Source organism: Nonomuraea sp. MTCD27 (genome assembly GCF_041950495.1).
Classification (GTDB): Bacteria; Actinomycetota; Actinomycetes; order Streptosporangiales; family Streptosporangiaceae; genus Nonomuraea.
In genome coordinates this window covers 1-52740 of record NZ_JBGNUW010000004.1, presented here as the reverse complement: position 1 = coordinate 52740, position 52740 = coordinate 1, and the positions used below count along the sequence as shown (strand labels likewise).

Below are 52740 nucleotides of genomic sequence, written 5' to 3'. Positions count from 1 at the left end.
CACCATCCCCGCCGAGTCCAATGGAGAAGATCGTGAGTAATGCCGACGAGCGCACCCTGGACCGGGTGCGCAAGCTCCTCGCCAAGGCGGAGGGCACCGACAACGAGCATGAGCGCGACACGTTCATGGCCGCTGCCAACCAGTTGATGGCCAAGTACGGCATCGAGCAGGCCATGTTGGCGGCCACCGACCGCAGCAGCGAGAAGCCGACCAACCGGCGGATCACCGTCGAAAACCCGTGGGCCGACGTCAAGGCCAACCTCATCTACAACGTGGCCGAGGCGGTCGGCTGCAAGAGCATCATGATCACCGGTGTGCGCGGCTGCAAGGTCGTGCAGATCTTCGGCTTCGAGTCCGACCTGGAGCGTGCCGAACTGCTGTACACGTCGCTGCTGCTGCAGATGGCGTCCGCCCTGACGCGGGTGGAGATCCCGTACTACGACAGCCCGCGCGCCTACCGCCGGTCGTGGATGCTCGGCTTCAAGAACGAGGTCGTGTCTCGCATCCGTGCCGCCGAGCGGGCGGCCGTCCGCGAGTACGAGGCCGACCGACCGCCCGCCAGCAGCGCGACGGGCCCCAGCACCGAACTGGTACTGGCCAGCCGCAAGGAAGCTGTCGACAAGGCCGTTGCCGAGGTGTTCCCGAGCCTCAAGAGGGGCAATGGACTCAGCTCCCGAGGGAGCGGGTACGGCGCCGGTCGGGCCGCCGGGCGGCAGGCCGACATCGGTGGCAAGCGCGTCGGTGGCGGTGCTCAGCGTTCGCTCAGGAGCGCCCGCTGATGTTCACGCAGCCCACCCCGTACATCGAGACCCCGGCGGCCACGCCGGGGTTCACGGTGCCGCAGCCGCCCATGCACGCCGCCCCGGCCGCCGCGCCGGTCCGGTTCGAGCACTCGCCCACCGGCGAGCAGGCCGCCATCTTGGACGCCGCCGCCACCGGGCAGCCCCTCGTCATCGAGGCCGGCGCCGGAACCGGGAAGACGTCCACGTTGAAGATGGTGGCCGCCGCCCAGCCGCGGCGGCGCGCCCTGTATCTCGCCTACAACAAGGCGATCGCCACCGACGCCGCCGCGACGTTCCCCGCCAACGTCCAGTGCTCCACCGCCCACAGCCTCGCCTTCCGGCAGGTGGGCCACCAGTTCAAGGACCGGTTGAACGGGCCGAGACTCCCGGCCCGCGAGGTGGCCCGCTTCCTGCAGATCCCGGCCGTGCTCGACCTGGGGGCGCATGCGCTCACGTCGGTGAAGGTGGCCAGGATCGTCATGGACGCCGTGCGCAGGTTCTGCTACTCCGACCGCGACGAGCCGTCCGCCTGGCACATCCCGGACGTGCCCGGCCTGGAAGGTGACGGGATGGTCCAGCTGCGCGAGCAGGCATACCCGTTCATCTTGTGGGCGTGGGGGGACCTGCAGCAGCCGGGCGGCCGGCTCAAGTTCGAGCACGACCACTACCTGAAGATGTGGGCCCTCACGAACCCGACGCTCCCCGCGGACGTCGTCTTCCTGGACGAGGCGCAGGACGCCAACCCGGTCATCTCCCGCATCGTCGAAGCGCAGGGTGCGCAAAAAATTCTTGTCGGTGACCAGTCGCAGGCCATCTACGGCTGGCGCGGCGCCGTCGACGCCATGCAGGACTTCACCGGCACCCGCCTCTCCCTCACCCAGTCGTTCCGGTTCGGGCAGCGCATCGCCGACGAAGCCAACCAGTGGCTGCAGTTGCTCGACGCCCCGCTGCGCCTCACTGGGAATCCGGCCAAGGATTCCCGCCTGGACATGGTTCCGCACCCGGGCGCCGTGCTGTGCCGGACCAACGCGGGCGCGATCGGGCAGGCCATGGCCGCCATCGGCGCCGGGCTCCGGCCCGCGCTGGTGGGCGGCGGCAACGACATCCGCAACCTCGCCAGAGCCTGCCAGGACCTGCGCAACGGGAAAGGCACCGAGCACCCCGAGCTGATGGCCTTCAGGAGCTGGGATGAGGTGCGCGAGTACGCCGAACACGACGCCGGCGGCGCCGACCTCAAAACTCTCGTCAAGCTGGTGGACGGGCACGGGCCCGAAGCCATCCTGCGTGTGGTCGACCAGCTGGTGGACGAGTCGAACGCCGACGTCGTCATCTCCACCGCACATCGGGCGAAAGGCCGGGAGTGGGACACGGTCAGGCTGGCCGCGGACTGGGGGGAGCCGTACGGCCCGGACGGCAAGCTGGACCGCGGCGAGGCGATGCTCACGTACGTCGCCGTCACCCGCGCCAAGGACGTGCTCGACTGCCGGGCGCTGCCCTCGAAAGATGCCAGCGTTTCGCAAAGCATGAGCCCTGCGTTGACACCGCTCGCCGATGTCGCACTCATGCCGACGCTCGATCTTGAAACGGGCGCTGACCAGCAGGGCGAAGTTATCCACAGCCCGGTTGATGCCGGTTCGCCCATCCCCAGAACGGCGTTCGGTGACATGCCGGCCAGGCCCGCCGGGCCAGAATCGACGGCCATGAACACGCCAACCGTCGGGCCGGTTCCGAGCCTCGACGACACGCTCACCCCGGACCCGCCCCGGGCGGAAACGGACCTGCCGGCCGAGCTGGTCGGCTGGCTCGACTACGCCAAGCAGGCCGCCCAGAACGAAGCCGACTGGAAGCGGGTGAAGGACGCCGCCCAGCAGAAGATCAAAGACTGGTGTGTCGAGCACGGCGTCGACGAGCCCACCGTCGCCGGGCAGCCCGCCTGCTCGTACAAGGAGTCCGCGCCGGGCGGCCAGCTCGACGGCAAGAGCCTCAAGAAGGACCACCCCGACATCTACGCCAAGTACTACACGCCCAAGAAGGCATCCCGGCCCTTCAACTTTCTCGGGAGATGGAAGTGACCGACTACCGCAAGATCGCCGAGAAGATGGCAGGCCCCGGCCACGAGCAGCTCGTCAGGGCCATCGCCGAATACCAGCACGCCAACGAGTCCATGCACATGCACGAGAGCGTCGAGCGCCGGGAGCCGTGCCCGTACTGCTGGATGCGCGCCGGACGCGCCATGCAGATCGTCGGCGACCACCTCGCCGCCGAGCGGGAGCGGTTCGACGGCGTCCTCGTTCGGGCGCTCACCCTGCCCGCGTGGGGCGACGTCGAGGACGACCTGGTGAAGACGTACAGGGACGTGAACGCGTCCGACTACGAGAGCCTCCAGGCCGTCTACGGCGAGGTCCTGGAGATGCTGGCCCTCAACCTGGTGACGGCCCGGGCCGCGCTGGCGGGCGACGAATGACACCGGACGCCGCCCGGGTGCTCAAGTTGTTGGCGGCGGGGAAGACGACCCGGGAGGTGGCCGACGGCACGTCGTGGCCGCGCGACCGGGTCGTCACCCTCGCCAGGGCGCAGAAGGGCTGGCTGCTCAACACGGCCACCGACCGCGTGTACGACCCCGACGGCGGCCCCGTCACCCTGTCGGTCGACATAGCGGAGCTCGCCGACACGCATCTCCCGTTCGAGCTCGTAGCGCGCGCGGAGGCGTCCGCCGACCCGGCGCTGCGCAAGCTGGCCGCCACCGTCCGCGCCGCCCTGAAAGACATCAGCGACCGCCTCGTCAACGCGCGGGAGGCGGCCCTGGTGGCCGAGCAGGTGGCGCGGCTGCAGCGGGAGTTGCAGGCGTTGCAGGCCCGGCACCGGCAGCTGACCGGCGGCCGGAAGGCGCCCGACGTGTCCGGGGTGCGGCCGGCCGAGGCGAAGAAGAGGCGGACCGGGATCAGGGCGTGGGCCGCCTCGCAGGGCCTCGACTGCCCGAAGAGCGGCCGCATCCCCAAGCATGTTGAAGCCGCCTACGACCAAGCCCACGAAGGAGACCAGTGAACGAGGAGATTCAGCGGATGACGCCGCACGAGGCCTGCGAGGAAGCGGCCTTCGCACTCCGCGCGCGCCAAGACGACAGCGGCTTGGCCGACCTGCTCCAGAACATTGGCCGCACCATGCACGACGCCGGCGCCCCCTTCATCGGGCAGGCCGCCGTCGTTGCTCGCAACACCCTGCATGCCCTTGCGGATGCCGACGAATACGCCGCCAAGTGCGTGTGTACCGACTCGGTCAGGTCGAAGGTCGGCACATGCCCCCCTCCCGGCGATCGCGAATACGCGTTCTGCCCTCGCCGCCGTGCAGCGAAGGATGGATCATGACCATCGCCTTCAGCCAGCCGGATGCGGGTTGGGCCACTCCGACGCTGTCCGGGCTGGCGGCGTCGATCGCCACCAACGTGGTGCAGACGGTCAAGCAGGCCGGCCAGAACGCGCCCCGCTCCCTGCAGCGGACGATCGGCCCGTCCGAGATCGGCACCCCCTGCGTGCGCCGCCTCGCCTACAAGCTGTGCGACTGGCCGGAGGTGAACAAGGACGGGGATCCGTGGGCGTCCATCATCGGCACCGCCGTCCACGCCTGGATGGAAGACACCTACAAGGCCGAGAACGAGCGGCTCGGCGTGGAACGCTACGTGATCGAGCGCCGCCTCCACATCCGCGGCAACATCTACGGCAACGCCGACCTGTTCGACCGATCCACCGGCTGCAACATCGACTGGAAGTGCGTCGGTGAGGACCGGTTGAAGAAGTATCGGAAGGACGGGCCGGGCGAGCAGTACCGCATCCAAGCCCACCTGTACGGGTTGGGCCAGGAGAACGCCGGCGAGCACGTCAACGACGTGTCTGTGGTGTTTCTGCCGCGCGGCGGCAGGATCGACGGCTTGCACGTGTGGTGCGAGCCGTACGACCGGAATGTGGCCTTGGCCGCGCTGGAGCGCCTCGACAACGTGCTCACCCTGCTGCACGTGCCCGACTTCGACCCGGGCGTCAACCCGAACGCGTTCGGCGCGTTCCCGACCTCCGACGCGTTCTGCACGTTTTGTCCGTGGTTCGCGCCCGGCAGCAAGGACGCGTCGAAGGGCTGCCCTGGCGCCTTCTGACCCTCTCAAAAACCCGTCGATGCGTCGTCTTGCGCCATCATGCGTCGTCTTGTATCGTCTTCAACACGGATCACAACGAACCGGATCACCTCGGATTCCTCGAAAGGATCACCATGTTTCAGCAGCCCACCGCCGGATCCAACTTCAAGGCCAAGGACCACGTCGGCCACCTCCTCCTCATCTACGTCCGCGAACTCCGCACCGGCATCGTCACCCAGTACGGCCCGTCCGACGCGATCAGCGCCGACGTGGTCGTCCTCACCGACCAGAACGGGCCCCGCGTGGAGCCGGGCGTCCTGTTCTTCCAGAAGCCGCTCATCGGCTCGCTGCGCAACGAGGTCGGCAAGGACCCGGTGCTCGCCCGCCTCGGGCAGGGCGTCGCCAAGCCGGGCCAGGACCCGCCGTACATCCTCAACCCGTTCGACCAGAACGACGCCGACTGGGCCACCCAGTGGCTGACCTCGGTCGGCGGCAACCCGTTCCAGACCGCGCCCGCGCTGCAGCAGCCCGCCGCGCCCGTCCCGCAGGTGCCGCAGGCTCCGGTGGCCCCCCTCCCGCAGGCCGCGCCCGCCGCCTTTCCGGTTCCCGCCGGGGTCGGTGCGGGTGTGCCTGCGCCGGTAGCCGCCCCCATCCCGCAGGCGCCCGGCGTCCCCCAGGCGCCCCCCCAGTGGGCCACCCCTCAGGCCGCGCCCGCCCCCATCCCGACGGCCCCGATGGCGAACTCGCCCGAGGCGGCCGCCGCCGCTGCCGCGCTCGGCATGCAGGTGCCGCCGCCCGCGCCCGCCGTCCACTAACCGGACGGCCCTAGACCGGCCCCGACAGGCTCTCGCGGACCTGTCGGGGCCGCACCCCTTTAACCAGTTGGTCACATGAACGAGAGCGGGGCCCACTTGAACAACCAGCTCCTCCAGGCGGCCCTCCAGCTCCACGACGCCGGATTGTGCGTCATCCCGGCCGCCGCCACCGGCACCAAGCAGCCCTGGCCGGACAGCCCCTCCTGGAAGGTCTTCCAGGCCACCCGGCCGCCCTGGCAGCAGGTTGAGGACTGGTTCAGCGGCGGCCGATATGACGGGCTCGGCGTCGTCTGCGGGCAGGTGTCCGGCCAGCTGGAGATGCTCGAATTCGAGGGCCGCGCCATCGTCGAGGGTGTCGCACGCGATGTGGCCGAGCTGGCCGCCGCGTCCGGGCTCGCCGACCTGTGGCAGCGCGTCACCACCGGATATATGGAGAAGACCCCGTCCGGCGGCATCCATCTCCTGTACCGGGTCGACGGCGAGGTGGCCGGGAATACGAAGCTTGCCCGCCGCCCCGCCACCGTCGAGGAGCTGGCCGAGAGTCCCGACGACAAGGTGAAGGTTCTCATCGAAACCCGCGGGGAGGGCGGGTTCGTTGTCGTCGCGCCGTCCGGCGGCCGCACCCACCCGGATGGTGGCGCGTGGGAAATGGTTGCCGGCGGACCCGGCACGATCCCCACCATCACGCCGGGGGAGCGGGATCTCCTCCACCACCTGGCCGCCGTCTTCGACCGGATGCTGGACGCGGGGCCCCGGGGGGAGAGCCCCACACGTCCCGCGTCGACCCTGTTCAGCCAGCCCGCACCCGCCTACGACAACGAGGACGGCGTGTCGCCGGGGGACGACTACAACGCGCGCACCACGTGGGACGAGATTCTGGTGCCGCGCGGCTGGACACGCGTGTGGGCGAGCGGCAGCACCGTCTACTGGCGGCGGCCCGGCAAGTCGACCGGCTTCTCGGCCACCACCGGCCGCAACGACGCCGACAACCTGTACGTGTTCTCCACCTCCACCGAGTTCGAGGCTGAGAGGCCGTACGACAAGTTCGGGGCGCTCGCCCACACCGACTACCGCGGCGACCACTCCGCCGCCGCCACCGCACTGTCTGCCGCCGGGTACGGGGTGCGCGCCGAACGGACCGTCGCCGCACCCGCGCCCGCGCCGCCGCCGCTGCACGGGAATCTCGCCCCGGTCGTGCAGCTGCACCCTGACGGGCCGCCACCGCTCGCCGTGGTGGAGGAGCGGACGTACGCGCAGTCGGATGACGGTAACGCGCTCGCCCTCGTGGACCGGTTCGGCGATGTGATCAGGTTCTGCCCCGAACGCGGCAGGTGGCTGGCGTGGACGGGGGTGCGCTGGGAGTGGCAGCCGATGGGTGGCGGCCTCGTGCGCGAGTACGGGAAGCGGGTCGCCCGCGGCCTGGCAGAGGCGGACAAGCCGGCAGTCGCCCACAAACGGAAAGCACTCTCGAGCCCGGGGACGACGGCGATGCTCGCCCAAGCGCAGACGGACACGCGGATCGTGGTCGCCGTCGACGACCTCGACAACCAGCCGTGGCAGTTGAACACACCGGCCGGAATCGTCGACCTGCGCACCGGCACGCTGGGGCCCTCCGACGCCGGCATGCTGCACACCAAAGTCACCGCATGCTCGCCCGACCCGGACGCGGACATGGCGCGCTGGGACGAGTTCCTGGCCGACACGTTCGGCGCCGACACCCAGCTGGTGAGCTACCTGCAACGCCTGATCGGATACTCAGCCACCGGCAGCGTCGCCAAGCATGTGCTGCCGTTCTGTGTCGGCTCCGGCGGCAACGGGAAAGGCGTCTTCCTGGAAAGCCTGGTCGCGGTGCTTGGCGATTACGCCACCACCGCGCCGTCCGGCTTCCTCATGGCCAAAGCGAGTATTCAACACGAAACCGAGATTGCGCGCCTCGCTGGTATGAGAATGGTTGTCTGCTCCGAAGTGGCCGACGATGACCGTTTTGATGAAGTGAAAGTGAAACAGCTGACGGGCGGCGACACGCTAACGGCCCGTTTTATGCGGCAGGACCATTTCACTTTCACGCCGTCCCACAAACTTTGGTTGATGGGCAACCACCAGCCGAGCGTGCGCGCCGGCGGGCGGGCGTTCTGGCGGCGGCTGCGCCTGATCCCGTTCGAGCATGAGGTGCCGGTCGAAAAGATGGTGGACGACCTGCAAGGGATCCTGGCCAACGAGCACGGCCCGGCCCTGCTCGCCTGGATAGTCGCCGGGGCCGCCGCCTACGCGCAGGGCGGGCTGCAGGAGCCTGACAGCGTCACCGTGGCCACCGACCATTACGCCGCCGACCAGGACACCGTTGCCCGGTTCGTGGACGCGTGCTGCCATAAGGCCGCCTCGGATCAGGTGCAGATCAACGTGTCCAAGTTCCGGGAGGCGTACGAGAGGTGGTGCTTCGAGGAGGGGGAGACGCCCGTCTCCCCGAAGAAGTTGACCATGGAGCTCACCCGGCGGCACGGGGTTGGCGACTCCCGCTCTTCGACGGCCCGCTTCTACACGCGCATCACCCTCCTCACCCCCGAACAAGATCATGACGGATCTGTCACCGCCAACGCGGATCCGTCACAGCCGCGCTTCTCCCGACCCGACGACGACGGCAAGATCGGCGGGCAAGGATGGTGAACACACTTCACACGATTCGCGATGACAGATTCATGACGGATCCGTCATCGGCCCGCCCGCACACCCTGGCCTGCGAGGATGCACTATCTCCGATCAAGATCGTGACGGATGACAGATTTTCCCGCATTCCCGCCCTTACGTGCGTACGTATACGCGCGCATGTGACGCGCCCGCGCAATGGCGGGGAACGAGCGAAAATCTGTCATCTGTCACAGGCGGCGAAATGATCTTGTCTACGCCGGTGTCGATGACCAACTGCCGCCGCTGCGGAGCGTTGATCTTGAGCGGCTACTCCGAAGGCTGCTGGGTTCGGGTCGACCCCGCCCCGCTCGACCTGCGCCAGGAGCTCGACGCCATCCTCGCCGGGCGGATGACGTACGACGTGCAACCCCTCGGACTGCCGAGAAAGCCGTTCGTGTGGCATCGAACCGTGTTCCGTATCCGAGGCGAACGCAAATGGAAAGTCGTCCAAGAGCACCGGTGCCCGCCCGGCCCGCACTTTCCGCCACCCCCGGCACAGCCGGTCGAACTCGTAATTCCGTTCAACGTGTCCACGCCCGATACGCCGCCATTCTGAGGAGGGCCCTGTGAGCAATGGCACGCTGGAAACACTGGATTGGCTTATCGAATACTGGCCCGATTTGGTCGAGGCGCGTCTGCCGATGGCGACCCGGCCGCCCCGGCAGACGCGCGAGCTCGACGCCGCAGGGCGGGAGCTGCGGGACGCCCAGGCCGCCATGGACGTCTACTTCCGTACCGAGCTGGGCCTAAGCGTGTCGCCGGCCCCGCTCGACATCAACATTCTCCAGACCGCGTTGGATGTGCTCGTGCAGGCCGACGACCTCGCGTACGAGCTCAGCGAGCCGTCCCTCTGCCCTGCCCCGTGCCCGCCTGGCCTGGGCGACCTCGACGCCAGGCCGTACCTGCGCACCATCCGGGCCTGCCTGGTCGACGAGCACGACGACCTGGGCGAGCCCGGCCCGTGGTTCGAGCACGCCGGCGAGCGCGTCTACCGCATGTACGAGCAGGTCGGTCGCGCCCTCGCCATGTTCTACACCGGGCAGGTTGTGAAGGCCGTGTGCCCGTGGTGCTCGGGACGGACCGGTGACATGCCGGTGGGCGGGGCGTACACGTGGCGGGTGGAGGTGCTGCCCAACGACCAGGTCGCCATCATGTGCTACGGGGTGAACTGCAACCCGCCCGCCGACCAGGTCGGCACCTGGCTGTGGGGGCAACCCTGCTGGCCCATCACCATGTGGCCCAAGCTCGCCAAGCACGTCATGCCCGAACACGAGCGGGCGGCGCGCGCCCGGGAGGCGATCGCATCATGACCATTGCCATCACGCTCATTGCCGCACTGGTCACGGGGTATGCGCTCGGGCGCGTCCGTCCACTGCACCGAGCGCGATCATGGGCATGGTGGCGCATCCAGACATACGGCCGCCGCCACGCATCCACGCTGCAGACCCTGCTCGCGCTGGCACTTTGGCCCAGCATCGCCTTGAAAGCGTTCAGGGCGTGGCGCCAGGACAAACCGCCAACATCGCGTCTCGCATCCGCACCGAAGCTCAACGAGAAGTGGCAGGCGAAGCTCGATGATCGGCCGCGTTGACGCACGTCAACAGCCTGTGGATAATGAGTCCTGCAACTGCATGCCCAGAATCAGCCCCGCCAGCGTGCGGGGCTTTCTTGTTGTTCGGGGGTGAGCGTGTGTGCCCCAAGGTAAGGCTCTCGACGAACACACGATCGCTGCCATCCTCGCCAGCATCGACGCAGGCAAAAGCCGCAACGAGGCGGCCCGCGAACACGGCGTCAGCGCCAGCACGGTAAGCCGGATCGCCGCCGCGAACGCACGCACCTTCGACCGGTCCAAGACGAAGAACGCGACAGAAGCGGCACGAGCGGACAACGCCGCCCTGCGCGCCGCCACGTCGCGCCGGCTGCTGGTGAAGGCCAACGAGTTTCTCGACCAGATGGACCGGGAGCACCTCGCCTGGAATTTCGGCGGCAAGGACAACACGTACAACGAGAAGACGCTGCCTCGGCCGCCCGTGTCCGATCTGCGCAACCTGATGACGGCGGCCGCGGTCGCGATCGATAAGCACATCGTGATCGAGAAGCACGACAACAGCGGCGAGTCGCACGCCGCGGTGGACGCGTGGCTGACGGAGATGACGGGCCTGTGAACGTCACCCCCTTGGTCGGCAAGCAGCGCGACAGCGTGCAGTTGGCGACCGCGCGCCTCAACGTGTGGGACGGCTCCGTACGATCCTCCAAGACCATTTCGAGCCTGATGAAGTGGCTCAAGTTCGTGCGCACCGCCCCGGCCGGCCCCCTCCTCATGGTCGGCAAGACGGAACGAACGCTCAAGCGGAACATCATCGACCCCCTGGTCGAGATGTTGGGGGAGAAGCGGTGCAAGTTCGTGGCTGGCGCCGGAGAGCTGCATCTGCTCGGCCGCCTCGTCTACGTGGCGGGCGCCTACAACGAGGGCAGCGAGGACAAGATCCGCGGCCTGTCCCTGGTCGGCGCGTACGTCGATGAGGCCAGCACCATCCCGGAGAGCTTCTGGGTCATGCTGTTGACCCGGCTGTCCATTCCCGGCGCCCAGCTGCTGGCCACCACCAACCCGGACGGGCCACAGCACTGGCTCAAAACCGGGTACCTCGACCGCGCGAGGCTGCATCTCGACATCGACGGCCAACTCCACCGGAGCGACGCCGGCGACGCACTCAACCTGCACCGGTTCTCGTTCAAGCTGGCCGACAACCCCAACCTGACGCCCGAGTACATCGCCGACGTCTCCGCCGAGTTCACCGGCCTCTGGTATCGGCGGCTCATCCTCGGCGAATGGTGCCTCGCCGAAGGCGTCGTGTACGAGTCGTGGGATCCGGCCCGGCACGTCGTCAGCGTGCTGCCCGCCATCGACCGGTGGCTGTGCCTGGCCGCCGACTACGGGACGACGAACCCGTTCCATGCTCTGCTGATCGGCCTGGGCCATGATGGCCGCCTGTACGTCGGGCATGAGTGGCGGTGGGACAGCAAGAAGCAGCGCGCCGCGTTGACGGATGTCGAATACTCCGAGCGGGTGCGCGCCTGGGCCGCCGGCCTCGGCGTCACACCGCAGTACTGGATCGTCGACCCCAGCGCGAAGTCGTACCGGGTGCAGCTGCACCGTGACGGCATCAGCTCGACCCTGGCCGACAACGAAGTCGTTGACGGCATCCGCGACGTCGGCTCCCTGTTCGCCACCGGCCGGCTCCTCGTACACGCCGGGTGCAGGGAGCTGATCAAGGAGATTCCCGGCTACGCCTGGGACCCCGACGCCAGCGAGAAGGGCGAGGACAAGCCGCTCAAGATCGCCGACCACGGGTGTGACGCGCTCAGGTACGGGATCCGGACCACGCGCAACATCTGGCACGGCCAGCTCGCGGCGCCGTCGAAGGCTGCATAAACGGGCTGCATGACGCTGCATAAACGGACCAATCGGGCACGATTTCTCGCCGTTGTGAGACGCGTTCGCGACACAACGCTGTGACCTGCGAGAACGCCAGACGCAGACCGGACAGAATCAGCATTCTGTTCCGTTACCCACGAGTAACCCACAACCGAGCCTGTGGAGATCTACATGAAAGCCCTCCGACTCAACCCCGACGCGGTCAAGGACGTCGACCCCAAGCAGATCGCCGAACATGTGGCGTTGGCCATGGGCTACGTGCCCAAGCAGCCGGAGATCGGCATCTACCGCGAGCGTGCGCACCTGGTGGCCTACCTCGCCACCAAGTTCCCGGCCGCCATCGCCTACAGCGACCCGGACGAGCCGGACTGGCCCGTCATCTACATCACCACTCCGCATGGCCAGATGTCCTGGCACGTCGCGCCCGACGACCTCGACCTGTTCCCGCACGTCCCCATGTTGGAGGTCGACGCAGGCCCGGTCTGGGACGGTCACACCACCGACGAGAAGTACGAGCGCCTGCGCGCGCTGACCATCGAGCACGAGCCCGGCGAACATTACGAGTTCGGGATCGACAAGATCATGAGGGCGAATGAACAGCGGAAGCAGGCCAGCGGAAGTGTGAGTGGCTCGCTCGCGTTCAGCGACGCCACCCCGATCATGACCTGCCGGTGCGGCGTGAGGTGCTTCGGCGACTCGATCAACGACGCCCTGACCGCGTGGGGGATCCACCTCACGACACTGCACCGCAACGAGCTCTGAGAGGAGCGTCCTTATGCCGCTGCCGAGCGGCGGCACCTGGCCGCCCCGCCACCACGCCCCCATCCAACAGCACTACAACACCCTCGACACCTGGTATCGGGGCGACGCCGACCAGCTGGCCGCCCTCTACGGCGACAGCCGCGGCACCGCCCCCGCCAACCGGCCGAGCCAGTACCGGGGCGGCGTGGTCGGCACCCTCTCCCGCATGTTCTGGGGCGCACCCGTCCCGGCCGGCGAGAAGCGCACCAAACTGCACGTCCCTATCGCGTCCGACATCGCCACCATGTCGTCGGATCTGCTGTTCTCGGAGCCGCCGTCGATCACGTGCGAGAACCAGGCCACGCAGGACCGCATCGACGAACTCCTGCCCTCCCTCCAAGCCACCCTCCTGGAAGGGTCGGAGGTCGGCGCGGCTCTGGGCGGCTACTACCTGCGCACCGTGTGGGACCGTGAGGTGGCCGAACGGCCGTGGTTGAATTCGGTGCACGCCGACGCCGCCGTACCCGAATGGCGGTGGGGGCGGCTGTGGGCCGTCACCTTCTGGCGCATCCTCGACATGCCGGACGACGACACATGCCTGTGGCATCTCGAACGGCACGAGCCGGGCGTCATCTTGAACGGGCTGTACCGGGGCAAGCCCGGCGACCTCGGCGACCCGCTGCCGTTGACCGCCCACCCCGAAACGAAGGGCATGCAGGCCAGCATTCCGACCGGCCTCACCCGGTGCACCGCCCAATACGTGCCCAACATGCGGCCGAACAGGCTGTGGAGAAACTTCCCCGCCGGGGCGAATCTGGGCAGGAGTGATTTCGACGGGCCGGTGCTTGGCCTGATGGACTCGCTGGATGAGACGTGGACGTCGTGGATGCGCGACATCCGGCTCGCGAAAGCGCGCCTGATCGTCCCGTCGAGCTACCTGCAGTCCAACGGCAAAGGCCAGGGATCGTTCTTCGACCCGGACAGGGAGCTGTACGAGTCGCTCGACATGCTGGCCGGCGACCAGAGGATGGAGATCAGCGCCCAGCAGTTCGCCATCCGTGTGGTCGAGCACCGCGACACGTCCACCGAGATCATGGCCAGCATCTTGAGGGCGACCGGATATTCGGCCCAGTCCTTCGGCCTGTCCGGTGACGTCGCGGTCACCGCCACCGAGGTCTCTGCGAAGGAACGCCGCTCGCTGGTCACCCGAGGCAGGAAGGCGCTGTACACCGCGCCGGAGCTGGCCCAGGCCATCGAAACCCTGCTGCAGCTCGAAGCGTCGCTGGGCTTCGACGGCAGCGTCACACCCGAGCTGCCCACCGTCACGTTCGGCGACAGCGTCTCGCCGGACATCATGCAGCTGGCGCAGACGGCCGAGCTCATGCGGCGCGCCGAAGCCGCCAGCGACGAAACCCTGGTGCGCCTCTTGCATCCGGACTGGGATGAGGAGCAGGTGCAGGCCGAAGTCGACGCCATCGCCGACGCCCGGCCGGACCCGATGGAGGACCCGTTCGGCCTGCCCGGCGAAATGATCGGCGACGACGGGGAGCCGGTCGACCCCGAGAACCCGGAGGCGAAGAAGCAGGATGGGCCGCCGCGCCGTGAGGGATGATGGACGGCATGCATGACCTGGTTGCGTTTCTGAATGCTCGCTTGAGTGAGGATGCTGCCCTGGCTCGCGCTGTGGATGATCGCAGCGAGCCATGGGATGGGCAGTGGACTGCGGATGAGAGCGGCAATGCGCTTCGCACTGTGAATGGCCATGTGCTCGTGTACGGGCATAACCATCCGCTCAAGCCCGGTCTTGTTGACCACATGGCCCGCCACGACCCGGCCCGCGTACTGCGCGAGGTCGACGCCAAGCGGCTGATCCTCGCTGAGCACGAGCCCGTCTTCGAGGGCGCAGAGTGCCCCGCCTGCGTGTATCGCTCACCGTGTACCACCCTGAGCCTGCTCGCCCTGCCGTACGACGACCACACGGACTACCGCGAGGAATGGCGTCCCGAGTAGCCCGCCTGGGAGGTGGCCATGGCCGCCCCCACCGTCGACGACCTCGTCACCGCGCTGCTCGACCTCTACACAGGGGTTGAGCAGCGCCTGGCCCGCGACATCTCGGTACGGCTGCAGGCCGGCCTCGACTCGCCCGACTGGGCCCAGGCCAAGCTGCAGCAACTCACCGAGCTCCGTACCCGCACGCAACGCATCCTGGCCAAGCTGGGCCAAGACTCCGACGACCGCGTCCGCCAGGCGATCGCCCTCGCCGCCCAGCGCGGCGGCCAGCAGGCGTTGCGCGAGCTCCACATCCAGGCCGAAGCCCCGCTCCCCGACCTGGCGCGCGCGTTCGAGGCGCTGCCCGGCATCGGCGCCCTCGTGCGTCTCGCCCGCGAGCTCGCCCTCACCCTCAGGTCGACGCATACGCAGATCCTGCGGTGGACGCTCGACTCCTACCGCGACGTCGTCGCCCGCGCCGCCCTGCCTGAAGTGCTGCTCGGCGTGCAAACCAGGCGTCAGGCCGCCCAGCACGCATGGGAGCAGCTGCTCGACCGCGGGGTGACCGGCTTCCAGGACACCGCCGGACGACGCTGGGAGCTCGCCTCCTACGTCGAGATGGCCGTACGCACCGGCACCCACCAGGCCATGCGGCAAGGCCACATGGACCGCCTCACCGACGCCGGCGAAGACCTCGTCATCGTCTCCGACAGCCCGCGCGAATGCGAGCTGTGCCGCCCGTGGGAACGCCGCGTCCTCTCCCTCACCGGACAAGCCGGCCGCGTCCTCCGCGAAGACGAGATCGTCGACGACCGGATCGTCGCGGTGAACGTGGTGCCGATCGAGACGGCGCGCGCGGCCGGCCTGTTCCACCCGAACTGCACGCACTCCACGTCGCTGTTCCTGCCCGGCGTGACCAAGGTCGACAACGCCGTCTCCAACCCTGAGGGGTACGAGGCGAAGCAGCGGCAGCGGGCGATCGAACGCCACATCAGGCGTTGGAAACTCCGCTCGGTCGGCGCCCTCGACCTCGTGGCGAAGCGGAAGGCGGACGCGAAGGTTCGCTACTGGCAGGCCGCCCTCAGGGCCCACATCGACGAGCACGGCCTCAAGCGGCTCCGCTATCGCGAGCAGGTCGGCCGCGCCCGCTGAACAGTCTTCCGCCACACCGTGGCGGTCCAGGCCCGCACGGGCCAACCTCACCAATCCCGCACGGGAGTCCACCATGCACACCACCATCACGACGCCGGGCGCCATCATCGGCTACCGGCGGAACGGCCGCCCCATCCGCCTCATCGCAGGCGGCTCCGAAGGCGCCCCCGAGGGCGGCACGCCGCCGCCCGCCGACCCGCCCGCACCGCCTGCTGACCCGCCGGCCGAACCTCCTGCACAGGAGACCGACTGGAAGGCGATGGCCCGCCAGTGGGAGAAGCGCGCCAAGGACAACAGCAAGGCCGCCGAGGAGCTGGAGAAGCTCAAGGCGTCCCAGATGACCGAAACCGAGAAGGCGGTCGCCGCGGCCAAGACCGCAGGCGCCACCGAGGCCGCCAAGACGTTCGGCGCCAGACTGGCCGCCGCCGAGTTCAAAGCCGCAGTCGCAGCGAAGGGCCTCGACCTGGGCGAGGCGCTCGACCTGATCGACACCACCCGATTCGTGGACGACCAGGGCGACGTCGACGAGGCGGAGATCAAGAAGGCGATCGCCAAGCTGGCCAAGCTCGCCCCCACGGGCGGCCCCGGCCGGTCCGGCGGCGACTTCGGCGGCGGCAACGGCTCCGCTGGCACGCAGGAACGACCCAAGAACCTCCGCGAGGCATATGCCCGCGCACTGAAGTAGCAACCATCACGGAGAGTGGAAAATGGCCATCACCCTGGCGGACGCCATGCGCAACGCCAGCAGCGATGTCGATTACGCGGTGATCGACGAAACCCGGCGTACGTCGTGGCTGCTGGACCAGATCACGTTCGACAACACCGCGAACCCCACGGGTGGTGGCACGGTCGCCTACACCTACTCTCGCCTCACCCAGACCCGCGGCGGCGCCTTCCGCGCCTACAACACCGAATACACGCCCGCCCAGGCGGCCCGCACTCAGATCACGTCGAGCCTGTATCCGTTCGGCGGCGCCTACAACCTGGACCGGCTGCTCGCCCACCTGGGCGAGGCCCGCACGGACGAGATGGCGTTCCAAACCTCGGAGCTGATCAAGGGCTGCCAGGTGACGTTCGCCGACCAGCTCGTCAACGGCGACCACGCGAGCAACGCCCTCGGCTTCGACGGCCTCGACGTCGCCCTCACCGGCAGCGTCACCGAGCACTACCAAAACACCACCACCTACTACACCGACTGGTCCGCGGCCACCGTCGACACCGCCGAAAAGTCGATCACCGTCTCCGACCAGCTGGACGAGTTCCTCAGCCTGATGAACGACCAGCCGACCGCACTGCTCGGCAACCGGCTGCTGCTCACCCGCATCAAGGCGATCGCCAAGCGGGCCGGCCTGTACACGAAGGAGTCCGACGACCTCGGCCGCACCATCGAGCGGTACGGCAATGCCGTCCTGGTCGATCTCGGCACGAAGAACGACGACTTCACCGGCAACAGTTACGTGATCCCGGTCGAGACCCGCGACCCGGACGGTGGCGGTGGTGGCGGCAACATCACCAACCTGACCGACCTGTACGCGGTGCGCTTCGGGATGGACGCCCTGCACGGCGCTTCCGTGGCGGGCCGTCCACTGATGCGGACGTGGGACCCGGACTGGGAGACCTCCGGCGCGGTCAAGACCGGCGAGCTGGAGATGGGCCCGGCCACGCTGGTGCTCAAGCACGCCCGCTCGTGCGGCGTCTTCCGCAACATCAAGGTCAAGTAGGAGAACTCGACCATGGCAAAGCTCAGGTATTTCGAGATCAGCGCGCCGCGCGACGACTTCACGGGCAAGGTTGGCGCCGCCATGTCGTTCGCCGACGGCCGCGCCCGAGTCTCCTTCGACGACGAGCGTGACGAGCACGGTGACTGCCCTGCCGACTACCCGCTCGTTCAGGCTGGCCGCTCCGCCGTCCAGTTCGCTCAGCGGCGGCCCGGTTACACCGTCACGGAGACGGACGAGCTCGGCCGGCCGCTGTCCGAGCCGGAGGAGAAGCCGAAGAGGCGCGCCCCGGCCAAGCAGACCCCCGTCAAGGAGCCCGAGCAGAAGCAGGGCGACGACACCAAGAAGGAGGGCGACCAGTCGTGACCGTGCTCGGCCGCTACTACGAAGGCGTTCTGGCTGACGCCGCCGCATTCGACCTGCCGTTCAACGCCCTCCCCGGCGTCTCGCAGGGCTCGTTCGTCCGCTCCAACATCCCCGTCTGGGCGTGCACCAGCGACCTGGCCGCGACCGCGACCGGCGTCGCCATCGGCACCCGCATCTGGCTGCGCAAGGGCGACGTCGTCACCAACATTTCGTTCGTGGCCGGCAACACCGCCCTCGCCACCGGGACGGCCGGCTGGCACGCCCTGTACGACCCCGACGGCGCACTCCTGGCGCAGTCGGCCGCCCAGGGCGCGACGGCGTGGGCGGCCAACACCGCCCGCAAGCTGGCCCTCACCGCGCCGAAGACGATCACGGTGGACGGCTGGTACATCGTCGCCACCTCCACCACCGCGGCCACGGTGCAGACGCTGATCGGGAACGCGCCGATCGTCGCCGCCACCGCGGCCGTGCACACCGGGTCGAAGGCGCTCGGCTTCACCTTCGGCAGCGCGACCGGCGACGTGGCCCCGGCCACCACCGGCACGCAGACGGGCGTGGCCAAGTGCCCGCTCGCCGTCGTGAGCTGAGGGGGCGGAACCCATGGCGCGTACTGCTCTCACCGCGGTGGCCTCATCCGAGGCGGGCATCGACCTGACCGCGGTCGACGTCACCGCCAACACCACGGACGGCAACAGCTTCCCGTGGGCGGCCAACCGGAAGGTGTGGATCCTCAACGGCGACGACGCCGCGCTGGTCCCCACCTTCGTCAACCCGTCCACCGTCGGCCGGTCCGCGCTGCCGGTGGGCGACCTGGCCGGGAACAGCATCCCGGCCGCCGGCCACAAGCTGTACGGGCCGTTCGACCCCAGCTATCGGCAGGCGGACGGGTCGGTGTGGGTCGACTTCGCGGGCACCACGCCCACGAACGTGACGATCGCTGTCCTCGACTAGCCATGAGCGTGCGGGCGGGCCGGTGTTCGTGAGGGTGCGCTGCCCGCCCCGCACCCACCTACCAGGAGGTGCACTGATGGCGTACGCGACCGAAGCCGACCTCGTACCCGACTACGTCAGCCCGGCGCCGGCCAACGTGGAGCTGCTGCTCACCCGCGCCTCACGCCTGGTTGACCAGGCCCTCCTGTCCGCCGTCTACCCGGTGGATGAGAACGGGCTGCCCACCGAGGCCGCACACATCGTCGCCCTGCGGGACGCCACCTGCGAGCAGGCCGCCGCCTGGGCCGAAGAGGGCGAGACCGGAACCGGCGTGTCCGGCCGGTGGGATGACGTGCAGATCGGCTCCGTACGCCTCGCCAGACGGGGCGCATCGACTGGGGCGGGTGGTGGAGGCTCGGCCGCCGCCCGCCTCGCACCACAAGCGTGGGACATCCTCCAGCAGGCCGGACTCACCGGCATGGAACCCCACACGCACCCGGTGTGCCCGGCGGCCGCGGATGGGTAGCATCCCGGCCTGGCTGTACCGCCACACCGTCCAGATAGAACCGTGGGAGGGTGAAGGCCCGGTAGGGCCGGAGTACGGCGACGCCGTCACCGTGGCCTGCTTCGTCGACGACCGGCTGCAGAAGATCCTCGACAACGAGGGCGCGGAGGTCGTGGCGAGGACGGTCATATACATGCCGCTCGACACCGTCTGCCCGCCCGGCTCCCGCGTCACCTTCAACGGGCGTGCTGCACAGGTCCTGGCCGCGCTACGCCGCGACGGCGGCGGCCTCCCAGTCCCCGACCATCTGGAGGTGGCGCTCCAGTGACCAGAGCCCGGCTGAAGCTCAACACCGGCCAGCTCCGCGCACGGCAGCGCGCCGGCGCCGTCAAAGGGTTGAAGCTGGCCGCCGAACACCTTCTGCAGGTGTCGCGCACCCTGGTGCCGATCGAAGAGGGCACCCTCGAACGGTCCGGCACCGTGTCCGTGGACGAGGGCGCCCTCAAGGCCGCCGTCTCCTATTCGACGCCGTACGCCGTCCGCCAGCACGAAGAACTTACGTGGAAGCACGATGAAGGCCGGCAGGCCAAATACCTGGAGCAGCCGCTGACCAACGAGGCGCAAACCATGCTGGCGCTGGTCGCCGCCCAGATCCGGCGGAGCCTCCGATGACGACGCTTCTGCAGGAGTTCCAGCAGCTGCCCGCCGTCCTCGGACTGGCCCTGGGTCCCGGGTTCGTCGCGCGCATGCCCGGGAACCCGGACCGGTGCTTCGTGGTCGCCCGCTACGGCGGCCCGGAATCGCGGCTGGCGGACAACTATGACGAGCCGCGCATCCAGTTCCGGCTGCGCGGCCCGTCCACCGACGTCAGCGTCGCGGAAGCCGACGCCGAGCTCGTCTACAACGCGTTGAACGGGCTGCAGGACCTGACGCTGCCGGGCGGCACGTGGCTGTCGCTCATGGTCGGCGTGCAGGCCGGGCCCATCTTCATCGGCCAGGACCAGAACAGCCGGCCGGAGTACACCGTCAACTTCCGCTGCGAGATCAGCAGACCGGCACTGAACAGGGAGAATCCGCAATGACGGCACGGAAAATCAAGTCCCGCGACTTCATCATCGAAGTCGAATCGTCCACCCCGGACACGTGGTTCCGCATCGAGAACCTGGCCAACATGACCATCAACCGGGCAGCCAACGAGGAGACGGCCGACCTGACCGACTTCGACAGCGAGGGCGCCTACGAGTCGTGGATCATGCAGCGCGGCGCCTCCATGGCCCTCGCCGGTCAGGAGCTGAAGGACCACCTCACCGGAGCGCTGCAGCCCGGCCGCGCCCGCGTCGAGGAGCTCGCCGGCGAGACCGCGGTCGGCTACGAATCCCTCGGCCGCTACCGCTTCCGCCACCCCCTCAACGACGAGTGGCGCATCTGGAACGCCACCACCAGCGTGGGCGAGAACGGCGGCGCCACCAACGACCCGTCCGCGTGGGCGTGCACCATCACCAAGTCGGGGCCGTCCACCACCGCGGCGGTGGCCTGACATGTCGAGCACCGAGCCACTCGACGACCCCATCGACGAAGAGCCCGCCGTCGAAGAGGACGAGTTCGGGGACTGGGACGACTTCTGGGCCGAACGTCTCCGCGCCGAACAGGCGGGGCGCGGCGGCCCGGCTACCAAGACCATCCGCGGCGTCACCGTGAACATCCCGGCTGACATGCCGATGCAGTTCGAGCACAAGACCGAGCAGGTGCGCCGGACCGGCGACCTGGACGGCTTCAAGCAGCTGCTCGCCGACCTGTTCGGCGTCGACGTGTACGACGCGTGGATCGCCGCCGGGATGGGCGAGCGCGAGTTCCAGACCGTCCTGGTGTGGGGCATGGCGAACGGCCGCGGCGAGAAGACCTCGTTCCGGCAGGCGTACGAGCGGGTTAAGGCGCGTGAGCAGGGAAAAGCGGAGACGGCCTCGACCCCGGCGAGCGTCGAATCCGGCGACACTGGGCCCTCATCGAAGCCGACTTCCGCCGCGAATACCAGCTCACGCCGAAGGCGATCGGCCAGCTGACGTGGCGGGAGTTCGGCTCCCTCCTCGCCGGCCTGTCACCGAAGAGCGTCTTCCGGCTGGTCACCGCCAACGAACCCCTGGAGCTGACGGGCGATCAGGCCCGCTCCTACCTGAACACCCTGTGATGCGAGAGGCGGTGGTCTCTCGTGGACGTCGGCACGCTGGTCGGATACATCGACCTCGACGACAAAGGCTTCGACCGCGGCGTGTCCAAGGTCGAGGGCGGCCTGCGCAAGCTCGAAACCGCGACCACCGCCTCGACCGGCCGCATGGAATCCGGGGTGTCCCGGGGTTTCGACCGGCTTCTCGGCGGCGTGGAGCGCACGCTCGGCTCCGTCGAGCAGCAGGCCGGCAAGTCCGGCCAGGCGTCCGGCAGCGCGTTCACGAGCGGCCTCGACCGCGCCCTGGACGCCGTCGACCAGGTTGCCGGCCGGGCCGGGCGTGACGCGGGCACATCCTTCCTCGACGAAGCCCGCGAGGTCCTGCGGTATGGGGATCTGGGCGTCGACGTGGACGCCGAGATCACGTCGGCGCTGGCCGCGATCGCGACCGTCGAGCAGGCCCTGGACGGGCTCGACGACGAGCGGGTGAAGGTCGACGTCGACGCCACCTCGGCCACGTCGACGATCGGCCGGCTGACGGACGCGGCGGGCGGCCTCGGGTCGAAGCTGGAATCCGCGATCGGCGTGATCGGCCAGACCACGCCCGGCCAGGTCGCTCTGGCGATCGGCGCCATAGCCGCCCTACCCCTGGCAGCGCAGGTGGCGTCGGCCGGCATCGTCCTGGCCCTCGGCGGCGCCCTGGCCACGGTCGGGTTCACCAGCGCGGCAAGCGCGGACCGGGTCAAATACGAGTGGTCAGAGACGGCGTCGCAGCTGAAGCGCGAGCTCGGCGACGTGGCCGCACCGCTGGAGGACAGCGCCATCCACGCGTCGGGGGTGGCCCGGGACGCCTTCCAGGCGTTGAAGCCGATCCTGCGCGAAGTGTTCGCGGACATGGGCCCGGATGTTGACCATTTCGTTGACGGGCTCGGCCGGGCTGTCGCCCGTATCGGGCCGTCGCTGAAGCCGCTCGGCGAAGCCTTCGGCGAGCTGCTGCGTTCTCTGGGAGACCGGGCCGACGACTGGGGCGGCGACCTCGCCGAAGCCTTCACAACGTTCGCTGAGACGACGACCAGGCACGCCGACGACATCGCCAACCTGTTCACGGCGATCACGACATCCATCCGCATGACAGCAGACGCGACGTCGTTTCTCGCCGACCGGTGGGACGGCTTCCTGAGCGTCAACGAAGGCCTGCACTCCTCGCTGCTCGGCATCAACCGCGACTACGACGGCACCCAAGCCACCCTCGCCGGCATGAACACCACCGTGGATGAGGCCATCGCAGCAGTGCAAGGCCTGGGCGACGCCACCACCGAGGGCGGCGCCGCCGTCCGCAGCCTCTCCGCAGCGTTGGAAGACCTCTTCGATCCGGCGCAGAAAGCTTTGGACGCGGAGATCCGGCTCAAGTCCGCGATCGAGGACGCCACCCAGGCGGCCAAGAACCAGGGCATGTCCGAGGTCGAGCGGCTCCGATCCGTGCAGGATCTCACCCGGGCGATCGCTGACGCGGCGAAGGCGGAGGTCGAGCGGACAGGCAAGACGGAGGAGGCCGGTAAGGCGTTCATGGCGCAGCTGCCGACGTTGCAGGAGTGGGCGGGCAAGAACGCGGCCGCCAAGGCGACGGTGGACGCGCTCGGCCAGTCCCTGGGCGTGACCACGGTGCAGACCGACAAGGGCAAGTTCGCCATCGACGCACTCGGCAACGCCGTGAAAATCCTTCCCAGCGGGAAGACGGTGAAGGTCGACGCCAACACCGCGGCCGGCAAGAAGCAGCTGGAAGAGATCAAGCGCAAGCTGGACGACCTCAAAAACAGGACGATCTACATCGATATCATTTCGAGGACGTTCAACCGCGAAGAGTCGATCAAGAAGCAGCAGATGCCCGCGAGGGCGGGGGCGCTCATCGACGGCGGGGTGAAAAAGTTCGCGGCCGGCGGTGTCCAGGCGTACGCGGCTGGCGGCCGTAGCACGCCCCCCAACGTCGCCAGCAATCCGACGATCCTGTACGGCGAAGGTTCGGCCCCCGAATACTTCATCCCGACCGAGAACCGCTACCGGCCGCGCGCGATCGACCTGCTGTCGCAGGCGGCCGAAGATTTCGGCCTGGAGGTGTACAACAAGGCCGCCGGAAAGCGGGTCACCGCGCTGGCCACCACCGTGTCCGACGCCAACACGCAACTCGGCGGCGGCATCAAAAACGCCGTCACAGCGCTGGAAGCCACCCTCGGCAAGACCGGCACCCTCACCACCACCATCTCCGACGTGGGCGCGGTAGGCGAGCAGATGACCGCGTCCTGGGAGGTGGGGGCGGACACGATCAGCGACAGCGTCCAGCATGTCGCCACCGTCACCGCCGACGGCGTCACCCTCGTCTCCCAATCCGTGGACACGCTCACCATGAGCGTGCAGGAGCTGGCGGCCGCCATCCAGCGCGGCGCCGTCGGCGACGGCAAGGGGAAGGGCAAGAGCGCCACCCAGAGCGCGATCGAGGCCGCCTTGGATGCGGCGCGGGGCGCCATGGGCGGCGGATCGTCCAAGGCGGGTTGGACGAGCGCAGCGTCGAAGGCCGCCCAACAGCTGTTCGACCGGTATGGGCCGAAGATTCAGCCCCGTCCGCCGGGCGGCACCGTCGAAGGCGATTACGGGTCGGGCGGCTACATGTCGGACAGCGCGAACGCGTTCACATCCGGGAAGCCGCCCGGCGGGGTGACGGTCAACATGTACGACACCACGATCAGCAGCGACGTGGACGTGTCCAAGGTCGGCCAGGAGTTCGCCTTCGACTACAGGGCCAGAACGTGAGGAGACGGTGATGGCGTGGGATCCGGAGCGGGACGGCCCGTTCGGCGAATACGTGAAGGCGAAGAACATCCAGGTGCGGCCTGCCGGTTTCACATACGTCACCCGCGACCAGGTGACGACCGGCCGCCGCGCCGACGGCGTCGCCGTCAAGCACACCGTCGACCAGCTCGGCCACGAAACCACCGAGCACGCGGACGGCCGCCGCGACGTAACCATCAACCTTCCCGTGTAAGGAGCTGACGTTGGCGATCGAACGCGACCTGTGGTTCGTCGACACCCAGGTCAAGACGTACCGCAACCAGATCGCGCTCGACCTCGGCGACACCACCGCGGGCGCGTTCAAGCTGGCGTTGTTCAACGACACCGTCACCCCGGACGCCTCCCAGACGAACCCCGCCTACGGCACGAGCCCGCTCAACACGGGCGAGGTGACCGGCGCGGGCTACACCGCAGGCGGCCTCGCGCTCACGTCGGTCCTGTTCGAGGAGCACCCCTCCCAGGCCGGGTTCATCCGGTGGAAGTTCGCCAACCTGTCCTGGCCGTCGAGCACGATCCCGGCGGCGAAGGGCGCCCTCACCTACGTGCCCGGCCTCAGCAATCGGGCCGTCTTGTTCCGCACGTTCGGCCAGGAGTACTCCAGCCAGGACGGCACGTTCGCGATCAACTTCCACGCCGACGGCATCAGCAAGCTGGGCCTGCTCGGACCCATCACCTGACCTGACCTCCACGTGACGCCCCGTCAGCGTGCGGGGCTTTCTGCATGAAAGGGGCCAGGACATGGCTCGTTACACCGCCATCGCCGAAGGCGTCGCCTCGGGTACGGCGCTCAAGACGATCCTGCAGATCGCCGCCGACGCCAACCGGCAGATCGCCGTCTACGGGCTGCGCATCAGCTTCAAAGGCACGTCCAGCATCGCGGAGCCGGTGCGCGCCCTGCTGCAACGCCAGTCCACCGCGGGCACCGGCGGCGCCAGCCTGACCGCCAACTACGGCGTGAACAGGCTCGACCCCGGCAGCCCCGTCTCCACCGTGACCCCGCTCAGGGGCCCGGCGGGCACGTGGACTGCGGAGCCGACCGCGGGCGAGGTCGTCATGGCGCAGGAGGTGCACCCGCAGACCGGGTTCGGCGAATACATCCCGCTCGGCCAGGAGATCATCGTCCCGGCGTCCGGGCGGCTCGCCGTCGTCGTCATCGCGGCCGCCACCGTCAACGTGACCGCCCAGCTGTACTGGCTCGAAGGCCACTAATGACGACGGTGCGCAACAGCTTCAACGGCGGCACCAACACCACCGCGATCAGCGAGGGCAACTCCGGCGGCCTGTCAGGCGATGCGCTGCAGCACATCGCCGGCACACCCACCTACAGCACCACCCAGACGCATTCGGCGCCGCTGGCGTGCGCGACAGTGGCCAGCAACTTCAGCGGGGTCGGCTACGAGCTGTCCGCGTCCACGTTCTGGGTCCGCTTCTACGCCTATCTCACCCAGAACGTGGCCGGCGCGCTGCTGCGGTTGTGGGACAGCTCGAACGGCGGCGGCTCGTACCTGGGCGGCCTCGACACCAAAGCCAACGGCCAGCTTGATCTGCGGTGCGGCGGCGTGACCGTGGACGTGACCGGAGCGGCGATCGCCCTCAACCAGTGGATCCGCCTGGAGGGCAAGTTCAGCACGACCACCGGAGCCCAGGTCGAGCTGTATAACAGCGCCGACTCTGGGACGCCGTCAGCCACGGCGAGTACGGCGACGAACCTGGGCGGCTCCTGCCTGACGCAGGAGATCGTCCGGCCCAGCGGAGTAACGCAGGTCCAGTATTTCGACGACTTCGCAGTCTCCACGGACGGCCCGCTCGGCCCGGCCGTCGATCCTGCCCCCCGCCCTCCGCTGATCGCCGCCACCGCGGTCCAGCGGGCGTCACGCTGGTAGAGGGGAGACTGCGTGTCCCGGTACGGTCGCGCCTACCCCGCCCCGCAACGCCGGGTCGGCCCCAACTATCGGGGCGTCAACCAAGACGCCCCGCTCGGCGTGTTCACGACCAGCTGGTCGTTCCCGGCCCTCACCGTCACCAGCCCGTCGGTGACGATCCCGCTCGGCGTGTTCACCGTCAGCTGGGAATGGCCGGCCGCCACCCCGTCCGTCGGGCTCGGCGTGTTCACCACCAGCTGGGAATGGCCGACACTCACCCCGGTCATCCCGATCAACCCCGGCGACGACCTCACCGGGCCGGGCCAGCTCTCGTTCGGCGGGTTCAAGCTCGGCTCCGGCACCCCGTACCGGTTCATCCAGCTCGAAGGCGCCGACCTCGACCTGCCGCCCGTCGACAACGGCAACGTGCCCCACCCGTCCGCGCACGGCGCCCTGTCCGGCCGGTCCCTCGCCCAAGCACGAGTGATCACATACACGATGCTGGTCCGCGCCCCGCGCGAGGAAATCCAGCAGGTCGCCGAAGCGTTGCGCGACAACACGCCGCTCCCCGACAGCGACGACGAGACAGACCTTGCTCTGCAGGTCCTGGACACCATCTACGTCACCCGCGGCAAGGTGCTGCGCCGCAGCATCCCGATCGACCGGCTGTACCGGCTCGGCCACACCCGCGCCGTCGTCCAGTGGGAATGCAGCGATCCGCGCCTGTACGCCCAGCAGCTGTCCAGCGTGGAGGTGCCCGACGGCGGGTCCGTCGACGTCGCCCACGACGGCAACACCAACACCCGGCCGGTCATCCGGCTACGCGGCCCGGCCGAAACCCCGACCATCACCGTCCAACGAACCCTGGCCGACGGCCGCATCGACACCCGGGTCCTGCAGTTCGGGCTGAACGTCGCAGACGGGGCCGCGCTGATCGTCGACGTCGGGTTCGGCACCGCCACCATCGACGGCGTCTCCCAAATGCGGTCCCTGACCGGCGCCTCCGTCGGCGTACCCGACTGGGTGCTCGGCCGCGGCACCTCCACCATCGCCTACGCCACCGATGTCGGGGACGCCCCGAACGCGGTCGTGCTGTGGCGGCACGCCTGGCTGTAGAAGAGGGGGTGACGTTGTGGGAGCAACCCCGCTCACCCCGTCGGTAGCGTTCGGCCCGGGCGGCGGACCGTACCTGGTGCCGCGCCCGCCCGTCGTCGGCGCCGGCATGATGCTGATCGCCTGCCTCGCCGTCGACTCCGGCGGCCTGTCCGGCATCATCGGCGGCGACAGCTGGCAGCCGCTCGGCCGCGTCGCCGGCCCCACCACACACCTGTCGGCCGTCGACGTGTACTGGCGGCTCGCCACCGGCGACGAGCCCGACAATTACACCGCCCTGGTCGGCACCACCGGCGACGGTATCGCCGTGGTCGTGCCCTTCGTCGGCGCCAACAGCGGGCCGCCGCAGGTCGTCGCCGGCCCCCTGTACACGAACACGTTCACCGTCAACACGCCGGGCCTGACACCGGACGCCCCGTCCGGGGCGATCCTGCGGTGGGCGGCCGGCATCCCGAACGAAGCCGACATCACCTGGGCGCCGATCCCCGGGTATACGGAGCTGGCCGACGTCCAGTCCGAGGATGAGGTGGGCGGCCAGCTGGTGTGGGCGCCGATCGCGTCCAACGCCCCCGTCCCGCCGGTCAGCCACACCGCGACCGCGCCGTTGCAGTATGGCGGCGGCCTCACCCTGTTCGTCACCTCCGCCGCCGTCCAAGTGCCGGACCCGCCCGACTTTCCCGCGTTTACGCCGGGGCTCGGTTCGGCGACGATGCGGTACACGGTGCACGACTTCCTGACCGGCGCCACCCGCGGCGAAATCGTCCCGGCCAAGGTGTACATGGATCGCCGGATCGGCGAGCCGGGCACGTGGCGCGGCCAGCTGCCGATCCCGAACCCGCGCGAAGCCGACAAGGCGGCCGAGATCATCCCCCGCGATCCGAACGATTTGACGTCCGGGCCGGGCATGATCGTCGTCCACTGCTGGCGTGCCGGCGTGCTGTGGGGCGTCTACTGGCTGCACACCGCGATCATCTTCAAGGACGAACGCGGCCAGGTGTACCTCGATCTGCAAGGCTCCACGCTGGACGGCTACCTGCAGTGGGTGAAAATCGAGCAGGATGCCGGGTTCGCCGGCGACCAGATCGACGCCGCCCGCCAACTCCTCGCCCACATGCAGGCCACCCCGGCGTCGAACGCGGGCCTGGCTTTCGCGGCGGGCGTGTCCGGCACCGTACGAACCCTTCTCGCCGCGCGCGCCAGCAACAGCAGCTACGGCCGCTCGCTGCAGGACTTCGCGCGCGCCGCCGACGGATTCGAGTACGTGGTCAACCCGACCCTGGCGGGCGGCAGCATCCAGCGCCTCATCGACTGGGGCGCCCCCAAACTGATCAACCTGGATGCGGAGCACGTGTTCGTCGAGGCCGTGAACGGCGGCGACGTCACCACCTGGCGGGAGGAACGCAGCATCTTCCGGGGCGGCACCCGGTGGGGCGCGATCGGCGGCACCGCGCCGACCGACGTCACCTCGGCGTCGGCCCCGGCCCGCTCCATCCTCGTCTCAACCCCGCACATCGACGCCGGCTGGCCGATCGTCGACCAGCGCATCAACCACCCCAGCCAGTCCACGAACCAGACCGAGTTGGACGCCTACGCCGCCTACTGGTCCGCCCGGGCGCCCGGCGCGCCCCGCGTGTTCTCCGCCAACGTCGTCATCGGCAAAAACACCACCCTCAACCCGAACGGGCTGGGCGACGCCGTCCGGTTCGTACTCAACAACCCGTGGCATCCCATCACGTCCGAAGGCGCCGCCTCCTTCAACCTGCGCCAACGCCTCATCGGGTGGGGTTTGACGCCGGCCGAGCGCGGCGCCGGCAAAGACAAGGTGCAGCTGATCACCGAACAGGAGGTGTTGGAAGGGTGAGCCAGCTCGACCAGTTCCCCGACAACCAGAACCGGATCGTCCGCGACCTGGAACGCCGCATCGAACAACTGGAAGCCCAGGTGAAGAACCGGCCGGGCGCGGCGGTCAGCCGCGCGTCCGGCTCGTTCTTCCTCCCGGACGGCGCCGTCTCCGGGCAGGCGGGCGGCATGACGATGGGCGGATCCGGCGGCCAGTTCCGCGTCGTCGACCACCTCGGCAACATCATCGAGCTGCCGATGAGCGCCCAGGCTCCGATCAGCCTGACCGACGCCAGCAGCGTGTATGACGGCACCGCGCAGGCGCTGATCAACGCGTTGAAGGCTGGCCACAACGACCTCCTCAACAGGATGAAGGTCTACCGGCTGATGAGGCCCTTCTAATCGTGGGCTGCCCGCGCGGGCTCGCGCTTCGCCCAAAGGGAGCGCGGGCGGCCCCACCCCTTCCCCTTGAACCCCTCAACTTGGAGACGTCCGTTGACTCAGCTCGACCCGCTCGGCCCCATCGTCATCGGAGCCCGGGAGATCTACGACCAGCTCCTGGCCACCGACCGCAAGGTGGACGGCATCCGCGGCGAGGTCGCCCAGGTCGCCCAGGCGCACGGCGAGCTGACGAAGGATCAGGCCGACCACGAAGCCCGAATCCGAGCGTTGGAACGCGGACGGTGGCCGCTCCCGTCCTTGGCCGCGGCGATCGCGCTCGCCTCGCTGGTGCTCACGCTCATCACCTTCATGTCGAAGGGGGGCTGACCATGCCGTGGCTCACCCGCCTGGCGATCGTGGCCCGGCGTACCGGCTTCCCTGTGATCGAGGTGGCCGGCTGGAAGACGCGCGGCCACGGGCCCCAACCGGAGGTGCAGGGCATCGTCTGCCACCACACCGCGGGCCCGGCGGGCGGCGGCGACTACCCGTCCCTGGCGGTGGTGCGCGACGGCCGTCGAGACCTCCCCGGGCCGCTCTCCCAGTACGGCCTGGGCCGCTCCGGCACCATCTACGTCATCGCCGCCGGCCGCTGCTGGCACAACGCGCCCTCCACGTCGCCGCTGCACGACAACTCCTCCTCGATCGGCATCGAAGCCGAGAACAACGGGCGGCAGCCGTGGCCGGTCGTGCAGCTGCTCGCCTACCAACGCCTGTGCGCCGAGCTGTGCCGCGAGTTCGGGCTCCCGGCGTCGCGGGTGAAGGCGCACCGCGAGGTGAATACGGGCAAGCCCGACCCGCACTCCATCGACATGACCGACTTCCGCATGGCCGTCGCCCGCCTCCTCGCCGGGCGCGCCCCCGCACTCCCGAACTGGACGGAGGAGCTCGTGGACAAGCTGCCCACCCTGCGCCCGGGTGACGAGCACCCCAGGCACGTGAAGACGATGCGATGGCTCCTCGGCGCCCGCGGCTACACGCCAGCCGAGATGTGGTCCACCACGTACGGCAAGGACGCCGCCGACCGGCGGAACCTCACCGCCAAGGTCAACGCCTTCAAGGAGGCGGAGGGCCTCGCCCAGGACGGTGTGTGGGGCGACGCCTGCTGGAAGGCCGCCCTCTCTTAGTACCACCCCGTGAAGCTTCCCGGCCGCCGTGGGCGTGCCGGGCTGTTCCCATGTCCCCGAGCCCCCTGGAGCTCTCGTGTTCAAGAAGATCGCCCCCATCGCCGCGCTCGCCCTGGTCCTCACCGGAGGCGCCGGCGTCGCGGCCGCCTCGGAGGCCACCACCGCGGCGGCGAAGCCGAAGCTGTACGGCGCCTGCGTCTCCACCAAGTCGGGCGCGATGCGGCTGCTCGAGCCGAACCGGCTGAAGAGGTCCCAGCACGGCAAGTGCCGCTCGAGCGAGCGGAAGATCTACCTGCCTACCCGGGACGGCCTGCCGGTGATCCCGCCGCCGCCCGCCACCGTCGTCTACAAGCGCGTCACCGGCGTGGAGACCTGCGTCAGGACGACCGACGCGACGCTCACCTACGAGTGCAAGACCGCGCCGGCGCCGTCCCCGACCGCCACCCCGACGTCCTGACCCTCGAGGGTCAGGCGTCCTCGACCCTCGAGGGTCAACCCCCATCCCCGTCTCCCCTGGAGGCAACCGTGTCCCTGTCCGACTGGCTCGTGTCCTGGCTGCGCACCAACGTCGCCGCCTGGATTCCCACCGTGGCCGCCTCGCTCGCCTCGTACGGGGTCGACCTCCCGGTCGAACCCTCGAGTGTCGCCATCGTCTCCCTCGCCGTCTCCGGCTACTACACGCTGGTGCGGCTGCTGGAGGCGCGCTGGCCCGCGGTCGGCGTCCTGCTCGGCTGGAAAGCCGCCCCCACCTACGCTGCCGCACCGGCGGCAGCGCGCACGCCCGGCTACCATCCGGGCAATCACACCGGCCGGGACCTGACCGGCCTGTAGCGTGATTGTTGCCAGCAACTTGCACAAAACCGGCCCCCGTCTCCTCCCTCGTGGAGGTGGCGGGGGCCGGCCTTTCGTCGTGCTCGAGGATTTAGCGCAGCTTCCACTCGAGCGGCTCCATCCCGTCCGGCGCATACGTGACCGTGGAGAGCGGTGTGCCCTTCCGCACCTCGAACGGAATCCAGCCGCGCACACACCGCCCCTTCCGCACGCTGTGACCGTTCGGGTAGATCTCCTGCTCCCACCAGCTGTCATTCCAGCCGTCCAGGCTCTCGACGACCACGCCGCCGCGGCCGCCGAGAGTCCACGCCGAGATGCCGACCGCGGCCGGCCCGCCGTCGGTGACGCAGAGCTTGACGTCGACGGCCGCATACTCGAACGATCTCCGGGTGGGCAGCCCGGACACGACGGTCTTGAAGGGGCGCAGCATCCCATTCACGGTCACGGACAGCGTGTAGTCGTCGCCTGCGGTGGTTTGCGTCATACCCAGCCGCTTCCGATCCGCCTCCGGCGCGGCCTGGCTGACGGACGACGATGCGGCGGCCTCCGGCGGGTCGGCAGCCGCGGTGGTGCCGCTGCACGCGGCTGTGGCGGCCAGGAGGTAGGCGAGGAGTGCGCATCGCAGCATCGGTGTCTCCAGTCACCAGGGGAGGTTGAGCGTAGCCGTGAGACGCGTACGGGGCGGGTGTGGTTGACGGGATCGATATGTCCGGATCCGGACACGGGGTGGGTAGCGTGGTCGCGTGTGGTGCTCGGGGCGTGGGGAAGCGACCCGGGCACCACACCCGTGTAACCCGTGTCCCCGCAGGCCAACCCCCGTACAGAACCGTGCACCGATCCGTGGTGGTCACGTGTCCGACCCGTGGCGTGCACGGGTCCGATCACGGTTTCGTCGGCCACCCGAACACCAGCTCCGGCACCTCCAAGGTCCCGGCCTCGATCCGCTCCCGCGCGTCGGCCACGTCCTGCCGGAGATAGCCTCGGCCGCGCTCCTCACCGTCCCCCCACGCGTCGACCGGCGTGACGTCGAGCGGGGCGAGCAGCTGGGCGAGCCGGCGCGCGGTGAGCTCCCCGGCGCGGGGCGGCAGCTCGGCGAGGATCGTCTTCGTGTGCAGCCGGGCAGGGTTCCCGGCCCTCTCGAACACGTCCTCCACCGCGGCCAGGATGGGCGGGATCGGCGGGCCGAACCGCGTGGCCAGGTCCGCGAACACCGCGTCGTCATCCGGCGGCGGGGTCGGGCCCCCGCCTGATCCGGCCCGGGCGCCGACCAGATGCCCGCACCGCTCCCACGACCACCGGTCCGCGTACGCCCGCCCGGCCGCCCGTGCGGACAACTGGTCGAGGCCGGGCCGGAGCCCGGCCAGCTGCACGGCGAACGTCGGGATCTGCTCGTATTCGATCCTGTACGCCTTTGCGGGGAGCGGCAGCGAGCGGGGCCCGGCCTGCACGTACATACAGCCCGGATACTGCATCCTGGCCAGTGAGCTGGCTACCTCGTAGTTGTCGGGGAAAATCCTTTGAGCGTCAGCCACCGTGGCCACGCCGAGCCCGATCTTCGTTCCCAGCTGGGACTTGAGGTCGCCATCGCCGAACATCGTGACCGTGCCGCGCTGGCCCGCCAACAGGAGTTTGATCTCCTCGCTTCGGCCCTTCCGCACCAGCTCCTTGATTTTCCGCATCGTGCGCAGGTCGGCGGTCACGTCCGCAACCTCATCAATGATGATCACGATGCGGGGCAGGGCCGCGGACGCGGTGACCTTCTCCCCGCCAAGGTTGGCTTCGGAGCGGGCTTTCTGGATGGCCAAGGCGGCGTCCAACAGCAGATTCCACTCCGCCGGCCGGGTGGCCACCCAATCCAGCACCGGGCGTTCGCACCGTTCCTCCAGCCACGCCTGCAGCCACGGCGCGACCAGCCGGCCGCCCTTCGGGTCGATCACCCAGATCAGCGTGTCGACGCCCTCGCCGAGCTTCTTGATGATCGCGTTGATCAGGTTGGACTTGCCCGCGTCGGTGATGCCGACGATCATCCCGTGCTTGTCCACGTTCAACAGGCACAGCGATCCGTCCTCGTGCTGGCCCACATCGAACGGGTCCCCGCCCGGCCGCGCCGCCACCGCCTCCGGGATCGGCACCACCTCGGCGAGCACGTCCACAGTGTTTATGTGCATCACCACCTGGTGGGCGAGCTCGCCCTCGACGACGCGGATGGAGCCGCGGCGCAGCCCGGCCGCCACCTCGATTTTCCGGCAGGCGCGCTGCATCGCCGTCAGCTCGACCTTGCCGTCATCCGGCAGGTCCATGTACACCTTCAGGCCGGCGCGCGTCTCCTCCTGCCCGGTCTCGGCGAGGCCCTTGAAGCCGATGCGGCGCCACAACGCGACCCATTCGCCGTGCTGGCGCCGAACCTCCGCCTCCTCCATCTCGGCCAGCTCGCGCGCTTCCCGGCGCGCCCGGTACATCTGGACGCCGGGATAGATCGGCGCCAGCCCACCCGTGAGCACCGCCCACGCGGTGGTGGCCGTCGACGTCCACGGGGAGTCGACCACGGTGTAGATTAGCCAGCCGCCCGCGGCCAGGACGGCGGTGGCGGCGTAGGCGAGGGCGCCCGGGGTGGCCTGGCGGGCGGCGAGGCCGGCCACGGTGCCGGCCGTCAGCGCGCACGTCACCCACGCCACCTGCGGCCAGGAGATGGCGCCGTCGGCCAGGTTGAGGAGCCCGGCCGTCGCGTAGACGAGGAGCGCGGTGGCGAGCGGCCGAGTCCATGCGTGGTGGTTCACTGGCGGGAGTAGTCCATCTTCTCTTCGCCCGGCCGCGGGTTTTCCAGCCGTTCCAGGTCCTGCTCGTGCGCGGCCTGGAAGACGGAGCTGTTCTCGCGGGCGAACTCGATCGGGCCGCGCAGCATGGAGCGGAGTTCTTCGAGGTGGTCGATGACGAGCGGGTTGATCGGCTCGTCATCCTCGAAGCGCGCGTTCACACTGCCGAGGCTGTCGTAGACGGCTTCGAGGAGCACGTCGAGGGAGCCGACGAAGGTGGTGAAGTCCTGCATGCCGTTGAAGACGGCGCCGCCGATGTGGTCGTGGATCGCTTCGGCGGCGGCTTCGATGGTGGGGCTCACGGTGCCTCCAGGGGAGGTGGTGGGGGCGGCTGGGTGGTGGGGCGTGGTGGTGGGACGGGCGGCCCCGGCTGGGGTACGGCGGGGCCCGCCGGGGGCGCGGGTGAGGGTGCGGCCGGGCTGGTAGGTGCTGGGCGGGGCTTCCGCTTCTTCTGCTTCGGCGGCGCGGGCGACTGGGGTGGGGGCTTCCGGTTGAGCCACTTCATGACGGCCAGGAACACGGTCACCCCTTGCCGCCGCTTGCCCGCCGGGCCGCGGCCCCGGGCGCGCGCGCTGGTGCCCGGCTTGGTCTGGCGGCGGGCGGCAGCTGCTGGCCGCGGTTGCCGGGAGGAGGAGGTGCGGCGGCGGCCGGCTGATCGCGCGGTCCGGCCGGGCTGACGCGACCGTGACGCCGCTCCGCTGCGCCGGTCGGCGCGCGGCACCGACGCCTTCCGGCCGGTGCTTCCGCGTTTGCCCGCCCGGGCCCGGGCGGGCGGCTGCGGCGGGCGTGGCAGTCGGGGGCGGGCGCCTTGCCGCCAGCTCGACACGGCACCCACCAGGATGAGCAGTCCGACGGCGGCGCCGGCGGCCGCCCACGGGCTGAGGAGTGACCAGGCGGCGGTGAGGCCGACGATGGCGAGGATCACGGCGGGCAGGATGAGCGCTCGGCCGAGCGGCACCGGCTCGGCCGAGCGCGGCTTCGGCTCCCTGGTGTCGGGTTCGGGGTCGTCGCGGGCGGCCGGGTCCGGATCGGGGGCCATCAGCCTGATCCGTTCATCGAGGCGATCAACTCCCGCCCGCTCTCATCGCGGGCGTGGGCGGCGGCCCGTTCGGCGGCTTCCTCGCGGTCGGCGACCACGTCGGCGATCACGTAGCCCGCCTGCCGATCGGCGATCCCGAACGATCGGGCGATGCCCGCCCGGGTCGGCTTACCGCCAGCGTCGAGGATGAGGTGGACGGCGCAGGCCGCGAACCACTTCCGCACCTCGCGGTCCGTCTCCGGGTCGAGCGCGGGCGGCTCGGGCCGGTCGTTGTCGGCCGATCCGTCCTCGGTGTCCGAATCGGTGGAACGCTGTTCGGGCGCCTCTTCGGAGGTCTTCTCACCCCCGGCGGCGGGGTGTTTGGGCTGGTCACCCATGGCGTTCGGGAACAGGTGGCGCAGCACGTAGACGAGCAGGTGGGTGGCGCAGAAGATCGTGCCGATCACCAGCGCCGCTACCAACGCGACGACCGCCTTGGGGAGCGTCGGATCGCCTCCGGCCGCCTGATCCGGAGCGGTCAGGCCAAGCCCGTGAAGGAACTGCAGCAGTCCGCTGGCGGCCGTGAAGAAGGCGACGACCCCGAGCGCGTACCAGCGCGCCCACGGGTCGTGGCGGAGCACCACGGCGGCGATGATGGCCACCACGACGAGCCCGTCGACGCCGATCCACCACAGGCTCGCCGCGGTCGGGTCGATGTGCACGGCGAGGGCGGTGTCGCGGAGCGGGCCGAGGCTGACGCTCAACCCGACGACGACGATGACGAGCACAAGGAGGGCGAGCGCGACCACACCGGCGATCGCCCAACGGGAGCGATCCGCGGTGCGGGGGCGAGGCCCGCGCCGTGCGGCGCGGGCGGCCTTCCGACGATCCCGCCACGCGTTGACCCGGCGCTCCCGCGGCACCTTCACCGGCTCCTGGCCGGTGCCCTCCGGATCAGTGTCGGCGGGCTGGTCTGTGAGTTCGTCGTCGGTAGGTTCTGGCGCGGCCGGGGCCGCGATCGTAAGGTCGGTCATGGCGATGGACTCCTGGACAGTAGGGGTCTTGAGCTGGAAGAACCCCGCATCCGGTTGCAGCCGGGTGCGGGGCCTTCTTCGTTATGGACTTGTGGGGAGCCGTCCCCGGAGGGTGCCGGGCCAGGCTCTCCGCAGCGGGCGCCCAGGCGGTGGTCGGGCGGCGCGGAGCCCCTGCCGGGGACGGCGTCTGCACCCCCGCCCGGATCGATCCCTCCATGGCCTGCCCGGGCAGGGGCGTTGCGGGCCCGGCCCCCGTACTCGGAAGCCGGGCTGTCTCTGGTCAGCGCAGGCGTGGCCGCTTCCGCGCACGGTCGAGCTGCGCGCTGTATGCGGCCAGGTCGCGCTGGAAGCGGTTCTGCGCTGTCCACTGCCGGGCCAGGTCCTCGATGCTGCCGCCCGCATCCCGGATGGCGCACCGCAGCCAGTGGTTGAGGTCGTCCGGGTTGCCGCCGGCGTCGAGCGCCTGCTGGTGGACGCGCCGAATATCGTCCGGCGTGACGACGTCTTTGTGGTCCACCCACGACGGGTCATAGGTGACCTGGTCGGGCACGACCTGCTCGACCTGGTGACCGCCAGCACGCCTGGGGCACTGGGTGGAGCCGTTCTCGTCTGCCCAACCGTCCGCGGTGAGGTGCAGGTCGGCGCCGCACGCCAGGCATATGGCGCTGGTCATGACGTCCGCTTCCACGAGTAGGCGATGCGGAGCGCCGGCGCCTCGACCCGCTCCAGCCACTCGAACGTGTCCGCGGCGATGACCTCGCCAGTCGGCGTGTGGACGGCCCGCCAAGAGCCGTCGCCCAGCTGCTCGACGTCCCGGAATTCGGGGATTTCGTGCGCGGGCTTGCGGGGTTGGGGCGGGACGGGCGTGCCCGTAGGATCTGCCATGGGGTCGGACCTCCAGAGTCCGATCAAGGGCCTGGTCAGTCGTTTGCGCGCTGGCCGGGCCCGTTTGTGTTACGGGGTGCTGTCAGTGTGCCACGTCAAGGTGTTGTAAACCATACCCCGCCGTATTACAGGGCGTCATGGTGTACCTATGTTTGCCCAGGTACAGCCCACAATGCTGATCAGGTGGTGCACCCGAGCAGGAGCAAGTGGCGGCAGGCATATGCGGCCATCGTGGAGAAGATTCGCAACGGCGAGCTGGCCGCCGGCGACCGGGTGCCGACCGTGCACGAGCTCATGCAGGAGTTCTCCATGAGCAACACCGTCGCGCAGAAAGTGCACCGCGCGTTGCGCGAGGCCGGCCTGGTGGAGACGGAGCCGGGCACCGGCTCGTACGTGCTGCCGGGCGCCAGGGAGAAGCTCCAGGCGGCCGACGGTGACGACGGTGGCGAAGGGTAGGGGTGGCCGGTGCGGGTGGTGCCGCACCGGCCGTCCACCACCGTACCCGCGCTTATGCACGCTTATGCATGCTGTAGCACGCTGCAGCATGCTTATAGCCGCTGCAATGAGCTTAAGCATGCACTTCTAGCCTCGGGCCATGGTGGAGTTCCGGAACGGCGAACCGCAGTGGCGGCGGGACGTCGAAGTGTGGCGTCAAATATCGGCCGAAATCCGGAAGCGCATCAAAGAAGGTATTTATAAGCCTGGCCACATGCTTTCACAAAACGGTGTCGCGCAAGAATTCGGTGTCGCCCCTAATACGGTGCGGAAAGCATTCGCGGATTTGCGCGAGAAAGGACTCATCTACACCAGGCTCAGGCTCGGCAACTTCGTCGGCCCAGAACCGGAGGATGACGAGTAAACCGGGCGAACATCGGCTCTGACCTGCGGATACGTAGATCGCCGTTTAGCGTTCTGATTCGCTTCGTACGCTGCTTATGCCGGACCAGGTCAAACGGCTTGTCGTACGCTGCTTAAGGGGAGATAATCCGTAGTCAGATGCTCTATCCATTGAGCTACGGCCGCTCGCTGCTTAAGCAAGCATAGCGGGTTCCGGGCAGTACCTCGAACCGGATACGGCAATCTCGGGGTCGCGGGTTGGATCTTGGGAGGTGGACCCCGGTGGGGTGGGGGCCACCTCGTGACTACGCGTCCAATCTCTTCAGCAGGCGTTCGATCATGAGGCCCAGGTCGGCGAGTCTGTGATGGATGGAGTCGTGCTGGTCCCGGGTCTGCGAACGGAACTTGGCGAAGTGGTCGTTGGTCTGCCTTCTGAAGCCCCCGATCTCGTCGTTCAGGGCGGAGATGTCCTGGGCCAGCTCAGCTTGCAGGTCTTTGATGCGGATCTTCACCTCGGCGACGTCGATCGTCGCCGTCGTGACGTCGGCGTGTAGGTCCTCCATTGATGTGCAGTTCTGTGCCGGGAAGTTCATGCGCCGGCGTCGGGCCCTCGGGCGGCTGGGGGTTGCGCCGGTGGGACGCAGGGTTGCTTCGAGGGCGTCTACACGGAGTTTCAGCTTGCGAATCTCCGCCTCTATATCCACGTACGCCTACCTTCGCGGTAGTTGGAGGGGATCCCGGGCGCGGGGCAGCTGGGGTCCCACGTTCTGTGATCGCATGGTCGCAACCAGTGTGTCGCCGGGTGGGCCCGGGTTGGGTGTGGGTGGAGATTTGTTCGCCGAGGCGTAACAGAGCTGCCGGTGTTGAGGCTGGGCTCCACTTGGTGGGAGCCCTGGTGAGGTGGCCTTGGGAGGCGGTGTTCTGGTGGTTGTTGTGGCATTTCTGAGGGTGTTTCGGGGGCTGGGCGATGGTGCGGGGGTGTGGTTGGTGGGGTGGGGGTGAGCTGTGGTGAGGGAAGCCTGTGGATACATCGAAGGGTGTATCCACAGGCGGACTTCTGGAGGAGGGGGCGGGAGGCGGGAGGTGGTGGGATGGGTGCATGAAGCGGGTGGAGTTGTGGGCTGGGCTTGCCTTCGCGATGGGGGTGATGCTGATCGCGGGCGGGTCCTATATCGATCGCGGCGTGCCCGTGTGGGTGCTGGGCGTGCCGCTGGCTCTCACCTGTGCGGGGGTTCTGGTGCGGCGGCGGGCTCCGCTGGCCTCCTTGGGGCTCGGCGTGGTCGGGATCGTGATGGACGGGTTCGTGGGGCCGTCGTTGGGGACGGTGCTGGTTTTCACCGACAATCTGTACGCTGCGGCGCTTTATGGGCCGGCGCGATTCGCACGGGTGTTGCTCGGCGTCACCGCCGTGCTGGCCGTCGCGGGCGGGGCCGTGGCCGGGTTTCTCGCGGCGGACTGGCGCATGCTGGCCGTCATGGGGGTGCAGGCCGGGCTGGTGCTCATCACGCCTGTCATCACCGCCGCTGTCGTACGCGAGCAGCGGGACCGGGCCGCGGCCGAGCGGCTGCGCGCCGAGCAGGTCGCCCATCTCGCCGAGCTCGACAGGCAGGCTGCGATATCCGCCGAGCGTACGCGGATGGCCCGCGAGCTGCATGACATGATCGCCAACCACTTCAGCGCCATCGCCATACAGTCCACGGCCGCGCTCTCGCGCAAGGACCTTGATCGGGACGCCGTTCGGAAGATCATGGAGTCCGTGCGGGAGAACAGCGTCAAGGGGATGGCCGAGATGCGGGCCATGATCGGGCTGTTGCGGCAGGAGGGGGATGACGGCGAGAACGAGGCCACCCGCCCCCGGCTCGCGGATGCCGAGACCTTGGTCGAGAGGGTGAGACGGGCGGGGATGGTCGCGGACATGCGGGTGGAGGGGGAAGCGAGGGAGCTGCCCGCGGCCGTGGATCTCGCCGGGTACCGGATCGTGCAGGAGGCGCTCACCAACGCGCTCAAGCACGGGGAGTCGCCGGTCTCGGTGGTGGTCGGTTATGAGGACGACCGGGTTCTGGTGAACGTGGAGAACGCCCTTGGCGGACGAGGGCGTACGGAGTTGCCGGGCGCCGGGGCGGGGCTGATCGGGATGCGGGAGCGGGCCTCGTTGGTGGGTGGGATCTTCGACGCCGGAGAGGTTTGGAGAGGGGAGGGCGCCGCGACTGGTGGTGACACGGGTTCCTGGCGGGTGCTGGCGGTTCTTCCCACGGCTGTCGACGTGGCACTGACGCGGGCAGGGGCTGGTTCGGGCGCCGGGGGCGGATCGGGCGGCTCCGGGCGTGGATCCGGGGCCTGAGTTGTTGTCGTGGGCTGGGCTGGAGGTGATGACCGGTGGCCATCAGGGTGCTGGTAGCCGACGATCATGCGGCGGTCAGGGTCGGGATCGTGCTGATTCTGGACGGGGCGGACGACATCGAGGTCGTGGGCGAGGCCGGTGATGGGGAGGAGGCCGTGGCGATGGCTCGGAAACTGCGGCCTGATGTGGTGTTGATGGACGTACGAATGCCTCGGCTCGACGGGATTTCCGCCACTCGGGAATTGGCCGGAGTTTGTGACGTGCTGATACTCACCACGTTCGACGTCGATGAATATGTGTTCGGGGCGTTGCGGGCGGGGGCTGCGGGCTTTTTGTTGAAGAACACCGACGCCGAGTCATTGGTCGAGGCGGTTCGGGTGGTGGCTCGGGGGGATGGGCTCATCTCGCCAGGGGTCACGCGGAGGTTGATCTCGGCATTCGCGGAGCAGGCGTCGCCGGTGCGTCGGGACGCGGTGGGAGAATCGGCGGGGGGATCGGCTGGGGGATCGGCGGGGTTGACGCCTCGGGAGCGGGAGGTTCTGGCGTGTATCGGCCGTGGGTTGTCCAATGCTGAAATTGCCAGGGAGCTGGATATGGCCGAGGCGACGACCAAGACGCATGTCAGCCGGGTGCTGAACAAATTGGGGCTGCGGAGCCGGGTGCAGGCAGCGATTTACTATTCGGATTACTACTCGGATTAGGGATGCGGACTGGGGCCTTCGAGGGCTCTTGGGGGTGCAGGGGTACTGGGGATGGAGGGGCTTGGGGGCGTAAGGTTCGTGGCGTGAGCAGTTCGCCGCCTTCGCCTCCGTTGCCGCCCTCGCCGGGGTCTTCTGAGCCGCCTCGGCGGCCGGGAGTGGTCGTCGCGTTGGCGGTTGCGGGGGTCTTCGCGTACCTGGTCGTGAACGTGGTCGTCGGGCTTGTCGTTCTGAGTTTGGAGTCCAGCGTGGCGATCGGGGTGGGGGCCGGGGTTCTGGCGTTGTTGGGTGTCGGAGGCGGGCTGGTGCTCGTTCGGCTGCGGAAGTCGTGGTCGGTGGGGCTGGGGCTGGGGACGATGATCGGGTGGGGGCTCGCGTCGATCGTGTCGGCGGGCTATTGCACCGGGCTCAATCCCGGGATGTATACGTAGGTCTACTCGTACGACTTTGTGATGAAGGCGTTGATCGGATGGCAATTGCGGCGCCTAGTCTGATCATGACCAGGGGGTAGACCAAGCCGATGACCACACCACCACCGACGCCGCCCTCGTCGTCGTCGCCGTCCGAAGAGCCTGACGAGTCGGGGCAAGGGGCGGTGCCGGCCGGGGAGCCGGAGTTCCTGCCGCCTCCGGGTGGGGAGTCGGTGCCCAAGCCACCGCCTCCGACCGGGGGCTCCGTGGCCATGCCGCCTCCCGCTGGGGGGTCGGGTCCCATGGCGCCGCCTCCCACGGGGGAGCCGGTGCTCATGCCGCCGCCATCCGGGGTGCCGGGGCCTTTGTCGTCGCCGTCCCCGAGGGGAGGGGGTGGGTCGGGGGAGCGGGGTGACCGTCCCGGGCAGCCGGCGCACGTTTCGCCGCCCGGCCCTGGACGTCCGTCCTTCGCGCCGCCGGACCCCGGGCACGCGCCTCGGGGGCAGGTCTCGTCAGGACAGTTCCCGCCAGGGCAGGTGTCGGCAGGGCAGGTCCCGCCTGGGCAGGCGCCCCCAGGACAGCCGCCCTTCAGGCCGTACGGACAGGCGGGGTACGCGCCGCCGCCGCTCCCGCCCACCACCGCCGCCAACTCCACGGGCCTGTTGATCGGGATGCTGTTCGCCGGGCTGGCCATCTACAGCACCCTCAACGTCGTGGTCGGCTTCTTCATCTTCTTCGCCGCCATGGGCGAGGACGGCACCGCCTTCATGATCGTCGGCACGGTCCTGCTGGCCCTGTCCGGGCTCGGCGCGGGGATCGGGCTGTGCTTCGTCCGCAAGCCGTGGGCCAGAGGTCTCGGGCTGGGTCTCATGATCGGATGGGCGCTCTGGTCGATCCTGTCCGCCGGGTTCTGCACCGGCATCAACCCGGGCCTGTACGCCTGACATGCCCTACCACGAGATATTCGTCGGCCTCGGCGTATTCGTGGCCTCCATCGTCTTCGTACGCGAGGCCAGAAGCCGCGGGGCGCTCAACGAGCAGTCGCTGATCGCGGTGGCCGGAGCCCTGGTCGGCGGCGCGATCGGGATGCGGCTGGCGGGCTGGCTGGAGACGCTGGAGATCGAGAACCTCTGGCTGTACGGCTCCCGCAGCATCCTCGGCGGCCTGACCGGCGCGTACGTCGGAGTCCTGGTGGCGAAGAGGATCATCGGCTACAAGGAGCGCACCGGTGACCTGTTCGCCCCGGCGGTGGCGCTGGGCATGGCCGTGGGCCGGATCGGGTGCCATCTGACGGAGGCGCCGGGCCGGCCCACCGACCTGCCGTGGGGCGTGCACGCCCCGGCGACGGTCCCCGAATGCCCAGGCTGTCTCACCGGGCAGGCGATGCATCCGTCGTTCATCTACGAGATCATCTTCCAGCTCGCCGCGTTCGCCGCGCTCCTGTGGGCCCGCAAGCGGCTCACCCGGCCTGGCGAGCTGTTCACGCTCTACCTTGTCGCGTACGCCGCCTTCCGCTTCCTCGTCGAGTTCACCAGGGCCAACGAGACGGTCTGGCTCGACCTGACCAGGCCCCAGTGGTTCCTGATCCCGGGGTTGCTGCTGCTGGCCGTCAGGCTCGGGTACGGCTGGCGGCGCGGCTACTACGATGCCCTTTTCGAGCGGAAGGTCCTGACATGAGTGCAGGGATGGGTCTGCGGGGTGACCGCATCCTCAGGTACGTCAACGCGTTCTGCCCGAGCTGCCACGGCCGCGACCTCGACAAGGTCGAGCGGCTGAGCGGCTATCTGGCCGAGCGCGACGGACGGGTGTGGCTGGAACGCGGATGCCGCGAACACGGACTTATCCGCACGTTGTATGACGAAGACCCAGAAATCCTGAAATACCTGGAGGAGTGGACCGCCCCCACGAAGCAGCACGTACCCGATATTTCAGGGAACTTCGCCCCGATCCCCTCCGCCTACCTCCGCGGTCTCCCCGAACTCCAGACCCAGCACACCTGCATCCTCCTCGAGGACATCGCCGAGGCCTGCAACCTCCGCTGCCCCACCTGCTTCGCCGACAGCTCACCCGACCTGACCGGCATCGTCCCCCTCCCCGACATCCTGGCGAACGTCGACCAGCGCCTCCAGAGGGAGAACGGCAAGCTCGACGTCCTCATGCTGAGCGGCGGCGAGCCCACCCTCCACCCCGAGCTCAAGACCCTCCTCGCCGAGCTGAGCGCGCGCCCGGTCACCCGCATCCTGCTCAACACCAACGGCGTGCTGATCGCCAAGGACGACTCCCTGCTCGACCTCCTCACCGAGCACCGGGAGCGGGTGGAGGTCTACCTCCAGTACGACGGCTCGTCGGCCGAGGCGTCCAGGCACCACCGGGGCGGCGACCTGACCCGGATCAAGGCGCAGGCGGTGCGACGCCTGTCCGAGCGCGAGATCTTCACCACCCTCGTCATGACCGCCGCGCTGGGCGTGAACGACGGCGAGATCGGCGACGTCGTACGCCTCGCCCTCGACACCCCGTACGTCGGAGGCGTGTCCCTGCAACCCCAGTTCGGCTCGGGCAGGTCGGGCACCATCGACCCGATGGACCGCCTCACCCACACCGGCGTGCTCAAGCGCCTGGGCCCGCAGACGGACGGCCTGGTGACCTGGCGCGACCTGACCGCCCTGCCCTGCTCCCACCCCCACTGCTGCTCGGTCGGCTACCTCATCCGCGACGACGCCCGCCAGTGGCGCTCCCTCACCGAGCTGATCGGCCACGACCGGCTCAAGCAGAACCTCGGCCTGGTCTCCAACCGCATCGCCGACTCCGAGATCCCGCGCGAGCTGCGCCTGGCCGTACAGGAGTCCCTGCTCGGCCTGCTCTCCGAGCAGTCGTCGCTGTCGCATCCGCAGATCGGCGACGTGTGGCGGACCATCTGCGAGAACTGCGACCTCGGCGTCTCCACCCTCCTCACCCTCGCCTCGTCGGCCCTGCCCGGCCGGCGGAAGAAGCTGCGCAGGATGCTGGGGGAGCGAGTGGTGCGCATCACGGTCAAACCGTTCATGGACATCTCGACCATGATCGAGGAGCGGCTCACGCAGTGCTGCGTGCACGTGGGCACGCGGGCGGAGCAGGACCAGTGCGCGCCGTTCTGCGCGGTGCAGGCGTGGCCGCAGCTCTCCCGCCAGCGACTCTCGGCGGTGGCGGCGGTGAACCGGTGAGCGGTGGATCGGTGAGCGGTGACTCCGTGAGCGGTGACTCCGTGAGCGGTGAATCGACGAGCAGTGGCGCGGGGAGGCGCGAGCCGCGCGAGCCGTACGATCCGCTCCGGTTGTGCGTGTACGCGACCGTCGCGCTGCTGGCCTGGCTGCTCGGCCCGTGGGCGGTGCTGGGGTTCGCGGCGCTCGGGTTCGCGGGTTACTGGAAGGCGCGGCGAGCCGGGCTGACCCGGAGCAAGTGCCTGCTCAGGGACACCCGGCTCGTGCTGGCCTACCTCGGACTCATCGGCCTGGCGGCGCTCGCGGCGATCATTCTGTGATGGCCGCCAGGTTCAGGACGGTGTACTCCTTGCCGCCCCCGCGCGCCACGCCACGGCAGGCGCCTCGCTCGCACTGCTCGGAGTACTGCTGGTCGGCGTCCCAGTAGACCGTGGTGGGCGGCGCGGACGAGGACGCGCCCATCGCCACGAAACCGCCGCGCGCGCCGGCCGGTTTCTCGTGGATCCCGGCCGTCGCCCCGGTGGCCAGGTCGTACACGACTGAAATGGGCGAACGTTCCTGGGAGTAGACGTTGAACAGGGCGTACCGGTCACCGAGCAGCCAGCGGGCACCGAAGGGCCGGAACATGGCCGGCAGCGTCCGGCGTCCGGACCCGTCCAGCCGCTGCACGACCAGGCGGCCGCGCTGGATCGCCGCGCACCACTGCGCGTTGCACTGCGTCATCGACGCGCCCTCCGGGATCGCGACGTCCTGTGAGCGGCCGGTCTCGAGGTTGACGACCCGGGTCACGTTCGCGCCCGGCTCGTCACCGGCGCGGGCGACGGCCCAGGGCCAGGACGTGAGGTGGAGCCCGTCCGTGCCGGCCAGCCGCTCGGGGGTGCCGCCGCTCAGGGGTACGCGGTGGACGCCGCCCTTGCGCAGCGACCACACCAGGGAGTCGCCCGTGAGCCCGATCGCGTCGACGTCCGCCTTGACCTCGGCCACGCGCTCGGCCTCGCCGCCCGCCCTGGGCATGATCCAGAAGTCCGTCAGCCCGGCCGGGTCGCGGACGGTCTCGCCGTACCAGGCGATGTACCCGGCGTTCGCCGCGAAGAGCTGCGGATAGTAGCGCTTGCCCCCGGACGGGATCTCGCCGAGCACGCGCCTCCTGCCGGTCGCCGAGTCGTACACCTCCAGCCGCCCCGCCCGCTCGAACGCGCTGTTCGCCGCGAGCAGCACCTCGGTCGGGCCCAGCCCGATCACCGGGTACATCCGCCGGCTTTTGGAGTCCCTGGCCGGCATCTTGACGACCGCCCGCGGCCACAGCTCGGCGGCCGACTCGATCGTCACGGGAGCGGACGGCGTGACGGTCACCGCGGGCTCGGCCCGCCGCTCCTCGCCCGACAGCACCGCCGCCGTGCCACCCACGACGGCCACCACCGCCGCGGCGGCCAGCAGGACCCGCACCCGCTGCCTGGTACGCCGGGCGCGCCGCTGCCGCGCCACGCCGCCCGCCAGGTCCAGGGGCCGGGCCTGACCGGCGGCCGCCCGCAGGGTGCGTACGAGGTCGTCTTCGTTTCTCATCGCGCCTCCCGCAGCACAGGTGCCTGTCGCTTGATCCGGAGCTTGTCCAGGGCACGGGCCGCCTGGCTGCGCACCGTTCCGCGGGAGACGCCGAGGATGTCGGCGATCTCCTGGTCCGGCAGGTCCTCGTAGTAGCGCAGCACGAGCACGGCCCGCTGCTTGCGGGGCAACTCCTGGAGCTCGGCCCAGAGGTCGGCGTCGCCGTACCGGTCGTGCTCGCCGCGCTCGGGTACGGCGGCGACCAGGTCCTCCCGGCGGCGCCGGCGCCATGCCTTGATGTGCAGCCTGACCATGGTCGTGCGGACGTACCCCTCGGGGTCGTGCTTCTTGCGCACGCGGGGCCAGGCGTCACCCAGACGGGCCAGAGCCTCCTGTACGAGGTCGGCCGCGTCCTCGGAATTGCCGGACAGCACGTAGCCGTACCGGAGAAGCGCGTCGCCCCGGGTCCGGACGAGCTCGTCGAAATCCTCCACGAACCCAGGGATCGCGTAACGGGGGTATCTGTTGCACGCCTATTCGGCGGGGACGTACAGGCTGAGCGTCTCGGCGATGCAGGCCGGCCGCTTCTCGCCCTCGATCTCGATCGTCATCTTCAGGCTGGACAGGTAGCCGGCGGGGGTGCCCTTGACGTCGGTGAGCTCGCCCAGGGCCCTGATCCGCGCGCCGACGGGGACCGGCCTGGGGAAGCGGACCTTGTTGAGCCCGTAGTTGACGCCCATCGCGATGTTCTCCACCTTGACCAGGGAGAACATGAACGCCGGCAGCAACGACAGGGTCAGGTATCCGTGGGCGATCGTGCCGCCGAAGGGCCCGTCCTTGGCCCGCTCCACGTCCACGTGGATCCACTGATGGTCATCGGTGGCGTCGGCGAAGAGGTTGACCTGGTCCTGAGTGACCGTGCGCCACTCGGTCGGCCCGAACTTCTCGCCGACGGCCGCCTTGAGCTCCTGAACATTCTCGAACGTCCGCATGGGCGAACGCTATTGCCCGGCCCGGACGGCTGCCAAGTTAGGGGTGCCCCGCAGGGTGCCAACGGGCCCGCGTCCTCTGTTGCGAAGATCTTTACTCGAAACCATCGCATAGGTGTTCGAGTCCGCGCTACAGTTCTAGGTACCGCAATCGAACAGAGGTTCGGCCTGGTGAGAGGGGGTGTGTCCGATGACGGTGCTCGCGCCCGCCCCTGCTCGGACACGCCGTAGCACTTTCTTCCCAAATCTAAGACGGCCGCTATATCCGGCAATAAAGTCCGAGAGCGTGGACCCTGTGCGAAACCCCTACGCTCCCGGCGCCGGACAGCGCCCGCCGGAGCTCGCCGGGCGTGATCGCGAGCTGCAGCAGTTCGAGGTCGTGCTGGAGCGGGTCGCCCGCGGCCGTCCCGAGCGCAGCATGGTCGTGACCGGCCTGCGGGGCGTCGGCAAGACCGTTCTGCTCAACACGTTCAAGTCCATGGCCATGCAGCGGCTGTGGGGCACGGGCAAGATCGAGGCCCGGCCCGACCAGTCGATCAGGCGGCCCGTGGCGGCGGCCCTGCACATGGCGATCCGCGAGCTGGCCCCGCGGCACCGCGCGCCCGAGCGCATCGAGGAGTTCCTCGGGGTGCTCAAGGCGTTCGCGATGCGCGATCCGGCCGCGGCCAAGGGCACCTCGCACTGGTCGCCCGGGATCGAGGTGCCGGCCAGTCGCGGGCGCGCCGACTCGGGCGACCTCGAGATCGACCTCACCGAGCTGTTCGTCGACGCGGCGAGCGTGGCCACCGACCTGGCGGTGGGCATCGCCCTGTTCATCGACGAGATGCAGGACGTGCAGGCCGCCGACGTCTCCGCGCTCTGCGCCGCCTGCCACGAGCTGTCGCAGTCGGGCGGGCCGCTGATCGTGGTGGGTGCCGGGCTGCCGCACCTGCCGAGCGTGCTGTCGGCCAGCAAGAGCTATTCCGAGCGGCTCTTCCGCTACGCGCGCATCGACAAGCTCGACCGGGAGGCGGCCGACCTGGCGCTGATCCTGCCGGCGCGCGAGGAAGAGGTGGAGTTCACCCAGGAGGCGCTCGACGCCCTCTACGAGGCGGCCGACGGCTACCCCTACTTCGTGCAGGCGTACGGCAAGGTCGCCTGGGACCTGGCCCCGCGCAGCCCGATCACCATCGAAGACGTCAAGGTCTCCGCCCCGGAGGCCGAGGAGGAGCTCGCGGTCGGGTTCTTCGGCAGCCGCTACGAGCGGGCCACCCCGGCCGAGCGCGACTACATGCACGCCATGGCGCAGATCGGCGACGAGCCGGTCGCGACCGCCGAGGTGGCCGACGCCCTCGGGCGAAAGCCGTCCAGCCTCTCGCCCGCCCGCGACAGCCTCATCAAGAAAGGGCTCATCTACAGCGCCGAGCGCGGCCTGATCGCGTTCACGGTGCCGCACTTCGGGAAGTTCCTGCGCGCTCAACCGATCTGAGCGGCGCCCCTAGACCTCTATTGGGCTGTCTAGTGGGGAAGCTAGACAGCCCAATAGAGCTATATCGTCATGCCTGTCGAGGGAAATCTAGGGCTCTCTAGCGTCAGGCCGATACTGGCGTATATTCCGGCAGAGAGCCGCTGTCCGCCGCGCTGACCACGGCCACCCGCACCGCCGGGCGCCGGCCGCTCAGATAGACGGCGAAGACCACGTCGTCATCGTCGTGGTTGCGGAAGGCGAAGAAACGCCAGCACAGCTCGCGCCAGGTGTCGTACGGCTCGGCCGAGACGAGCTCGCCCCGGTGCGCCCGCCAGATGCCGCTCGACCTGAGCCGGGCGAGGGTGACGGACTCGGCGGGGCCGCGGCGCTGCTCGCAGGGGGCGCGGTAGCGTACGCGGTCGATCAGCTCCTCGATCTCCGGCGACAACATCGCGAGCACGACCACCCCGGCGGCCGTGAACCACGACGGCCGGGTCGCGGCCACCCAGCCCGCCACCGGCGTCCACACCGCCATCCCGGCCATCCCGGTCAGCGCCACCGTCCGGCCGATCGAGCGCAACCCGACCGGCGCCGAGCTCACCTCGCCGAAGCAGCCGCACCCCGCGTCGGGCCGCCGCCTGCGCAGCTCCAGCAGCACGTACGTGGACAGCGCGAAGAACGCGACCGTGCCCCACCGGAAGAGCGGATGCGTCGTGAGCAGCAGTCCCGAGGCCAGCACCAGCTCGCCGGCCGCGCAGACCAGCAGCGCGGGGACCTGCATGCGCCCGGGCACCAGCACCGCGGGCCCCAGCCTGGACAGCGACCCCGGCTCGCGCCCCGAGCCGACGGCGAGCACCTTCGCCGCCGTGCCGAGGAGGAGCATCATGACCAGGAGCGGGAGCTGCGATTCCAGCACGGGCCTACCCCAATCCGATCTGCGCGTTGAAGCAGCCTTTGACGAGGTCACCGCCGAGCTCGACGTACGAGGGCGGCGACAGCTCCGCGATCCGCCCGCGCGGCGAGGTGTCGCACTCGACGCAGCGGTCGCAGAAGCGCCCGGCCATGCAGCCGCACGCCACCACCGGGACGTTGGCGGAGCGGTTCGTGCACACGTTCCTGACCTGGAGCAACGACCCGACCGCGAGGTACGGCAGGCCCGCGCACGACACGCCCGTCCGGGGGCAGCCGGTGTCAGAGCGTTCCAGCATGGGGTAGGCCGCGCCCCGCTCTTCCTCGTCGAACATGTCCGACCAGGTGGCCGTGCCGGAGATGCGCGACTGCATGCCCGCGTACACCGGGGGCGGTGGCGGCACGGAGCGCGCCGGGTAAGGGGGCTGGGAGGTGGCGGGCAGCAGGGCCAGGCTCGCGCCGTCCTGCCTGAGGCCGATGGCGTCGAAGAGGTAGCCGGGTTCGAACTTGGGATGGCGTACCTGGAGCCGTCCCGAGGCCCGGTAGGGGATGACGACCGTACGGTGGCCGCGGTGGGGGCCGCAGTCGAGCTCGACCGTCAGGTCCTTGCGGCCTGCTACGGAGAGGATCGTCCCGGTGATGCGGGTGGTGTCGGCCCAGATCCGTTCGACCACGCGGCCCTCGCGCAGGGCGCGCATCAGCACCATGGAGCCCACGGGCAGGTCGGCGGGGGCGGCCTCGGCGCCGTGCCAGGCGGTGGCCCAGGGCGCGATCACGAGGCGCTCCTCGACGCCGTCGGGGGTCTCGATGATGATCAGGTGCGGGCTGACGTCCAGAACCTCACCGACGACCGCGCGTAAGGGGTCGCCGTTGGCGGGGTCGGGGCCGGGAACGCCGCCCTCGCGGCCGAGCGCGGCCGCGGCGAGCACCCGGCGGCGCTCAACGCTCGGATACCCCATCCGCCCTCCCTCGCCCTTATCGGGTACTAGATTCACACGACTTGGGAGCGGCTCACACCGTAGTGGCCCAGATGGGAGCAAAATACGCATCCCCGGGGAGGGAGTTCATCTCCGGCGGCGTACAAACCGCCACCGACCTTGACGGACCTTTATCCACGGCGGGCCGAAACCTGAATTGTGGTTCCGGCCTAAACGGGCATCAGGCTGCGATTCTGGCCACGATGCAGACCACCAGTTGGGAAGACGAGTTCCGCGAGTACGTCATGGCGCGCGGCCCCGCCCTGCTGCGCGCGGCCCACCAGCTCACCGGGCATCCGCTGGACGCGGAGGACCTGCTGCAGAACGCGCTGACCAAGACGTACCTGGCCTGGGACCGGATCGAGGACCGGGGCGCGCTGGACGGGTACGTCCGCCGCGCCATGGTCAACATCAACATCTCGCAGTGGCGGCGGCGCAAGCTGGAGGAGTACCCGTCGGACGAGTTGCCGGAGCCGGTCGCCCACGAAGCGGTGGCGGTCTCGGAGGTCCACGAGGCGCTCGAACAGGCCCTGCGGGAACTGCCCGAACGCATGCGGGCCGCGATCGTCCTGCGCTATTACGAGGACATGACCGAGCCGGAGATCGCCAAGACGCTGGGGATCAGCGTGGGGACGGTCAAGAGCACGGTCTCGCGCGGGATGGCCAAGCTCAGGACCGCACTGGGGCTTCCGACGACTCGCTGACCGCGCCGGCCTCGGTGGCCCCGGCCGTGGCGCAGGGGCGTACGACGTCTCTGATCTTGCGCAGGGTCTTCAGGAACGCCTCCAGCTCGGCCGCCTCCAGCAGGCCGGTGAGGCACTCGTCGATGTCCCGCAGGTGCTGCGGCAGCACGGACTCCAGCCGCTCGCGCCCGGGGTCGGTGAGTGCCGCGTACGACGCCCGCCGGTCGCTCGCACACGCCTCCCTCTTCACCAGCCCCTCACGTTCGAGCCGATCGACGACCCTGGTCATCCCGCTCGTGGACAGCCCGGTCTGCGCGGCCAGGTCGCTCATGCGCAACCGCTGCCCGGGGGAACGTGCCAATCGGATGACGGTCTCGAAGTCGATCTCGGACAACCCCGCCGCCGTCAGCACCGGCGCGAACCGGCCCATCAATCCGGCGTGCACCTCGCTCAGCAGCCCGACGGCCGTCAGGCGGGAGTCGTCAAAGTTCATCACGCTCACACCCTAGCGGACGATAGTTGACGTGCGGAATATTCCTCGTGTAGAAATTTGTTGCCGCAGACATCCGCACCGCAAGCTTTCTGAGGAGAACCCCGATGAGCACCCGTACCTGGGAGTCCCTGACCATCCCGGCCGCCGGCACGTACAACCTGGACGTAGCGCACACCCGCATCGGCTTCGTCGTCAAGCACATGATGGTCAGCAAGGTCCGCGGCCACTTCGACAGCTTCAACGGCTCCGTCACGATCGCGGAGAACCCGCTCGAGTCCACCGCCGAGCTCACCATCCAGACCGACAGCATCAGCACCGGCATGCCGGACCGCGACGGCCACCTGCGCAGCGACGACTTCCTGTCGACGGAGAAGTTCCCGCAGATCACCTTCAAGAGCACCCGCGTGGTGGGCCACTCCGGCGACGAGTTCACCGTCGTGGGCGACCTGACCATCCGCGACGTCACCAAGCAGGTCGAGCTCACGGTCGAGTACGGCGGCGCCGGCACGAACCCCTGGGGCCAGGCCGTCTGGGGCTTCTCGATCAGCACGGAGTTCGACCGTGAGGAGTTCGGCCTGACCTGGAACCAGGCGCTGGAGGCCGGCGGCGTGCTCGTGGGCAAGAAGATCAAGATCGAGATCGAGGGCGAGGCCAACCCGGCCGCCTGACCCGTCCACCGCTTCACGCCCGGGTTATCCACAGCCCTGAAGCCCGCCCCAACTCTGGGCGGGCTTCATCCACAGGCAGTTACCCACAGGCTGTTGATAACTCTTGGTGAAGGCTGGCGGGGCAATCGCTTTGCCGCCTCGCCAGAAGGCCGGTACGCTGTGCTGAGCCGCGGTGGCTTCCAGGAGGATTCGCCTAGTCAGGTCTATGGCGCCGCACTGCTAATGCGGTTTGGGTTTACCGCCCATCCGGGGTTCAAATCCCCGATCCTCCGCAGGTAGGAGCCCTGCCCCGTGATCACGGGGCAGGGCTCTCTGATCTTGGTTTACCCGCTGCCGGACCAT

At 69.3% G+C, this 52740-nt stretch carries 67 protein-coding genes and 1 tRNA gene; 53 read left to right on the top strand and 15 right to left on the bottom strand.

The window, feature by feature from the left end; translation table 11 throughout:
* The first annotated feature begins 20 nt into the window (after nucleotides 1–20).
* From ACBJ59_RS12285 to ACBJ59_RS12255, 7 genes are all read left to right on the top strand, one after another.
* Nucleotides 21–779 carry a DUF2786 domain-containing protein gene (locus ACBJ59_RS12285; protein WP_375110287.1) on the top strand — a complete coding sequence of 253 codons (759 nt, stop codon included), beginning with the start codon at nucleotides 21–23 and terminating at the stop codon, nucleotides 777–779.
* Complete coding sequence (locus ACBJ59_RS12280) at nucleotides 779–2854, top strand: UvrD-helicase domain-containing protein (RefSeq protein WP_375110286.1); 2076 nt, start codon at nucleotides 779–781, stop codon at nucleotides 2852–2854. The genes ACBJ59_RS12285 and ACBJ59_RS12280 overlap by 1 nt, the downstream gene beginning before the upstream one ends.
* Entirely contained in the window at nucleotides 2851–3246 is a 396-nt protein-coding gene (locus ACBJ59_RS12275) for a hypothetical protein (RefSeq protein WP_375110285.1), read from the top strand. The genes ACBJ59_RS12280 and ACBJ59_RS12275 overlap by 4 nt, the downstream gene beginning before the upstream one ends.
* Nucleotides 3247–3263: 17 nt before the next feature.
* Entirely contained in the window at nucleotides 3264–3827 is a 564-nt protein-coding gene (locus ACBJ59_RS12270) for a histone-like nucleoid-structuring protein Lsr2 (protein WP_375110284.1), read from the top strand.
* On the top strand, nucleotides 3824–4147 hold the full coding sequence (locus tag ACBJ59_RS12265) for a hypothetical protein (RefSeq protein WP_375110283.1): 324 nt from the start codon (nucleotides 3824–3826) through the stop codon (nucleotides 4145–4147). Before ACBJ59_RS12270 ends, ACBJ59_RS12265 begins: the two co-directional genes overlap by 4 nt.
* Nucleotides 4144–4926: a hypothetical protein gene (locus tag ACBJ59_RS12260; RefSeq protein ID WP_375110282.1), complete on the top strand. Its 783-nt coding sequence runs from the start codon at nucleotides 4144–4146 to the stop codon at nucleotides 4924–4926. The genes ACBJ59_RS12265 and ACBJ59_RS12260 overlap by 4 nt, the downstream gene beginning before the upstream one ends.
* 113 nt (nucleotides 4927–5039) lie before the next feature.
* Nucleotides 5040–5720 carry a hypothetical protein gene (locus ACBJ59_RS12255; RefSeq protein WP_375110281.1) on the top strand — a complete coding sequence of 227 codons (681 nt, stop codon included), beginning with the start codon at nucleotides 5040–5042 and terminating at the stop codon, nucleotides 5718–5720.
* 71 nt (nucleotides 5721–5791) lie between these two features.
* Here ACBJ59_RS12255 and ACBJ59_RS12250 read toward each other — a convergent pair whose 3' ends face one another.
* A complete protein-coding gene (locus ACBJ59_RS12250; protein WP_375110947.1) occupies nucleotides 5792–5944 on the bottom strand; it encodes a hypothetical protein in 153 nt (50 codons plus the stop codon).
* Here ACBJ59_RS12250 and ACBJ59_RS12245 point away from each other — a divergent pair.
* The 33 genes from ACBJ59_RS12245 (at nucleotide 5874) to ACBJ59_RS12085 (ending at nucleotide 31457) form a co-directional block, all read left to right on the top strand.
* A complete protein-coding gene (locus ACBJ59_RS12245) occupies nucleotides 5874–8384 on the top strand; it encodes a phage/plasmid primase, P4 family (RefSeq protein WP_375110927.1) in 2511 nt (836 codons plus the stop codon). The two genes, ACBJ59_RS12250 and ACBJ59_RS12245, sit on opposite strands and share 71 nt — an antisense overlap.
* Nucleotides 8385–8607: 223 nt before the next feature.
* Nucleotides 8608–8961 carry a hypothetical protein gene (locus ACBJ59_RS12240; protein WP_375110280.1) on the top strand — a complete coding sequence of 118 codons (354 nt, stop codon included), beginning with the start codon at nucleotides 8608–8610 and terminating at the stop codon, nucleotides 8959–8961.
* A 64-nt stretch (nucleotides 8962–9025) separates the two neighbouring features.
* Nucleotides 9026–9715 (top strand): hypothetical protein, encoded by a 690-nt coding sequence (locus tag ACBJ59_RS12235; protein WP_375110279.1) that lies wholly within the window; start codon nucleotides 9026–9028, stop codon nucleotides 9713–9715.
* On the top strand, nucleotides 9712–9996 hold the full coding sequence (locus tag ACBJ59_RS12230) for a hypothetical protein (protein WP_375110278.1): 285 nt from the start codon (nucleotides 9712–9714) through the stop codon (nucleotides 9994–9996). Before ACBJ59_RS12235 ends, ACBJ59_RS12230 begins: the two co-directional genes overlap by 4 nt.
* A gap of 100 nt (nucleotides 9997–10096) precedes the next feature.
* On the top strand, nucleotides 10097–10570 hold the full coding sequence (locus ACBJ59_RS12225; RefSeq protein WP_375110277.1) for a hypothetical protein: 474 nt from the start codon (nucleotides 10097–10099) through the stop codon (nucleotides 10568–10570).
* The gene (locus ACBJ59_RS12220; protein ID WP_375110276.1) at nucleotides 10543–11838 is read left to right on the top strand and encodes a PBSX family phage terminase large subunit; all 1296 of its coding nucleotides are present in this window, start codon (nucleotides 10543–10545) and stop codon (nucleotides 11836–11838) included. Before ACBJ59_RS12225 ends, ACBJ59_RS12220 begins: the two co-directional genes overlap by 28 nt.
* 174 nt (nucleotides 11839–12012) lie before the next feature.
* Nucleotides 12013–12603, top strand: a complete 591-nt coding sequence (locus tag ACBJ59_RS12215; RefSeq protein WP_375110275.1) for a hypothetical protein — start codon at nucleotides 12013–12015, stop codon at nucleotides 12601–12603.
* 13 nt (nucleotides 12604–12616) lie between these two features.
* Entirely contained in the window at nucleotides 12617–14194 is a 1578-nt protein-coding gene (locus ACBJ59_RS12210) for a hypothetical protein (protein WP_375110274.1), read from the top strand.
* A gap of 8 nt (nucleotides 14195–14202) precedes the next feature.
* Nucleotides 14203–14592 (top strand): DUF6221 family protein, encoded by a 390-nt coding sequence (locus tag ACBJ59_RS12205; RefSeq protein ID WP_375110273.1) that lies wholly within the window; start codon nucleotides 14203–14205, stop codon nucleotides 14590–14592.
* Nucleotides 14593–14610: 18 nt separating this feature from the next.
* Entirely contained in the window at nucleotides 14611–15723 is a 1113-nt protein-coding gene (locus ACBJ59_RS12200; protein WP_375110272.1) for a phage minor capsid protein, read from the top strand.
* Nucleotides 15724–15796: 73 nt separating this feature from the next.
* Nucleotides 15797–16408 carry a hypothetical protein gene (locus ACBJ59_RS12195; RefSeq protein WP_375110271.1) on the top strand — a complete coding sequence of 204 codons (612 nt, stop codon included), beginning with the start codon at nucleotides 15797–15799 and terminating at the stop codon, nucleotides 16406–16408.
* A gap of 22 nt (nucleotides 16409–16430) precedes the next feature.
* Nucleotides 16431–17444: a major capsid protein gene (locus ACBJ59_RS12190; protein WP_375110270.1), complete on the top strand. Its 1014-nt coding sequence runs from the start codon at nucleotides 16431–16433 to the stop codon at nucleotides 17442–17444.
* A 12-nt stretch (nucleotides 17445–17456) separates the two neighbouring features.
* On the top strand, nucleotides 17457–17807 hold the full coding sequence (locus ACBJ59_RS12185) for a hypothetical protein (RefSeq protein WP_375110269.1): 351 nt from the start codon (nucleotides 17457–17459) through the stop codon (nucleotides 17805–17807).
* Nucleotides 17804–18394, top strand: a complete 591-nt coding sequence (locus ACBJ59_RS12180; protein WP_375110268.1) for a hypothetical protein — start codon at nucleotides 17804–17806, stop codon at nucleotides 18392–18394. Before ACBJ59_RS12185 ends, ACBJ59_RS12180 begins: the two co-directional genes overlap by 4 nt.
* A gap of 13 nt (nucleotides 18395–18407) precedes the next feature.
* Nucleotides 18408–18758 carry a hypothetical protein gene (locus tag ACBJ59_RS12175; RefSeq protein WP_375110267.1) on the top strand — a complete coding sequence of 117 codons (351 nt, stop codon included), beginning with the start codon at nucleotides 18408–18410 and terminating at the stop codon, nucleotides 18756–18758.
* A 76-nt stretch (nucleotides 18759–18834) separates the two neighbouring features.
* Nucleotides 18835–19263 carry a hypothetical protein gene (locus tag ACBJ59_RS12170; RefSeq protein WP_375110266.1) on the top strand — a complete coding sequence of 143 codons (429 nt, stop codon included), beginning with the start codon at nucleotides 18835–18837 and terminating at the stop codon, nucleotides 19261–19263.
* Nucleotides 19256–19570, top strand: a complete 315-nt coding sequence (locus ACBJ59_RS12165; protein WP_375110265.1) for a hypothetical protein — start codon at nucleotides 19256–19258, stop codon at nucleotides 19568–19570. The genes ACBJ59_RS12170 and ACBJ59_RS12165 overlap by 8 nt, the downstream gene beginning before the upstream one ends.
* The gene (locus tag ACBJ59_RS12160; RefSeq protein WP_375110264.1) at nucleotides 19567–19914 is read left to right on the top strand and encodes a minor capsid protein; all 348 of its coding nucleotides are present in this window, start codon (nucleotides 19567–19569) and stop codon (nucleotides 19912–19914) included. Before ACBJ59_RS12165 ends, ACBJ59_RS12160 begins: the two co-directional genes overlap by 4 nt.
* Nucleotides 19911–20324: a minor capsid protein gene (locus ACBJ59_RS12155; RefSeq protein WP_375110263.1), complete on the top strand. Its 414-nt coding sequence runs from the start codon at nucleotides 19911–19913 to the stop codon at nucleotides 20322–20324. Before ACBJ59_RS12160 ends, ACBJ59_RS12155 begins: the two co-directional genes overlap by 4 nt.
* A complete protein-coding gene (locus ACBJ59_RS12150) occupies nucleotides 20321–20779 on the top strand; it encodes a phage tail tube protein (RefSeq protein ID WP_375110262.1) in 459 nt (152 codons plus the stop codon). Before ACBJ59_RS12155 ends, ACBJ59_RS12150 begins: the two co-directional genes overlap by 4 nt.
* Nucleotide 20780: 1 nt before the next feature.
* Nucleotides 20781–21302: a hypothetical protein gene (locus tag ACBJ59_RS12145; RefSeq protein WP_375110261.1), complete on the top strand. Its 522-nt coding sequence runs from the start codon at nucleotides 20781–20783 to the stop codon at nucleotides 21300–21302.
* Nucleotides 21303–21448: 146 nt separating this feature from the next.
* On the top strand, nucleotides 21449–24208 hold the full coding sequence (locus ACBJ59_RS12140; protein ID WP_375110260.1) for a hypothetical protein: 2760 nt from the start codon (nucleotides 21449–21451) through the stop codon (nucleotides 24206–24208).
* A gap of 10 nt (nucleotides 24209–24218) precedes the next feature.
* Nucleotides 24219–24440 carry a hypothetical protein gene (locus ACBJ59_RS12135; RefSeq protein WP_375110259.1) on the top strand — a complete coding sequence of 74 codons (222 nt, stop codon included), beginning with the start codon at nucleotides 24219–24221 and terminating at the stop codon, nucleotides 24438–24440.
* 10 nt (nucleotides 24441–24450) lie between these two features.
* Entirely contained in the window at nucleotides 24451–24924 is a 474-nt protein-coding gene (locus tag ACBJ59_RS12130; protein ID WP_375110258.1) for a hypothetical protein, read from the top strand.
* Between the two features lie 61 nt (nucleotides 24925–24985).
* Nucleotides 24986–25456 carry a hypothetical protein gene (locus ACBJ59_RS12125; RefSeq protein WP_375110257.1) on the top strand — a complete coding sequence of 157 codons (471 nt, stop codon included), beginning with the start codon at nucleotides 24986–24988 and terminating at the stop codon, nucleotides 25454–25456.
* Entirely contained in the window at nucleotides 25456–26130 is a 675-nt protein-coding gene (locus tag ACBJ59_RS12120) for a hypothetical protein (RefSeq protein WP_375110256.1), read from the top strand. The genes ACBJ59_RS12125 and ACBJ59_RS12120 overlap by 1 nt, the downstream gene beginning before the upstream one ends.
* A 12-nt stretch (nucleotides 26131–26142) precedes the next feature.
* Nucleotides 26143–27225, top strand: coding sequence for a hypothetical protein (locus ACBJ59_RS12115; RefSeq protein ID WP_375110255.1), 1083 nt, complete (start codon nucleotides 26143–26145; stop codon nucleotides 27223–27225).
* Nucleotides 27226–27241: 16 nt separating this feature from the next.
* A complete protein-coding gene (locus tag ACBJ59_RS12110; protein WP_375110254.1) occupies nucleotides 27242–29083 on the top strand; it encodes a hypothetical protein in 1842 nt (613 codons plus the stop codon).
* A complete protein-coding gene (locus ACBJ59_RS12105) occupies nucleotides 29080–29463 on the top strand; it encodes a hypothetical protein (RefSeq protein ID WP_375110253.1) in 384 nt (127 codons plus the stop codon). The genes ACBJ59_RS12110 and ACBJ59_RS12105 overlap by 4 nt, the downstream gene beginning before the upstream one ends.
* A 93-nt stretch (nucleotides 29464–29556) precedes the next feature.
* A complete protein-coding gene (locus tag ACBJ59_RS12100; protein WP_375110252.1) occupies nucleotides 29557–29829 on the top strand; it encodes a hypothetical protein in 273 nt (90 codons plus the stop codon).
* A gap of 2 nt (nucleotides 29830–29831) precedes the next feature.
* Entirely contained in the window at nucleotides 29832–30626 is a 795-nt protein-coding gene (locus ACBJ59_RS12095; protein WP_375110251.1) for an N-acetylmuramoyl-L-alanine amidase, read from the top strand.
* A 76-nt stretch (nucleotides 30627–30702) separates the two neighbouring features.
* Entirely contained in the window at nucleotides 30703–31083 is a 381-nt protein-coding gene (locus tag ACBJ59_RS12090; RefSeq protein ID WP_375110250.1) for a hypothetical protein, read from the top strand.
* 68 nt (nucleotides 31084–31151) lie between these two features.
* Nucleotides 31152–31457, top strand: coding sequence for a hypothetical protein (locus ACBJ59_RS12085; RefSeq protein ID WP_375110249.1), 306 nt, complete (start codon nucleotides 31152–31154; stop codon nucleotides 31455–31457).
* Nucleotides 31458–31548: 91 nt separating this feature from the next.
* On the opposite strand, the gene ACBJ59_RS12080 is transcribed toward ACBJ59_RS12085, so the two are convergent.
* From ACBJ59_RS12080 to ACBJ59_RS12050, 7 genes are all read right to left on the bottom strand, one after another.
* Nucleotides 31549–32085 (bottom strand): hypothetical protein, encoded by a 537-nt coding sequence (locus ACBJ59_RS12080; protein WP_375110248.1) that lies wholly within the window; start codon nucleotides 32083–32085, stop codon nucleotides 31549–31551.
* Nucleotides 32086–32338: 253 nt separating this feature from the next.
* Nucleotides 32339–34234, bottom strand: a complete 1896-nt coding sequence (locus ACBJ59_RS12075) for a hypothetical protein (RefSeq protein ID WP_375110247.1) — start codon at nucleotides 34232–34234, stop codon at nucleotides 32339–32341.
* On the bottom strand, nucleotides 34231–34572 hold the full coding sequence (locus ACBJ59_RS12070) for a hypothetical protein (RefSeq protein ID WP_375110246.1): 342 nt from the start codon (nucleotides 34570–34572) through the stop codon (nucleotides 34231–34233). The genes ACBJ59_RS12075 and ACBJ59_RS12070 overlap by 4 nt, the downstream gene beginning before the upstream one ends.
* Complete coding sequence (locus tag ACBJ59_RS12065; RefSeq protein WP_375110245.1) at nucleotides 34569–35309, bottom strand: hypothetical protein; 741 nt, start codon at nucleotides 35307–35309, stop codon at nucleotides 34569–34571. The genes ACBJ59_RS12070 and ACBJ59_RS12065 overlap by 4 nt, the downstream gene beginning before the upstream one ends.
* Nucleotides 35309–36322, bottom strand: coding sequence for a hypothetical protein (locus ACBJ59_RS12060; RefSeq protein ID WP_375110244.1), 1014 nt, complete (start codon nucleotides 36320–36322; stop codon nucleotides 35309–35311). Before ACBJ59_RS12060 ends, ACBJ59_RS12065 begins: the two co-directional genes overlap by 1 nt.
* Before the next feature lie 280 nt (nucleotides 36323–36602).
* Nucleotides 36603–36995, bottom strand: coding sequence for a hypothetical protein (locus ACBJ59_RS12055; RefSeq protein ID WP_375110243.1), 393 nt, complete (start codon nucleotides 36993–36995; stop codon nucleotides 36603–36605).
* Complete coding sequence (locus tag ACBJ59_RS12050) at nucleotides 36992–37207, bottom strand: hypothetical protein (protein WP_375110242.1); 216 nt, start codon at nucleotides 37205–37207, stop codon at nucleotides 36992–36994. Before ACBJ59_RS12050 ends, ACBJ59_RS12055 begins: the two co-directional genes overlap by 4 nt.
* Nucleotides 37208–37390: 183 nt before the next feature.
* On the opposite strand from ACBJ59_RS12050, the gene ACBJ59_RS12045 reads away from it, so the two are divergent.
* Nucleotides 37391–37663, top strand: coding sequence for a winged helix-turn-helix domain-containing protein (locus ACBJ59_RS12045; protein WP_375110241.1), 273 nt, complete (start codon nucleotides 37391–37393; stop codon nucleotides 37661–37663).
* Nucleotides 37664–37802: 139 nt separating this feature from the next.
* Nucleotides 37803–38066, top strand: a complete 264-nt coding sequence (locus tag ACBJ59_RS12040) for a GntR family transcriptional regulator (RefSeq protein ID WP_375110240.1) — start codon at nucleotides 37803–37805, stop codon at nucleotides 38064–38066.
* 283 nt (nucleotides 38067–38349) lie between these two features.
* Here ACBJ59_RS12040 and ACBJ59_RS12035 read toward each other — a convergent pair whose 3' ends face one another.
* On the bottom strand, nucleotides 38350–38748 hold the full coding sequence (locus ACBJ59_RS12035) for a hypothetical protein (protein WP_375110239.1): 399 nt from the start codon (nucleotides 38746–38748) through the stop codon (nucleotides 38350–38352).
* Nucleotides 38749–39143: 395 nt separating this feature from the next.
* Between ACBJ59_RS12035 and ACBJ59_RS12030 the strand changes: the two genes are divergently transcribed.
* From ACBJ59_RS12030 to ACBJ59_RS12000, 7 genes are all read left to right on the top strand, one after another.
* On the top strand, nucleotides 39144–40385 hold the full coding sequence (locus tag ACBJ59_RS12030) for a sensor histidine kinase (protein ID WP_375110238.1): 1242 nt from the start codon (nucleotides 39144–39146) through the stop codon (nucleotides 40383–40385).
* 35 nt (nucleotides 40386–40420) lie between these two features.
* Nucleotides 40421–41086 (top strand): response regulator, encoded by a 666-nt coding sequence (locus ACBJ59_RS12025; RefSeq protein WP_375110237.1) that lies wholly within the window; start codon nucleotides 40421–40423, stop codon nucleotides 41084–41086.
* A 200-nt stretch (nucleotides 41087–41286) separates the two neighbouring features.
* Complete coding sequence (locus ACBJ59_RS12020; protein WP_375110236.1) at nucleotides 41287–41514, top strand: hypothetical protein; 228 nt, start codon at nucleotides 41287–41289, stop codon at nucleotides 41512–41514.
* A 515-nt stretch (nucleotides 41515–42029) separates the two neighbouring features.
* Nucleotides 42030–42437 (top strand): hypothetical protein, encoded by a 408-nt coding sequence (locus ACBJ59_RS12015; RefSeq protein ID WP_375110235.1) that lies wholly within the window; start codon nucleotides 42030–42032, stop codon nucleotides 42435–42437.
* A 1-nt stretch (nucleotide 42438) separates the two neighbouring features.
* A complete protein-coding gene (locus ACBJ59_RS12010) occupies nucleotides 42439–43170 on the top strand; it encodes a prolipoprotein diacylglyceryl transferase (RefSeq protein WP_375110234.1) in 732 nt (243 codons plus the stop codon).
* Nucleotides 43167–44693 carry a radical SAM protein gene (locus ACBJ59_RS12005; RefSeq protein WP_375110233.1) on the top strand — a complete coding sequence of 509 codons (1527 nt, stop codon included), beginning with the start codon at nucleotides 43167–43169 and terminating at the stop codon, nucleotides 44691–44693. Before ACBJ59_RS12010 ends, ACBJ59_RS12005 begins: the two co-directional genes overlap by 4 nt.
* 41 nt (nucleotides 44694–44734) lie before the next feature.
* Nucleotides 44735–45010: a hypothetical protein gene (locus ACBJ59_RS12000; RefSeq protein WP_375110232.1), complete on the top strand. Its 276-nt coding sequence runs from the start codon at nucleotides 44735–44737 to the stop codon at nucleotides 45008–45010.
* Here ACBJ59_RS12000 and ACBJ59_RS11995 read toward each other — a convergent pair.
* The 3 genes from ACBJ59_RS11995 to ACBJ59_RS11985 are packed head-to-tail and all read right to left on the bottom strand — an operon-like array spanning nucleotide 45000 to nucleotide 47224.
* Nucleotides 45000–46253 (bottom strand): hypothetical protein, encoded by a 1254-nt coding sequence (locus ACBJ59_RS11995; protein WP_375110231.1) that lies wholly within the window; start codon nucleotides 46251–46253, stop codon nucleotides 45000–45002. The genes ACBJ59_RS12000 and ACBJ59_RS11995 overlap by 11 nt on opposite strands.
* Nucleotides 46250–46726 (bottom strand): SigE family RNA polymerase sigma factor, encoded by a 477-nt coding sequence (locus ACBJ59_RS11990; protein ID WP_375110230.1) that lies wholly within the window; start codon nucleotides 46724–46726, stop codon nucleotides 46250–46252. The genes ACBJ59_RS11995 and ACBJ59_RS11990 overlap by 4 nt, the downstream gene beginning before the upstream one ends.
* 39 nt (nucleotides 46727–46765) lie before the next feature.
* Nucleotides 46766–47224 (bottom strand): MaoC family dehydratase, encoded by a 459-nt coding sequence (locus ACBJ59_RS11985; RefSeq protein WP_364111236.1) that lies wholly within the window; start codon nucleotides 47222–47224, stop codon nucleotides 46766–46768.
* A 283-nt stretch (nucleotides 47225–47507) separates the two neighbouring features.
* On the opposite strand from ACBJ59_RS11985, the gene ACBJ59_RS11980 reads away from it, so the two are divergent.
* Nucleotides 47508–48689 carry an ATP-binding protein gene (locus ACBJ59_RS11980; protein WP_364111234.1) on the top strand — a complete coding sequence of 394 codons (1182 nt, stop codon included), beginning with the start codon at nucleotides 47508–47510 and terminating at the stop codon, nucleotides 48687–48689.
* 103 nt (nucleotides 48690–48792) lie between these two features.
* On the opposite strand, the gene ACBJ59_RS11975 is transcribed toward ACBJ59_RS11980, so the two are convergent.
* Both ACBJ59_RS11975 and ACBJ59_RS11970 read right to left on the bottom strand, forming a co-directional pair.
* The gene (locus tag ACBJ59_RS11975) at nucleotides 48793–49584 is read right to left on the bottom strand and encodes a MauE/DoxX family redox-associated membrane protein (RefSeq protein ID WP_375110229.1); all 792 of its coding nucleotides are present in this window, start codon (nucleotides 49582–49584) and stop codon (nucleotides 48793–48795) included.
* A gap of 4 nt (nucleotides 49585–49588) precedes the next feature.
* Nucleotides 49589–50536 carry a hypothetical protein gene (locus ACBJ59_RS11970; RefSeq protein ID WP_375110228.1) on the bottom strand — a complete coding sequence of 316 codons (948 nt, stop codon included), beginning with the start codon at nucleotides 50534–50536 and terminating at the stop codon, nucleotides 49589–49591.
* Between the two features lie 221 nt (nucleotides 50537–50757).
* Here ACBJ59_RS11970 and ACBJ59_RS11965 point away from each other — a divergent pair, with 221 nt between their 5' ends.
* A complete protein-coding gene (locus tag ACBJ59_RS11965; protein WP_364111228.1) occupies nucleotides 50758–51258 on the top strand; it encodes a SigE family RNA polymerase sigma factor in 501 nt (166 codons plus the stop codon).
* Here the strand turns inward: ACBJ59_RS11965 and ACBJ59_RS11960 are convergent.
* The gene (locus ACBJ59_RS11960) at nucleotides 51224–51730 is read right to left on the bottom strand and encodes a MarR family winged helix-turn-helix transcriptional regulator (RefSeq protein WP_375110926.1); all 507 of its coding nucleotides are present in this window, start codon (nucleotides 51728–51730) and stop codon (nucleotides 51224–51226) included. The two genes, ACBJ59_RS11965 and ACBJ59_RS11960, sit on opposite strands and share 35 nt — an antisense overlap.
* A 104-nt stretch (nucleotides 51731–51834) precedes the next feature.
* Between ACBJ59_RS11960 and ACBJ59_RS11955 the strand changes: the two genes are divergently transcribed.
* Together ACBJ59_RS11955 and ACBJ59_RS11950 are read left to right on the top strand one after the other, a co-directional pair.
* Complete coding sequence (locus ACBJ59_RS11955) at nucleotides 51835–52398, top strand: YceI family protein (RefSeq protein WP_375110227.1); 564 nt, start codon at nucleotides 51835–51837, stop codon at nucleotides 52396–52398.
* Between the two features lie 182 nt (nucleotides 52399–52580).
* Nucleotides 52581–52670, top strand: a tRNA-Ser gene (locus tag ACBJ59_RS11950).
* Nucleotides 52671–52740: the final 70 nt, after the last annotated feature.

Bases quoted from the DNA above. Each gene is read 5' to 3' on its own strand.
- ACBJ59_RS12195 (WP_375110271.1), top strand. From the start codon at position 15,797: ATGCACACCACCATCACGACGCCGGGCGCCATCATCGGCTACCGGCGG.
- ACBJ59_RS12010 (WP_375110234.1), top strand. From the start codon at position 42,439: ATGCCCTACCACGAGATATTCGTCGGCCTCGGCGTATTCGTGGCCTCC.
- ACBJ59_RS11955 (WP_375110227.1), top strand. From the start codon at position 51,835: ATGAGCACCCGTACCTGGGAGTCCCTGACCATCCCGGCCGCCGGCACG.
- ACBJ59_RS12155 (WP_375110263.1), top strand. From the start codon at position 19,911: ATGACGACGCTTCTGCAGGAGTTCCAGCAGCTGCCCGCCGTCCTCGGA.
- ACBJ59_RS12095 (WP_375110251.1), top strand. From the start codon at position 29,832: ATGCCGTGGCTCACCCGCCTGGCGATCGTGGCCCGGCGTACCGGCTTC.
- ACBJ59_RS12205 (WP_375110273.1), top strand. From the start codon at position 14,203: ATGCATGACCTGGTTGCGTTTCTGAATGCTCGCTTGAGTGAGGATGCT.
- ACBJ59_RS12040 (WP_375110240.1), top strand. From the start codon at position 37,803: ATGGTGGAGTTCCGGAACGGCGAACCGCAGTGGCGGCGGGACGTCGAA.
- ACBJ59_RS12030 (WP_375110238.1), top strand. From the start codon at position 39,144: ATGAAGCGGGTGGAGTTGTGGGCTGGGCTTGCCTTCGCGATGGGGGTG.
- ACBJ59_RS12185 (WP_375110269.1), top strand. From the start codon at position 17,457: ATGGCAAAGCTCAGGTATTTCGAGATCAGCGCGCCGCGCGACGACTTC.
- ACBJ59_RS12120 (WP_375110256.1), top strand. From the start codon at position 25,456: ATGACGACGGTGCGCAACAGCTTCAACGGCGGCACCAACACCACCGCG.
- ACBJ59_RS11985 (WP_364111236.1), bottom strand. From the start codon at position 47,224: ATGCGGACGTTCGAGAATGTTCAGGAGCTCAAGGCGGCCGTCGGCGAG.
- ACBJ59_RS12055 (WP_375110243.1), bottom strand. From the start codon at position 36,995: ATGACCAGCGCCATATGCCTGGCGTGCGGCGCCGACCTGCACCTCACC.
- ACBJ59_RS11995 (WP_375110231.1), bottom strand. From the start codon at position 46,253: ATGAGAAACGAAGACGACCTCGTACGCACCCTGCGGGCGGCCGCCGGT.
- ACBJ59_RS12145 (WP_375110261.1), top strand. From the start codon at position 20,781: ATGTCGAGCACCGAGCCACTCGACGACCCCATCGACGAAGAGCCCGCC.
- ACBJ59_RS12050 (WP_375110242.1), bottom strand. From the start codon at position 37,207: ATGGCAGATCCTACGGGCACGCCCGTCCCGCCCCAACCCCGCAAGCCC.
- ACBJ59_RS11965 (WP_364111228.1), top strand. From the start codon at position 50,758: ATGCAGACCACCAGTTGGGAAGACGAGTTCCGCGAGTACGTCATGGCG.
- ACBJ59_RS12210 (WP_375110274.1), top strand. From the start codon at position 12,617: ATGCCGCTGCCGAGCGGCGGCACCTGGCCGCCCCGCCACCACGCCCCC.
- ACBJ59_RS12240 (WP_375110280.1), top strand. From the start codon at position 8,608: ATGATCTTGTCTACGCCGGTGTCGATGACCAACTGCCGCCGCTGCGGA.
- ACBJ59_RS12150 (WP_375110262.1), top strand. From the start codon at position 20,321: ATGACGGCACGGAAAATCAAGTCCCGCGACTTCATCATCGAAGTCGAA.
- ACBJ59_RS12060 (WP_375110244.1), bottom strand. From the start codon at position 36,322: ATGACCGACCTTACGATCGCGGCCCCGGCCGCGCCAGAACCTACCGAC.
- ACBJ59_RS12230 (WP_375110278.1), top strand. From the start codon at position 9,712: ATGACCATTGCCATCACGCTCATTGCCGCACTGGTCACGGGGTATGCG.
- ACBJ59_RS12005 (WP_375110233.1), top strand. From the start codon at position 43,167: ATGAGTGCAGGGATGGGTCTGCGGGGTGACCGCATCCTCAGGTACGTC.
- ACBJ59_RS11970 (WP_375110228.1), bottom strand. From the start codon at position 50,536: ATGGGGTATCCGAGCGTTGAGCGCCGCCGGGTGCTCGCCGCGGCCGCG.
- ACBJ59_RS12065 (WP_375110245.1), bottom strand. From the start codon at position 35,309: ATGGCCCCCGATCCGGACCCGGCCGCCCGCGACGACCCCGAACCCGAC.
- ACBJ59_RS12285 (WP_375110287.1), top strand. From the start codon at position 21: ATGGAGAAGATCGTGAGTAATGCCGACGAGCGCACCCTGGACCGGGTG.
- ACBJ59_RS12255 (WP_375110281.1), top strand. From the start codon at position 5,040: ATGTTTCAGCAGCCCACCGCCGGATCCAACTTCAAGGCCAAGGACCAC.
- ACBJ59_RS12175 (WP_375110267.1), top strand. From the start codon at position 18,408: ATGGCGCGTACTGCTCTCACCGCGGTGGCCTCATCCGAGGCGGGCATC.
- ACBJ59_RS12125 (WP_375110257.1), top strand. From the start codon at position 24,986: ATGGCTCGTTACACCGCCATCGCCGAAGGCGTCGCCTCGGGTACGGCG.
- ACBJ59_RS12200 (WP_375110272.1), top strand. From the start codon at position 14,611: ATGGCCGCCCCCACCGTCGACGACCTCGTCACCGCGCTGCTCGACCTC.
- ACBJ59_RS12215 (WP_375110275.1), top strand. From the start codon at position 12,013: ATGAAAGCCCTCCGACTCAACCCCGACGCGGTCAAGGACGTCGACCCC.
- ACBJ59_RS12170 (WP_375110266.1), top strand. From the start codon at position 18,835: ATGGCGTACGCGACCGAAGCCGACCTCGTACCCGACTACGTCAGCCCG.
- ACBJ59_RS12135 (WP_375110259.1), top strand. From the start codon at position 24,219: ATGGCGTGGGATCCGGAGCGGGACGGCCCGTTCGGCGAATACGTGAAG.
- ACBJ59_RS12165 (WP_375110265.1), top strand. From the start codon at position 19,256: ATGGGTAGCATCCCGGCCTGGCTGTACCGCCACACCGTCCAGATAGAA.
- ACBJ59_RS12190 (WP_375110270.1), top strand. From the start codon at position 16,431: ATGGCCATCACCCTGGCGGACGCCATGCGCAACGCCAGCAGCGATGTC.
- ACBJ59_RS12280 (WP_375110286.1), top strand. From the start codon at position 779: ATGTTCACGCAGCCCACCCCGTACATCGAGACCCCGGCGGCCACGCCG.
- ACBJ59_RS12260 (WP_375110282.1), top strand. From the start codon at position 4,144: ATGACCATCGCCTTCAGCCAGCCGGATGCGGGTTGGGCCACTCCGACG.
- ACBJ59_RS12080 (WP_375110248.1), bottom strand. From the start codon at position 32,085: ATGCTGCGATGCGCACTCCTCGCCTACCTCCTGGCCGCCACAGCCGCG.
- ACBJ59_RS11960 (WP_375110926.1), bottom strand. From the start codon at position 51,730: ATGAACTTTGACGACTCCCGCCTGACGGCCGTCGGGCTGCTGAGCGAG.